Annotated in this window: 57 protein-coding genes and 4 pseudogenes (2 of these 61 running past the window's edge); 33 read left to right on the plus strand and 28 right to left on the minus strand. The window is 57.9% G+C overall.

All coding sequences use genetic code 11. The features are described 5' to 3' along the window. Both H6973_19395 and H6973_19400 read right to left on the minus strand, forming a co-directional pair. Positions 1-738, minus strand: the 5' portion of a protein-coding gene (locus tag H6973_19395) for a transposase (GenBank protein MCP5127694.1). Its footprint begins 627 nt before the window's first position; 738 of the gene's 1,365 nt are visible here — the first part of the coding sequence; it begins with the start codon at positions 736-738; the stop codon falls past the left edge of the window. 535 nt (positions 739-1,273) lie between these two features. Continuing rightward, positions 1,274-1,513 (minus strand): hypothetical protein, encoded by a 240-nt coding sequence (locus H6973_19400; protein ID MCP5127695.1) that lies wholly within the window; start codon positions 1,511-1,513, stop codon positions 1,274-1,276. Positions 1,514-1,808: 295 nt separating this feature from the next. Between H6973_19400 and H6973_19405 the strand changes: the two genes are divergently transcribed. The 3 genes from H6973_19405 (at position 1,809) to H6973_19415 (ending at position 3,638) form a co-directional block, all read left to right on the plus strand. Further along, positions 1,809-2,051, plus strand: coding sequence for a hypothetical protein (locus H6973_19405; GenBank protein ID MCP5127696.1), 243 nt, complete (start codon positions 1,809-1,811; stop codon positions 2,049-2,051). A 137-nt stretch (positions 2,052-2,188) separates the two neighbouring features. Then, entirely contained in the window at positions 2,189-3,175 is a 987-nt protein-coding gene (locus tag H6973_19410; GenBank protein ID MCP5127697.1) for an IS110 family transposase, read from the plus strand. Further along, positions 3,123-3,638 (plus strand): hypothetical protein, encoded by a 516-nt coding sequence (locus H6973_19415; protein ID MCP5127698.1) that lies wholly within the window; start codon positions 3,123-3,125, stop codon positions 3,636-3,638. Before H6973_19410 ends, H6973_19415 begins: the two co-directional genes overlap by 53 nt. Here the strand turns inward: H6973_19415 and H6973_19420 are convergent. After that, positions 3,551-5,436: pseudogene (locus H6973_19420) on the minus strand (recombinase family protein). The gene H6973_19415 and the pseudogene H6973_19420 overlap by 88 nt on opposite strands. Beyond that, a complete protein-coding gene (locus tag H6973_19425; protein MCP5127699.1) occupies positions 5,433-5,630 on the minus strand; it encodes a hypothetical protein in 198 nt (65 codons plus the stop codon). Before H6973_19425 ends, H6973_19420 begins: the two are co-directional and overlap by 4 nt. Positions 5,631-5,805: 175 nt before the next feature. Here H6973_19425 and H6973_19430 point away from each other — a divergent pair, with 175 nt between their 5' ends. From H6973_19430 to H6973_19460, 7 genes are all read left to right on the plus strand, one after another. After that, complete coding sequence (locus H6973_19430; protein ID MCP5127700.1) at positions 5,806-6,111, plus strand: hypothetical protein; 306 nt, start codon at positions 5,806-5,808, stop codon at positions 6,109-6,111. A gap of 96 nt (positions 6,112-6,207) precedes the next feature. Next, complete coding sequence (locus H6973_19435) at positions 6,208-6,753, plus strand: hypothetical protein (protein ID MCP5127701.1); 546 nt, start codon at positions 6,208-6,210, stop codon at positions 6,751-6,753. 24 nt (positions 6,754-6,777) lie between these two features. Further along, positions 6,778-8,442, plus strand: a complete 1,665-nt coding sequence (locus tag H6973_19440; protein ID MCP5127702.1) for a hypothetical protein — start codon at positions 6,778-6,780, stop codon at positions 8,440-8,442. Between the two features lie 103 nt (positions 8,443-8,545). After that, on the plus strand, positions 8,546-8,839 hold the full coding sequence (locus H6973_19445) for a zinc ribbon domain-containing protein (protein ID MCP5127703.1): 294 nt from the start codon (positions 8,546-8,548) through the stop codon (positions 8,837-8,839). 49 nt (positions 8,840-8,888) lie between these two features. After that, positions 8,889-10,658 carry an aspartate--tRNA ligase gene (gene aspS / locus H6973_19450; GenBank protein ID MCP5127704.1) on the plus strand — a complete coding sequence of 590 codons (1,770 nt, stop codon included), beginning with the start codon at positions 8,889-8,891 and terminating at the stop codon, positions 10,656-10,658. Next, a complete protein-coding gene (gene nudB / locus H6973_19455; GenBank protein MCP5127705.1) occupies positions 10,655-11,224 on the plus strand; it encodes a dihydroneopterin triphosphate diphosphatase in 570 nt (189 codons plus the stop codon). Before aspS ends, nudB begins: the two co-directional genes overlap by 4 nt. 10 nt (positions 11,225-11,234) lie before the next feature. Then, positions 11,235-12,044, plus strand: a complete 810-nt coding sequence (locus tag H6973_19460; GenBank protein MCP5127706.1) for a symmetrical bis(5'-nucleosyl)-tetraphosphatase — start codon at positions 11,235-11,237, stop codon at positions 12,042-12,044. Between the two features lie 142 nt (positions 12,045-12,186). Here the strand turns inward: H6973_19460 and H6973_19465 are convergent, their stop codons facing one another. The 5 genes from H6973_19465 to H6973_19485 form a co-directional block, all read right to left on the minus strand. Beyond that, positions 12,187-12,633: a hypothetical protein gene (locus H6973_19465; protein ID MCP5127707.1), complete on the minus strand. Its 447-nt coding sequence runs from the start codon at positions 12,631-12,633 to the stop codon at positions 12,187-12,189. A gap of 167 nt (positions 12,634-12,800) precedes the next feature. Continuing rightward, on the minus strand, positions 12,801-13,997 hold the full coding sequence (locus H6973_19470; GenBank protein ID MCP5127708.1) for an RtcB family protein: 1,197 nt from the start codon (positions 13,995-13,997) through the stop codon (positions 12,801-12,803). A gap of 347 nt (positions 13,998-14,344) precedes the next feature. Next, positions 14,345-15,178 (minus strand): 3'-5' exonuclease, encoded by an 834-nt coding sequence (locus H6973_19475; protein MCP5127709.1) that lies wholly within the window; start codon positions 15,176-15,178, stop codon positions 14,345-14,347. Positions 15,179-15,208: 30 nt separating this feature from the next. Then, positions 15,209-15,913, minus strand: a complete 705-nt coding sequence (locus H6973_19480) for a hypothetical protein (GenBank protein ID MCP5127710.1) — start codon at positions 15,911-15,913, stop codon at positions 15,209-15,211. A 4-nt stretch (positions 15,914-15,917) separates the two neighbouring features. After that, positions 15,918-16,499: an NnrU family protein gene (locus H6973_19485; protein MCP5127711.1), complete on the minus strand. Its 582-nt coding sequence runs from the start codon at positions 16,497-16,499 to the stop codon at positions 15,918-15,920. 721 nt (positions 16,500-17,220) lie between these two features. Here H6973_19485 and H6973_19490 point away from each other — a divergent pair. Further along, positions 17,221-17,487: a hypothetical protein gene (locus H6973_19490; protein ID MCP5127712.1), complete on the plus strand. Its 267-nt coding sequence runs from the start codon at positions 17,221-17,223 to the stop codon at positions 17,485-17,487. Between the two features lie 106 nt (positions 17,488-17,593). Beyond that, the gene (locus H6973_19495) at positions 17,594-17,758 is read left to right on the plus strand and encodes a hypothetical protein (GenBank protein MCP5127713.1); all 165 of its coding nucleotides are present in this window, start codon (positions 17,594-17,596) and stop codon (positions 17,756-17,758) included. Between the two features lie 146 nt (positions 17,759-17,904). Here H6973_19495 and katG read toward each other — a convergent pair whose 3' ends face one another. Both katG and H6973_19505 read right to left on the minus strand, forming a co-directional pair. Further along, positions 17,905-20,136: a catalase/peroxidase HPI gene (gene katG, locus H6973_19500; GenBank protein MCP5127714.1), complete on the minus strand. Its 2,232-nt coding sequence runs from the start codon at positions 20,134-20,136 to the stop codon at positions 17,905-17,907. A 757-nt stretch (positions 20,137-20,893) separates the two neighbouring features. Next, on the minus strand, positions 20,894-21,100 hold the full coding sequence (locus H6973_19505) for a cold-shock protein (protein ID MCP5127715.1): 207 nt from the start codon (positions 21,098-21,100) through the stop codon (positions 20,894-20,896). 308 nt (positions 21,101-21,408) lie between these two features. Between H6973_19505 and H6973_19510 the strand changes: the two genes are divergently transcribed. Beyond that, on the plus strand, positions 21,409-21,582 hold the full coding sequence (locus H6973_19510; protein MCP5127716.1) for a hypothetical protein: 174 nt from the start codon (positions 21,409-21,411) through the stop codon (positions 21,580-21,582). On the opposite strand, the gene H6973_19515 is transcribed toward H6973_19510, so the two are convergent. Beyond that, positions 21,551-23,698 (minus strand): EAL domain-containing protein, encoded by a 2,148-nt coding sequence (locus H6973_19515; GenBank protein ID MCP5127717.1) that lies wholly within the window; start codon positions 23,696-23,698, stop codon positions 21,551-21,553. The two genes, H6973_19510 and H6973_19515, sit on opposite strands and share 32 nt — an antisense overlap. Positions 23,699-23,733: 35 nt before the next feature. Then, positions 23,734-24,483, minus strand: a complete 750-nt coding sequence (locus H6973_19520; protein ID MCP5127718.1) for a DedA family protein — start codon at positions 24,481-24,483, stop codon at positions 23,734-23,736. A 60-nt stretch (positions 24,484-24,543) separates the two neighbouring features. Between H6973_19520 and H6973_19525 the strand changes: the two genes are divergently transcribed. Beyond that, positions 24,544-24,807, plus strand: a complete 264-nt coding sequence (locus H6973_19525; protein ID MCP5127719.1) for a hypothetical protein — start codon at positions 24,544-24,546, stop codon at positions 24,805-24,807. Here the strand turns inward: H6973_19525 and H6973_19530 are convergent. From H6973_19530 to H6973_19560, 7 genes are all read right to left on the minus strand, one after another. After that, positions 24,798-24,995 (minus strand): hypothetical protein, encoded by a 198-nt coding sequence (locus H6973_19530; GenBank protein MCP5127720.1) that lies wholly within the window; start codon positions 24,993-24,995, stop codon positions 24,798-24,800. The genes H6973_19525 and H6973_19530 overlap by 10 nt on opposite strands. A 115-nt stretch (positions 24,996-25,110) precedes the next feature. Next, positions 25,111-26,256, minus strand: coding sequence for an SPFH domain-containing protein (locus H6973_19535; GenBank protein MCP5127721.1), 1,146 nt, complete (start codon positions 26,254-26,256; stop codon positions 25,111-25,113). 2 nt (positions 26,257-26,258) lie between these two features. Further along, positions 26,259-27,386, minus strand: coding sequence for a toxic anion resistance protein (locus tag H6973_19540; protein MCP5127722.1), 1,128 nt, complete (start codon positions 27,384-27,386; stop codon positions 26,259-26,261). A 265-nt stretch (positions 27,387-27,651) separates the two neighbouring features. Beyond that, the gene (aqpZ, locus tag H6973_19545; GenBank protein MCP5127723.1) at positions 27,652-28,371 is read right to left on the minus strand and encodes an aquaporin Z; all 720 of its coding nucleotides are present in this window, start codon (positions 28,369-28,371) and stop codon (positions 27,652-27,654) included. A gap of 91 nt (positions 28,372-28,462) precedes the next feature. After that, positions 28,463-28,699: a LysM peptidoglycan-binding domain-containing protein gene (locus tag H6973_19550; protein ID MCP5127724.1), complete on the minus strand. Its 237-nt coding sequence runs from the start codon at positions 28,697-28,699 to the stop codon at positions 28,463-28,465. Between the two features lie 89 nt (positions 28,700-28,788). Next, the gene (locus H6973_19555; GenBank protein MCP5127725.1) at positions 28,789-29,730 is read right to left on the minus strand and encodes a DMT family transporter; all 942 of its coding nucleotides are present in this window, start codon (positions 29,728-29,730) and stop codon (positions 28,789-28,791) included. 293 nt (positions 29,731-30,023) lie between these two features. Next, the gene (locus H6973_19560; GenBank protein MCP5127726.1) at positions 30,024-30,236 is read right to left on the minus strand and encodes a hypothetical protein; all 213 of its coding nucleotides are present in this window, start codon (positions 30,234-30,236) and stop codon (positions 30,024-30,026) included. Between the two features lie 78 nt (positions 30,237-30,314). Between H6973_19560 and H6973_19565 the strand changes: the two genes are divergently transcribed. The 4 genes from H6973_19565 to H6973_19580 all read left to right on the plus strand — a co-directional run bounded on the left by H6973_19565 (position 30,315) and on the right by H6973_19580 (position 32,688). Next, the gene (locus H6973_19565; GenBank protein ID MCP5127727.1) at positions 30,315-30,962 is read left to right on the plus strand and encodes a hypothetical protein; all 648 of its coding nucleotides are present in this window, start codon (positions 30,315-30,317) and stop codon (positions 30,960-30,962) included. An 11-nt stretch (positions 30,963-30,973) separates the two neighbouring features. Next, positions 30,974-31,393 carry an exosortase H gene (xrtH, locus tag H6973_19570; protein MCP5127728.1) on the plus strand — a complete coding sequence of 140 codons (420 nt, stop codon included), beginning with the start codon at positions 30,974-30,976 and terminating at the stop codon, positions 31,391-31,393. Continuing rightward, positions 31,347-32,255 (plus strand): hypothetical protein, encoded by a 909-nt coding sequence (locus H6973_19575; GenBank protein MCP5127729.1) that lies wholly within the window; start codon positions 31,347-31,349, stop codon positions 32,253-32,255. The genes xrtH and H6973_19575 overlap by 47 nt, the downstream gene beginning before the upstream one ends. 61 nt (positions 32,256-32,316) lie before the next feature. After that, on the plus strand, positions 32,317-32,688 hold the full coding sequence (locus H6973_19580; GenBank protein MCP5127730.1) for a hypothetical protein: 372 nt from the start codon (positions 32,317-32,319) through the stop codon (positions 32,686-32,688). Between the two features lie 25 nt (positions 32,689-32,713). On the opposite strand, the gene H6973_19585 is transcribed toward H6973_19580, so the two are convergent. From H6973_19585 to H6973_19595, 3 genes are all read right to left on the minus strand, one after another. Continuing rightward, positions 32,714-33,601 (minus strand): IS982 family transposase, encoded by an 888-nt coding sequence (locus tag H6973_19585; GenBank protein ID MCP5127731.1) that lies wholly within the window; start codon positions 33,599-33,601, stop codon positions 32,714-32,716. 247 nt (positions 33,602-33,848) lie between these two features. Next, positions 33,849-34,604, minus strand: a complete 756-nt coding sequence (locus H6973_19590) for an ATP-binding protein (protein ID MCP5127732.1) — start codon at positions 34,602-34,604, stop codon at positions 33,849-33,851. Positions 34,605-34,620: 16 nt separating this feature from the next. Further along, positions 34,621-36,150, minus strand: a complete 1,530-nt coding sequence (locus tag H6973_19595; protein ID MCP5127733.1) for an IS21 family transposase — start codon at positions 36,148-36,150, stop codon at positions 34,621-34,623. 231 nt (positions 36,151-36,381) lie between these two features. Between H6973_19595 and H6973_19600 the strand changes: the two are divergent. Further along, positions 36,382-36,585, plus strand: a pseudogene (locus H6973_19600) (exosortase H). 189 nt (positions 36,586-36,774) lie between these two features. Here the strand turns inward: H6973_19600 and H6973_19605 are convergent. Beyond that, positions 36,775-37,626, minus strand: coding sequence for a transposase (locus H6973_19605; GenBank protein ID MCP5127734.1), 852 nt, complete (start codon positions 37,624-37,626; stop codon positions 36,775-36,777). A 109-nt stretch (positions 37,627-37,735) separates the two neighbouring features. On the opposite strand from H6973_19605, the gene H6973_19610 reads away from it, so the two are divergent. Both H6973_19610 and H6973_19615 read left to right on the plus strand, forming a co-directional pair. Continuing rightward, positions 37,736-38,299, plus strand: coding sequence for a helix-turn-helix domain-containing protein (locus H6973_19610; GenBank protein ID MCP5127735.1), 564 nt, complete (start codon positions 37,736-37,738; stop codon positions 38,297-38,299). Continuing rightward, entirely contained in the window at positions 38,296-39,072 is a 777-nt protein-coding gene (locus tag H6973_19615) for a transposase (protein MCP5127736.1), read from the plus strand. Before H6973_19610 ends, H6973_19615 begins: the two co-directional genes overlap by 4 nt. A 416-nt stretch (positions 39,073-39,488) precedes the next feature. Here H6973_19615 and H6973_19620 read toward each other — a convergent pair whose 3' ends face one another. Next, on the minus strand, positions 39,489-41,063 hold the full coding sequence (locus tag H6973_19620; protein MCP5127737.1) for an ATP-binding protein: 1,575 nt from the start codon (positions 41,061-41,063) through the stop codon (positions 39,489-39,491). A gap of 274 nt (positions 41,064-41,337) precedes the next feature. Between H6973_19620 and H6973_19625 the strand changes: the two are divergent. The 6 genes and pseudogenes from H6973_19625 to H6973_19650 all read left to right on the plus strand — a co-directional run bounded on the left by H6973_19625 (position 41,338) and on the right by H6973_19650 (position 46,832). Next, positions 41,338-42,227 (plus strand): annotated as a pseudogene (locus H6973_19625) (IS982 family transposase). Positions 42,228-42,370: 143 nt separating this feature from the next. After that, on the plus strand, positions 42,371-42,775 hold the full coding sequence (locus H6973_19630; protein ID MCP5127738.1) for a hypothetical protein: 405 nt from the start codon (positions 42,371-42,373) through the stop codon (positions 42,773-42,775). 192 nt (positions 42,776-42,967) lie between these two features. Continuing rightward, positions 42,968-43,822 carry a hypothetical protein gene (locus H6973_19635; GenBank protein ID MCP5127739.1) on the plus strand — a complete coding sequence of 285 codons (855 nt, stop codon included), beginning with the start codon at positions 42,968-42,970 and terminating at the stop codon, positions 43,820-43,822. Further along, on the plus strand, positions 43,819-44,181 hold the full coding sequence (locus H6973_19640) for an ATP-binding protein (protein MCP5127740.1): 363 nt from the start codon (positions 43,819-43,821) through the stop codon (positions 44,179-44,181). The genes H6973_19635 and H6973_19640 overlap by 4 nt, the downstream gene beginning before the upstream one ends. 254 nt (positions 44,182-44,435) lie before the next feature. Beyond that, on the plus strand, positions 44,436-44,648 hold the full coding sequence (locus H6973_19645) for a hypothetical protein (GenBank protein ID MCP5127741.1): 213 nt from the start codon (positions 44,436-44,438) through the stop codon (positions 44,646-44,648). After that, positions 44,632-46,832 (plus strand): annotated as a pseudogene (locus H6973_19650) (recombinase family protein). Before H6973_19645 ends, H6973_19650 begins: the two are co-directional and overlap by 17 nt. A 130-nt stretch (positions 46,833-46,962) precedes the next feature. On the opposite strand, the gene H6973_19655 reads toward H6973_19650, so the two are convergent. The 3 genes from H6973_19655 to H6973_19665 all read right to left on the minus strand — a co-directional run bounded on the left by H6973_19655 (position 46,963) and on the right by H6973_19665 (position 49,239). Then, the gene (locus H6973_19655) at positions 46,963-47,742 is read right to left on the minus strand and encodes a hypothetical protein (protein ID MCP5127742.1); all 780 of its coding nucleotides are present in this window, start codon (positions 47,740-47,742) and stop codon (positions 46,963-46,965) included. A 134-nt stretch (positions 47,743-47,876) separates the two neighbouring features. Next, a complete protein-coding gene (locus H6973_19660; protein MCP5127743.1) occupies positions 47,877-48,689 on the minus strand; it encodes a hypothetical protein in 813 nt (270 codons plus the stop codon). Positions 48,690-48,870: 181 nt separating this feature from the next. Then, complete coding sequence (locus tag H6973_19665) at positions 48,871-49,239, minus strand: hypothetical protein (protein ID MCP5127744.1); 369 nt, start codon at positions 49,237-49,239, stop codon at positions 48,871-48,873. A 378-nt stretch (positions 49,240-49,617) separates the two neighbouring features. On the opposite strand from H6973_19665, the gene tnpB reads away from it, so the two are divergent. The 6 genes from tnpB to H6973_19695 form a co-directional block, all read left to right on the plus strand. After that, positions 49,618-50,670, plus strand: a complete 1,053-nt coding sequence (tnpB, locus tag H6973_19670; GenBank protein MCP5127745.1) for an IS200/IS605 family element transposase accessory protein TnpB — start codon at positions 49,618-49,620, stop codon at positions 50,668-50,670. Positions 50,671-50,791: 121 nt separating this feature from the next. Continuing rightward, positions 50,792-51,190 carry a DUF3015 family protein gene (locus H6973_19675; protein MCP5127746.1) on the plus strand — a complete coding sequence of 133 codons (399 nt, stop codon included), beginning with the start codon at positions 50,792-50,794 and terminating at the stop codon, positions 51,188-51,190. Next, positions 51,187-53,121 (plus strand): DUF4105 domain-containing protein, encoded by a 1,935-nt coding sequence (locus H6973_19680; GenBank protein MCP5127747.1) that lies wholly within the window; start codon positions 51,187-51,189, stop codon positions 53,119-53,121. The genes H6973_19675 and H6973_19680 overlap by 4 nt, the downstream gene beginning before the upstream one ends. 58 nt (positions 53,122-53,179) lie before the next feature. Continuing rightward, a complete protein-coding gene (locus H6973_19685) occupies positions 53,180-54,562 on the plus strand; it encodes a DUF1800 domain-containing protein (protein ID MCP5127748.1) in 1,383 nt (460 codons plus the stop codon). A gap of 36 nt (positions 54,563-54,598) precedes the next feature. After that, a complete protein-coding gene (locus H6973_19690) occupies positions 54,599-55,753 on the plus strand; it encodes a DUF1501 domain-containing protein (protein ID MCP5127749.1) in 1,155 nt (384 codons plus the stop codon). 260 nt (positions 55,754-56,013) lie between these two features. Continuing rightward, on the plus strand, positions 56,014-57,155 hold the 5' end (the start) of the coding sequence (locus tag H6973_19695) for an SDR family NAD(P)-dependent oxidoreductase (GenBank protein MCP5127750.1). It continues 3,298 nt past the right edge of the window; 1,142 of the gene's 4,440 nt are visible here — the first part of the coding sequence; it begins with the start codon at positions 56,014-56,016; its stop codon lies off the right edge, out of view.

The following is a 57,155-nucleotide window of genomic DNA, read 5'->3' on the forward strand; positions in this document are numbered from 1 at the left end:
GTCAAAACCTTGTGGATAATCAAAAACTTCTATCAGATGGACTTTCTCGCCATAACGGGGTTGTGGTCCGGGCCGGCCGGCCGGCTTCGGGGTCGCCGGAAAATAGGCGACGTAATTTTTCTTGGCCCGGGCCACGATCACCAAATACGGTTGCTTCAAGGCGATGGAATAAACGGATTGGGCCAAGCGAAAGACCCCCGCGATCGAGAAAAAGGCATCCAAGACTAAAAATGCGGGGCCATCCTGATCGATGGTCAACGTCAGGGCCATCTGCACCACCCGCTCGGGCAGGCTCGGGTCCGCGCCCCTTTGGGGTGAAGTCGGTTCCACCTGACCTAAATGGCAAAAGCCTTGATGCATGCGCAGGGCTAAAGGCAAACAAAAACAAGCATCGAGTGCGCCAACCACCACCCCGATCGCGCCCCAGCAGTGCCCGCGGAAGTACGATGGCTTGTGCTGGGTTTCTGAAGCGTCATGTAACGACACGACGCCTGGCATACGCCCCCCATCCTTGACCACCAGCGTATGATCACCCAACAAGACAGCCCGCCCGGCCACCTGGACGGCGACGGCCTGACGCCACACATAACCCTGCCACGTCGCCAACAGGGTCTCTAGATCATAAGCTTTGGAGCGACAGAAATGCAGAAACCGGTGATAGACCGCTTCATTCCCCTGCCAGAACCGGCACATTGACGTCACCCCGATCATTTCCGGGGCGGCGAGAAAGCTCAACACCACCGCGCAGAACAGCAGCCAACTGCGCTGCCGCGCAAAGGCGCTGCGAAAACTTTCTCAAGCATGGTATACATAAATCAGCATGGATTCTCCTCGGGCGACCGGGTTGTTCAGGCGCGGACCGCTGAGGGGAATTCATGCTGCTCTTGAGGAGCGGCCGTCAAGGCTTTTCAGGGAGAGAACTTATGACTGATGAGATCCTATAGTCAAACCGTTTTTGATTAGTTTACAAATTTTTCATTAATTTCAGTTACTTGTTTCATGAAAATCAATTAACATAAAACTGTTTGACTATAGCTTGCGCGCTGAAGATTTAACGAGCGCCTGGGCCTATGTCCGCTCACATCGCAATGAAATTGACCAGCAAATCCGCGAAAACGAGGATGCCTGAAGTTGGAAATGCTATTCAATCAACTGATTCGGGTCAATCGCCTATGACTCCATCATCGCAACTCCCCTGGAAACCCTGGCATCACGTCGTCACGCTGCGCGATGACCTGCGCACCGGCGAACTAGCGCGTGATTTGTGCGATATTCAGGCTACCGCCCGTTCCAAGCTATGTTGCAATCGGGTTGCAGCTTCCCGTGATAGCGTGACCGGAACAAACCAGGTGGAGGGATAGAGATAATCTTTACCGCTTTCGTCAATAATTCGCAGCCAGTCGTCTTCATGCCCCAACACTGCGTAGCATTTACCCACTATGAGATCAGCCGCACTGAAGTCACCAAAATCAGCATCGTTGACACAAATAACAAATTTATCTGTTTCCATCATGATAGCCACCGCTTGATTTTCAATTTGACTTTACCGATTCCATGCGCCTTATACTAATGAATTTCGGCTCGTCGGGTGGAGCCGTCATCGTGCTGAACCATCGCTATACCCTTCTTTTTTTTCCATCGGCCAGCACCGTAGCTGGCGCGGAGCAGTGCCAGTTCCCGAATGCTCGGACCTTCAGCAATCGTCTCTATCGAACTGATATCGCCAATCACCCGTACTGTCATTCAATACGCTCACTGAAGCCAGCTTTTCTCATTTCTGCGCCATTTCCTCGAATTGAACAACTACTATGGTAGCACTTGGAACCGCCAAAATGCCCCCCACGCTCCCCTGGAAACCCTGGCATCACGTCGTCACGCTGCGCGAGGACCTGCGCACCGGCGAACTGGCGCTCAACCAATTCGCCGCCGACCTCTACGAAGTGATGATGCAAAGCGGCAAGCGCCCGATCTTGTATCTTGGCGGGGGTGGTGATGAACTGCCCCCCCAGAGGTTGAGTGAGCTTGAGCCCGACCTAAGGGCGCGACCCTGATGCGTAGATGAAGCCCTCGACCGCTGTGGTTCTGCCTGCTGAAACACTGAACGGTAACCGAGGACCCGCCCGGTGCGGTGATCCTGAATGCACAAGGCCAGTGTAGCGCAGAGCGTTAACACTTTCGGAGAACCCTGATGTATCACCTCGGTATTGATGTTGCTAAAAACAAGCTGGATGGCTGTCTGCTCAATCCGGAGAACGATCAACGCCGCGCCAAGACCGTGCCCAACACCCCAGCGGGTTTTACGGAATTGCGCGATTGGCGGATCCGGCAAAAAGTCCCTGATCTGAGTCAGGTTCATCTGATTCTGGAAGCGACTGGGGTCTATCATGAAGCGGCCACCCTTTGGTTTATTGAGGCCGGCGCCGGGGTGTCCGTCGTCAATCCTGCCCAAGTCAAAGCCTTTGGTCAGGGTGTGGCGGTGCGCACAAAAACCGACGCCCGCGACAGCCCGGTGCTGGCCCGGTACGGGGCCTTGGTCAACCCGCCCCGTTGGCAACCCCCGGCCCCGGAGATTCGGGAATTGAATGCCCTGATCGCCCGCCTGGATGCGGTCGAAGCGGATCTGCGCCGGGAACAGAACCGTCTGGAGAAAACCGCGGCGGTTCCCGCACCCGCCACCGTCCTGGACTCGCTCCAACAACACATCGCCTTTTTGAGGCAGGAGCAAACCCGCGTACAGACGGCGATTCACGATCACATCGAACGCCATCCCCGCCTGAAACAGGACCACGACTTGCTGGGCTCGATTCCTGCCGTGGGCGAGAAAACCGCCCAGCGGTTGCTGGCGGTGCTGCACGGCCACGACTTTACCTCCGCCGATCAAGTGACCGCCTTCCTCGGCTTGGTCCCCATCGAAGGTCAATCGGGCAGCAGCCTGCATCGCCGCCCCCGCCTGTCCAAAGCCGGAGCACCCCGGATTCGGGCAGCGCTGTACATGGCCGCCGTCGTGGCGACCCGCCATAACCCGCACATCCAGGCCTTATACCAGCGCCTGCTGGCCCGGGGCAAAGCCAAAATCGCCGCCTTGGGCGCAGCCATGCGCAAATTGGTGCAATTGGCGTTCGGTGTCCTTAAACATCAGCAACCCTATCAAGCAAATTGGACCCTCGCCCCTTGACCGCCAAGACGGTATCTACGAAGACCCGCGCCCATTCTTTGCCCTGACCTACCCGACCCACAACCTGCGCGAATTGATCAAGGATGTGGCCCTGCGGCTGGCCGGTCTGAACGATAAAGCCGTGCTGCAACTCGAATTGATCTACGGCGGCGGCAAAACCCATACTTTGATCGTCCATCGCCATCTGTTCCACGATCCTGAACATCTACCGGATTTGCCTGCCGTACAGGAATTTGTCCAGCACATCGGCCAAACCCCACCGCGCGCGATCATCGCCGCTTTGTGCTTCGACAAACTGGATCTGGAAAAAGGTCTCGAAGTCCGCGCCCCCAATGGCCAGAGTTGCCGCCTCAAACAACCGTGGAGTCTGTTGGCCTACCAACTGGCCGGCGATGCCGGGCTGGCGGCGTTGCGGGATGACGGCCAAGCCGAAGAACGCGCCTCGCCCCGGCGGAATCGGTGATCGGCCCCTTGCTGGAATCCATCACCCAACAAGGCCTGAGCGTACTGGTGCTGATTGACGAAGTCATGATCTATGCCCGCAGCCAATACGGTCAGGACTCCGCGCGCTTCGACGCCCTGGTCGATTTTTTCCAGGGGTTGACCCAGGCCATCGTCCCCACCCCTCCTACAATGTTGCGAAAAACGGTCGTTTCCACCACTGGGAAACGTTCCTTCCTCGACGCGGAATACCACGTTAACGCATTCTTGGTCAATTTCAACGCGCCTGACCAGCGTGCGGATCAGTTCCCGCCGGCCCAGCCAATCCAGGTCGTCTAAGCCGGTTTTGACTTTCTCGCTAAACGCCTCCAGACGACCGATCACCAGCTGTAGCTCGCTCTGCTGTTGCGCGTGGGTCTGCAGCTGGTGAGCATGCTCCTCCAGTACTTGTAGCCGTTCTTTAAAGCGTCGGATGCGCGGTTCCGCTTCGGCTTTGTCGAGATAGCCCTCGGCATAGCCGTCGATGAGCCGGACGATGCCTTGGCGCAGCTTGGCAATCTGTTGATTGACCTGGTGGACCTCGGCCTCTCCTGGGGGAGCTTGCACGGTGGCTAGCCGGCGCTGGTATTCCTCGGCCAAACGGTTGGGGTTGTCGAGCAATCGGCAGACTTCGGCCCACACGGCCTGTTCGAGTCGGTCGGTGCGCAGTTGCTTGTTGTCGCAGAGTCGTTGGCCACCGAAGCGATACCCATCGTTACCGATGCAGCGATAGTAGGCATAGGCCCGTGGACGGTTTTTCCGGGCACTGGGACTCAGCGGCTTACCGTAGAACGCATACCCACAACAGCGGCACACTAGCAGGCCCTGCAAGAGATACTTCGCCCCGCGTTGGCCGGTACGGGCGCGGCGGCGGTTGTCGTCGAGCTGGGCGTGGACTGCGTCAAACAGGGCTTCGCTAACCAACGCCGGGACCGCGATCGACTGCCACTCGTCGGCGGGTACGTCGTAGGTCGAGCGGGCGCGACGCGGCTGTAAGGCGCGTCCACGTTGAGCGCGCAACCGGGGCCGCAGTTCGCCGGCGCGGGTTTTACCGAACGCCGCCTGGCCTTGATACGCGGGGTTTTTCAGGATGCCCCAGATCGTACTGCGATCCCAGTCGCGTTTGCCGGCGGGACTCGGCGTCGATGCCGCCGTGAGCCGACGCTGGATTTCGCCAATGCTCAGACGGTCACGGCCCATCCAGGCAAAGATCTGACGGACCACCCCGCTGCCGCCTCGTTGATTTCGTAACGGGCTTCCCCACCGCCTTCCGCGCGGGTGATATAGCGATAGCCATACGGCGCCCCGCACAGGACGTTGACCGAGCCTTGCCGGGCTTTATGGCGTTTGCCTCGCCGGCTGCGTTCGAGCATCTGGGCGCGTTCGTATTCAGCGATCATGCCTTGCATTTGGAGCAGCAGTTCGTCTTCGGGAGACTGACCGAGTTCGCGGTTGAAAAACACCAGGTCGACACCGGCGCGCTGAAACTCATCGACGAGCATCACCTGATAGGCATACTTACGCGCCAGCCGATCCGGCGCGTACACATAAACCCGTTCGACCTCGCCGTTAGCAACCGCATCGCGCAATCGTTCCAGCGCCGGGCGGATGAGCGTCGAGCCGCTGTAACCGGCATCGACAAACGCATGATTCGGGTTCAGTACCACGCCGTCGTGCGCGATGCGCTCACGCAGCGCCGCCACCTGGCTGTCGATGGTCTTGGCCTGGGTTTGCTGTTCGGAGGAGACCCGGGCGTATAACGCCACGGCCTGGGTTGTCATGAGCGCCTCCTCGTCTTCACGGCAGCCGGTTGCGTCTCGGACGAGACCTCCGGCTCAGAACGGTGTACGGTGCGCGTGCGCAACGGCACCAACTGACGATAGGCATCGGCTAAATGTTCAGCGGCTAAGCGACTGGATTCAAACATGATCGTCACCTCCAACGGTTTTCGAGCGGTTCGGTTTGCGTGGCCCATCAGCGCGTTCTCCCACACTGGCAGGCGGGCAGCGCAAGGGCGAGAAATCCTGCAGCGGCGCGCCGCCAAAACCCTCACCGTACCTGACTTTTAGGCCTTCGCGCTGGATGCTCGATGAAAATTCCAGTGGGAAGTTCGCTCTATTGTTGGAGGAGTCAAGACCCCGCGTTGTGCAGTGGTCGCCTCACTGCTGGCCAGCGAGCCGGATAAAAACGACACGATCGGGCGTCGGTTACAAGGCCAGTTATATGACATCTACCGCCGGCAGAGCGAAAGCGCGGTTGAACCCGTCGTCAAGGAAGACGCTGCCGAAGTGCTGCGCCGCCGTTTCTTCACCCCGGAATCTATTCAGGATCGCACGGTGTTCAAAGCGCACGTCATTGCCGCACTCAAGGGCATTCAGACCCTGGATGACAGCGCCAAAGGTAAAAAAGTCGAAAACGACTTTCTGCAAAGCTATAGTCAAACAGTTTTATGTTAATTGATTTTCATGAAACAAGTAACTTAAATTAATGAAAAATTTGTAAAATAATCAAAAACGGTTTGACTATACCCCTTTCATCCTGGCCTGACCGAGGTGTTTTATACCAAATGGGTGGGTCTCGACCGCTTCCAGAAAACCCGGGGCGTCCTGCGCACCTTTGCGCTGGCGTTGCGAGCGGCCGAACATTGGGATCAGAGTCCGCTGATTGGGCCGGGCGTTTTTCTCAACGCCCCGCACCAGACCGACCTGGCGGCGGCGACCCGTGAACTGTGCATCTACGCCGAAAATGAGAACGACAGCGGCGGTAAACACGACTGGAAAGGTCTGCTTATCGGTGAGCTGGATTGCGCCCGCCGCTGGCAGGACCAGACCATCGGCCTGAAATGCCGCGAATTGGAACAGGCGGTGATCGCCACGTTCCTGCACTCCCAACCCATTGGCCGAACTGCGAAAACACCGGAGCTGATCGGCTTGATCAGTCCCACCCGGCCCGACAAGATCAATCTGGAAAAGGGCCTGCGCGGCTGGGCGGATGACAGCCACTGGCTGGATGACCGCTTTACCGAGGCCGCCGGCCAGACTTTGCCCAAAGAATGGCGGCTGGGCAACCGCCCCAACCTCAAGCACATGCACGACTAGGCCGAAAAGGATATCGGCGGCGATGTGGTGAAAGACCGGCTGGAAAAGGAAATTGGCAAGCTCAAGTCGTGGTTCCAGGTCCCGCCCGGTCTCGGCGTTCGCCTGCATCTACAACCCAGACAACCCAGCGACATCGAAGACGACGGCCTGTTCCATTTTGCCGTCCTGGGACCAAGCGCCGCCTCGGAAGTCCGCGTCCCCAGTCAGGAAGCGGTGCGCTTCCTGACTGAAAAGACTGGCCCCAACACCCCTCGCGCCTATTCGAATGCGATAGTCCTTGCCGCGCCGTCGCAGGACGGTCTACGCGCTGTGGAAGCCCGGATTAAGGACTCTCTGGCCTGGGAAAAGGTCGAAGCTGATCTGAATCGGATGGAGGGAACCGTTGACCCGGCGCGCAAAAACCAGTTGCAGGCCAAGTTGCAAGCAGCTAAGCAATACGTTCCCGGTCTCCTCCGGCAAGCCTACTGCATGGGCGTCACCCTTGCCGAATCCGGCGCGCCACACACATTCCGCCTCACCCTGAGCGACGGGTCTTTATTCGATGCAGTCAAGGCCCATGCCGACGCTCGCATTCAGGACGCTGTGCTGGACGCCGACGCCTTATTACCGGGCGGCCCCTACGATCTCTGGCATGATGGCGATACCCGCCAGCGGGTTAAGGATCTGGTGAACGCCTTTGCCGCCCAGCCGACCCTGCCCAAGATGCTGCGTACTCAGGACCTCTATGACACCCTGGCGCAAGGGTGCACCACCGGGTCCTTTGTACTGCAACTAATCCGCCCGGATCGCAGTGTGCGTACCTGGTGGCGCGCCCGCCCGGACGAGGCGATGATGAAGGACAAGGATTTGACGCTGGTCCTGCCCGAAGCGGCGAGCTTGGCCGAACTGAATAGCGCGCTCCTGATTCGAGAGCATTTACCGGAACTGTGGAGCGGTGAAGAACTGCCGGTCAGTCAGCTTTACGCCTATTTCCAGGGCGATCACGCGATCAATGTCGATAAGGGCGGTGGTTATCAGGAATCGGTGTTCATTCCCAAGGCCGAGCAACCGGTTATGGACGCAGCCATTCAGGAAGCCGTTGCCGCGGGCAAGCTCTGGCTGATTCATGGCCCGACTAGCCTGTTGGGCGAACCGATTCCGGCAGGCGTCCTGACCGCCGACGCTGTACTGCGCTCACCGCCACCCGCAATTAACGTGCTGGAAATCCTGCCCGCCGCCCTACCGGATGCCTGGGCAAATAGCCAAACGACGGTGGAGGCCATAGCGCAAGCCTTATCGCAAAAGCTCGGCCAACCGCTCCCCTGGAAAACCGTCTGCGCGGCGATCAACGGCGCATTGCAGGCCAATTACCTGGAAGTCGACGGCGCCTGGCCCTGTGAACGGGCCGTGGCGGCGCAGGTCATGCTGCGAGAGAAGAAGACCGCGCCCCTGAAGATCACCCCAACCGTGGATTACGTCCAAAAACCGGCTTATCACATCCAAACAGTTGCTGCGGAAATTGAATTAACCACCCATGAGATCCAGAATCTGGCTGACGTCATACCGGAACTGATGGCGTTGCAAGCCACTCATGCATTCCCGATGCGGCTGTTTGTCGGCGATAGAGCCAAGAAATTATCGGATGATTTACTGGCGCAGATTAACGCTGTGCTGGAAAAGGCGAATGAGACTTGGCAGTTGAAGAAGTAATTAGCGGATTTATTTCAGTAGCGAACTCTTGAATTTTGTCCCGACAATCCCCATAACGTACTGTTGAAATTTCCAATTGCCTTGTCAGCCTGTGAGGTGCGCCATGCCCATCTATGAATACCGTTGTCAGTCCTGCAACCACGATATGGAAGTGATGCAGAAAATGAGTGATCCCGAGCTGAGCGATTGCCCCGCGTGTGGCCAGCCACAATTGAAAAAACTGATCTCAGCCGTGGGCTTCCGCTTGAAGGGCAGTGGCTGGTATGAGACCGATTTCAAGAAAGACAATCAGAAGAACGTCGCTAAGGATGATGCGCCGCCCAAGGAAAGCAAACCAGCCGCCGCTTGTGATGGCGCAGGGGGATGTGGGGCTTGTCCGACGCCCGCAGCGGCTTAGTGGCCAGTCGCTATAACATTCAGTTTTTAGCATCCAGGAATCCTACGCCATGCGCAGCCACTATTGCGGCCAAGTCACTGAAACTCTGTTAGATCAAGATGTCACCCTCTGTGGCTGGGCGCATCGCCGCCGCGATCATGGCGGAGTGATTTTTATCGACCTGCGCGACCGCGAAGGGTTGGTGCAAGTCGTGATTGACCCCGATACGCCGGACGCCTTCGCCAACGCCGAGCGGGTTCGCAATGAATTCGTATTACGTATCACCGGTCGAGTGCGTCGTCGTCCCGAGGGTACGGAAAATCCCAACCTGGCCACGGGCGTGGTGGAGGTGCTGACCCGCGAGCTGGAAATCCTCAATCGTTCCGAACCCTTGCCGTTCCAGTTGGATGATGACGACACTTCCGAGGAAGTGCGCCTGCGTTATCGCTACCTCGATCTGCGCCGCCCGGTCATGCAAGACCGCTTGCGCTTGCGCACCCGGATCATCAGCGCGCTGCGCCGGTTCCTGGATGAACAAGGCTTTATGGACATCGAAACCCCGATGCTGACCAAGGCGACCCCGGAGGGCGCTCGCGACTATCTGGTGCCCAGCCGCACTCATCCCGGCAGTTTCTTCGCCCTGCCGCAATCGCCGCAATTATTCAAGCAATTGTTGATGATGGCCGGCATGGATCGCTACTATCAGGTAGTGCGCTGTTTCCGCGACGAGGATCTGCGCGCTGACCGCCAGCCGGAATTCACCCAGCTCGATATTGAAACCTCGTTCATGGACGAAGCGGCTATTACCGGGCTGATGGAAGAGATGATCCGCCAGCTATTCAAAGCGGTCATGGCGGTCGACTTGCCTAACCCATTTCCACGAATGCCTTATGAGACGGCGATGCAGCGCTATGGCTCCGACAAGCCGGATTTGCGCATTCCCCTGGAGCTGACTGAACTGTCGGATTTGATGGCGAGCGTGGAATTCAAGGTCTTCGCTGGACCCGCTAATGATCCCAAAGGCCGGGTCGCGGCGTTGCGCGTTCCAGAGGGCGGTAAACTGACCCGGCGCGAAATTGACCTGTACACCGAGTTCGTCGGACGCTATGGCGCGAAAGGACTGGCCTACATCAAGGTGAATGATGTGACCGGCGGGCGCGAAGGTTTGCAAGCGCCCATTGTCAAGTTTCTGCCCGATGAGACCCTGGCCAAGATTCTCACGCGCACCGGAGCCGAGAATGGCGACCTGATTTTCTTCGGTGCAGATTCCGTCAAGGTAGTCAACGATGCGCTGGGCGCGCTGCGGCTGAAGTTGGGTCACGATCTGGGACTGGTCAAGGGTGAATGGGCGCCGCTGTGGGTCGTGAACTTCCCGATGTTTGAATGGGACGAAAATGACCAGCGCTGGAACGCCCTGCATCATCCGTTCACTGCGCCGCGCACGGACGATCCCGCCGAGGTGCAAGCCAATCCGGGACGTTGCCTGTCGAAGGCTTACGACATGGTGCTGAATGGCAGCGAAATCGGCGGCGGTTCGGTGCGTATTCACCGACAGGAGATGCAGAATAAGGTATTTGAACTGTTGGGCATCGACGCCGAGGAAGCGCGCGCCAAATTCGGCTTTCTGCTGGATGCGCTGAAATTCGGCTGTCCCCCGCACGGCGGCATCGCCTTTGGCCTGGATCGCCTGACGATGCTGATGGCCGGCGCCAGCTCTATCCGCGATGTCATGGCGTTCCCCAAGACGCAGAGCGCCGCCTGTCTGCTGACCCAGGCGCCGGCGCCGGTCACCGAGACGCAGCTGCGCGATCTCAACATTCGGTTGCGGCGCACGCCTTGAATACGCAAAATCCCCCCCAACCTCCCTTTGTCAAAGAGGGGAGCTGCGCATCAAATTCTCCCTACCCCTCCTGTGTCAAAGGGGGGAACTGTGCATCAAATTCTCCCCAACCCCCCTTTGTCAAAGAGGGGAGCCGTGTTAAACGCCCGGAGTCGGTGCTGGTGGTGATTTACACCCTGGCGGACGAGGTGCTAGCCCTGCGCCGTTGCCAGCCACCGGATTTCTGGCAATCGGTCACCGGCAGTTTGCGCTGGGAGGAGACGGATCCACTGGAAACTGCACGGCGGGAATTGCGCGAAGAAACCGGTTTAGGTGACGGACTGGAGATCGTTGCCTGCAACCAGATCAACCGTTTCCCCATTCTACCGCCCTGGCGGCATCGCTATGCGCCAGATGTGATTGAGAATATCGAGTCTGTGTTCCGGGTTTGCCTGCCGGAGCGCTGTCCTGTTGACCTGAACCCCGCTGAACACAGTGAGTATCTTTGGTTGCCACGCTCAGTCGCGGCGGACCGGATGACTTCCTGGACCAACCGGGACGCGATTCTCACCCTGCCTTCTATGTAAAGGGTAACTTATGGCGGTTTACGCAATTGGCGACATTCAGGGTTGTTACGAGCCGTTGCAACGGCTGTTGGAGTTGCTGAAATTCGATCCCGCCACTGACCGGTTGTGGCTGGTCGGCGATCTGGTGAACCGGGGTCCCCATTCAGTAGAAGTGTTGCGATTGGTCCGCGAGCTGGACCAACAGGTGACGACGGTATTAGGCAATCATGACCTTACCCTGCTGGCTGCGGCTGCCGGTCAAGTCAAGCCCAAGCGCAAGGATACCTTCCACGCGATTCTGGAAGCGCCCGACCGAGATGAATTGCTAGACTGGCTGCGTCGATGTCCACTGCTGCATCATGACATGGAACTGGGATTTGCCATGGTTCACGCCGGTCTGCCGCCACAATGGGACTTGACGCTGGCGCAACGCTGCGCTCATGAAGTCGAAGCAGCCCTGCGCGGGCCGGAATCGGAACTCTTCATGGCGCGAATGTTTGGCGGCGAGCCACGACGCTGGCAAGATGATCTGGTCGGTTACGACCGGTTACGGTTTATCGTCAACGCCCTGACCCGGATGCGTTTTTGCGCAGCGGACGGGACCTTGTCCTTCGCGGAGAAAGGTCCGCCAGGCAGCGCGGGCATTAAGCTGATGCCCTGGTTTGCTGCGCCGGGCCGACGCAATGCCGATCTCAATATTGTCTTCGGTCACTGGGCTTCGCTGGGGTATTATCGCGCACCGGGGATTTACGCTCTCGACAGCGGCTGTGTCTGGGGCAACCGATTGACTGCGATCCGTTTGGACGAACCGGAGGCGCCAGCCTTTAGTGTACCCGCGTGACCGTTGTTGATAGGCCGACAAAATTGGAAATCCATTCAAAACGGGTTTTTCGACGCTTTCTGTGGAGTTGATGTTGTATGGCCGGTTGGCTACTAGGACTGCCTCCGCCAGAACCCTCAAAGAACCTGATTTACCTCGAATTCTATGAAGAGACGATGATCCCTGCCGCAATAGCCGCTTCTTTAATATTTCTGAACTCACCCCGGGCGTAACGCTCAGCGATGGCAGGATGATCACGGTTCAGGCAAGAAACCAGATCGATGTCGCGGTCCGCTTCTTCACGGGAGGTTGTCGCCATACCCATCGGTGCTTTTTTAAACGGTTTCCGTTCTTGAGCCGCCACACTCACTCCCTTCTTCAGGGCTTTTGGCTTGGATTTGGGTTTGTATCTGGATCTGGATCTGGATCTGGATCTGGGTTCGGCGTTCGCTACCGCCTGTTCGAGTTGTTGCAGGGCGGCTGACAGCGCCGGAGCATTGCCTTGGCGGTAAGCATCGATCAAGGTCTTAATTGCAGCGACAAACGGACCGGGAACATAGAGCGCTTTCGATTCCGGTTTGTCGCTGTGAGGCGAATGTTGAGTCTGCATGGCCTAGTCATCAATTGAAAAAAGAGTCGTGATTATCCGGCAAAAGGTGCGGAATTGCTCCTCCATCTGCCATCATTAATAGTCATTATAGCCGCTCAAGCCATCATTTAGCGACCGATTCACGCATCGTGGTTTCTGTTTCCGACACCGCTATCATATCAGCATGGTTAACCCTTCACGCACACGACTTGCTTGAGGGTATGTAAAATCTCCGTCAGATCGCTTTGATTCGTCATGACTTCATCGATGTCCTTATATGCGCCGGGAATTTCATCCACCACGCCTCGGTCTTTCCGGCAGATGACGCCGGTGGTTTGCCGGGCCAGATCGGCCTCGGTGAACTGTTTTTCGGCAGCGGTGCGGCTCATGCGGCGGCCTGCGCCATGCGCGCTGGAGCAGAAGCTCTCGGGATTTCCCTTGCCGCGCACGATATAGCTGCGCGTACCCATGCTGCCGGGGACGATGCCCAAATCGCCTTCGCGGGCGCGGATGGCACCCTTGCGCGTGACCCAGACATTGGCGTCGTAGTGATGTTCCTTGACCACATAGTTATGGTGGCAATTCACTACTTCCGAGGTAACCGTGAACGGCGGTAGATGGCGGGTCATTGCGGCAATCACCAGATCCAGCATGCATTGCCGGTTCTGCATCGCATAGTCCTGCGCCCACTGCACCGCTTCAACGTAATCAGCGAAGTGTTCAGTACCCTCCGGGAGATAGGCCAGATCCCGGTCCGGTAGCTGAATCATCCAGCGCTCCATGTCCTGGCGAGCCAGTTGGATAAAGTAATCGGCAATAGCGTTGCCAATGCCCCGGCTACCGGAATGCAACATCACCCACATCTGGTCGGTCTCATCGAGGCAGACTTCGATGAAGTGGTTGCCTCCACCCAGCGTACCCATCTGGTTCGTCCATTTCGAGAATTTGCCGAAGGCTTTAAGCAGGGTGGGGTGCCGGTCAGTTAATGCCTTCAATCCCGCTTCAAACGGACGCGCGGCGTCTACTAAAACCCGGTCATCAGGATGCTGGCCCCGACCGACCGGGACATCGCGGGTAATTTGATCAAAGACTTTCTTCAACGCCTTCTCATCGAGATCATTCGCCGCGATCGACAACCGGGCGGCAACCATTCCACAACCCAGATCAACGCCCACAGCGGCGGGAATAATCGCTTTATGAGTGGCGATCACCGAACCGATGGTAGCGCCCTTGCCTAGATGCACATCCGGCATCGCGGCAACGTGGTGATGGATGAACGGCAGACTGGCGATATTCGCCAGCTGCTGCTTTGAGGACTCGTCCACATCATCAGTCCAGATTTTGACCGGGACGCGCTGGGCGGAGAGAATCTGTTGAATCGGCATGCACGGCTCCTTTTTCCTCTGTGAGTCGAAAGGTCTGAATAATGGTAAGCTCGGGTAACCGAACCTGTATCGGCTTGTCTGACCATCCAATTCGTCAGCATAGACTTTTCTTGGCCTGCGCGCGCTCAGTGCGGTCAGTCTGCAAGTGCGTCAAGGGGAAATTCTGGGCCTGATGTTGAAACCCCTATTGCAGTAGGACTGGCGAATTTTCCACCACTCCCGTTCAAAGTAAGCCGGACAAACGGTTGCACGCCTGGAACGGGGCGTTTTGATCGACTTATCCACAGATTCTGTGGAAAACCCCTTGCCTTCAGAGACGATCTGGCCACATTGCGCTGCGTATCACTCTATGGCAACACGTCTTCACTGCGCAGATGAGACTCTGGCGCTTGGGATCTCGGTTCGCTCGGCGCTTCCGGGATAAAAATCGGGCAGGGCCGGGCGCTGGCTTGCCAGCGTGCGGCGAAATCGTCCCAGTGCGGATGTTCTTCACGGCCCGCCTCAAGATAATCCAGCAGATTCTGCACACTGAGGTTATGGCCCTGGCGACCGAGGCGGGTGCTGAAATACGCCCAGCGCAGATAAAGCACATAGGTATTGAGAACATCGCCTTCGCAATACTGATTAATCGCGGCATAGTCCCCGGCGGCGGCCTGTTCTGCAACATGCTCCCCGTGACCATTCCATTTCCCTGGCAGACCCAAAGCTTGCGCCGCTTCGTCCAGTCCCAGTCGCGGCGAAGCGCCAAAATCGCTCAGCACATCCATCAGGTCGCAGTGCCAGTTAAATTCGTAGCGATAGTCGTAACCGAAGCGGGGATCGGTGCGGTGCCAGTTGAACGCGGTCAGGCCATGGATCAGCGACCGTTGCTTAAGGACGGCAGCGTCAAAACCGCGCCCATTCCAGGTCACCACTCGTGGTTTCTGCCGGTCGATCATCTGCCAGAACCCGGCCAGAATATCCCGTTCACTCCGGTCCGCAATGCTGGCGGAACCGAGTTTACGGATCAAATAGCGCTCCCGTTCGCCATCGCGTTCAATTCGCGCTAACAGGAAACCCAGGGTCACGATCTCATGCTGGATCGGCTTGGGGAAGGTTTCAGGATCACGATCTACCGGCAGAATCGCCGCATCGGGCCGGGTTTCCAGATCGATAACCAGCAGGTGTTGGGGAGTGGCCATATAGAGGTTTCAGGCATCAGGTTTCAGGCGTCAAGAACAGAAATCAAACCCGTCCGACCCGAGATTTCGCTTCAGAGTCTCAATAATTTTGCGCTGTTGCTGAAGATTCTCGTAGGAGCCGCTGATATAGCACGGCTTACCGTCCTTGCCGAAGGTGTAACGAACTGAGCAGGCCGAGGCGTCAATGTCGCCGAATAACCGAGCCGCCTTAGCATAATCGGTATGGGGTGAAAAACCGATATCACGGGCATAGCCAACCGCTTCCTCGACCAGCCTGCGCAGGCAACTGGGATGGACTGACCCCAGAGGCGTTCGATCGTGGACCTGCTGCCGATAATATTCGAACTCTTCGGGAGAAACCACCCGATACATGGCGTCCTTGACGCCAAGGCAATAGGTATCGACCAGAAAACTCGCCAATGCCAACTGGCCGTTAGGCAGCGAACGGGTCAAAATCAGGTGACCAAGGCCTTCTTTAAACAAATCAATGGGAACCAAACAGTCGCTGACCGGGAAGCGCGCGGTTAATGCTGAGGAACCGCCGGTAATTAGCGAGCGCCGTTCGACCTGCTTGGCCTTGCGTTCAGCCGTCTTTTTAGCGAGTTTTTTCTGTCGCCGTCTTTCGTCAAGAGCCATTTTGCTCTCCAGAACACGATGATATTGTCTTTCCACATGGAAATCGGACAAATTCAGGAGCAATTTCCTGTTTGCGTTCCTGATGCCTGAAACCTTCATTCTCTCAATGCTTGATGGTAACCGGCGCGACGCCAATCAGCCAGAGATGCAACCACAGTACAAAAGCGACGTAAAGCGCCAAGCCGCCGATCACGGCAATCCAATCGTTCCATCTGGAAGGCGGCGCGCCGAGAACGGGATGTGCGACGCGGCGCTTTATGGAGATGCGATACACCACCGCCCAGGCGAGAAAGCTGCCGAATAACAACACATCCGCCAGCATCCCATTCGCTAGCAGGTGCGCGAACGCCCACAGTTTGGTCGCTGCGAGCATAGGGTGTTTGACCTTGGCCTGGATGCATCCTGGCAGGTAGACCGCCAGCAACAGTGGAAATACCGGGACCATCAGTAATAAAGCGATATGGCGCAACCATGCTGGCGGCAGGTAGAGCGGCATGGGTTCCTGGCGGGCAAGACCGTATCCCCAGACGATGAAGCTAAATCCGATAAGGGACGCCAGCGAGTACAGACCCTGCCACAATCGCTCGCCGATGCTCGCCGCCAGACGATCACGCCAGGGTTCATTGACGATCGAGATGGAATGCACCGCTAGGAAGAGAACCAGCCCAAGGATCAGAACGCTCATTTGTAAACCCTCGCTGCGCAAGTCGTGTAGTTGAAAAAAAGCAGGAACCGATTTTTAATGATATTGTGTACAGCATCGGCAATAAAGGCTGGTGCTACAACGAGAGTGTGGACAGCCCAATGCCGCGGAAGTGGCTGAACAGCAATTCGGCGCAGCATCAAGGATGGGCTGCGCCACGACAAATGGCTATGCATGATGTAGCCGAGGTTGCGATTACTGCGTGAATTGTTATCGGAAAAGGGTAGTTTGCGGATGCTGCTTGACGATAACGAAATTCATCGGGCAAAGATGATGATGGAAGAGATTTTTGGAGAGCAGAATTTTTAGCATTATAGTTAGCATAAAGTCTATTTACCCAAGAATACTACCTTCTTGGTTCTTTGAGGATTCTTGTGGAAGCCGGCTCGTTTGACCAAGCTAAGTTCCCCAAGTTCGTTGGAGGTCGATCGTGCTGTTTTTTTAAATCACAATATGAGTTGGCGAGATCGCCTCTTCCCAGCCCGATTGGCTCCACAAGAACCCTCGAAAAGCCATAAGAAATTAGAGCATGCTTTCTTACTGGCTCCAGAATTAAAGGTGATTGGCTCATGTCGGCGAGCGGATGAAACCTCAAGAAGAGGGTGGAGAAGATTCATTGAGTTTTGGCGCCATCTTGGGGCGCAAAACGTTAGGAGGGGACCATGATCCGTTTTCCTATCACCGACTTACTCAATGAACAAGAATGCTACTGTTTTTTTGCTCCATGATTCTTCATCCTCATGGTTTGTGCTGTCCGCGCGGGCATGTCCTACCGGCTTCGCAACGCCCGCACAGGGGCGACCGTGCCCCGGTGGTCGATGACTGCTGCCGGGAATGCGGTGCGGTGTTCAACCTGTTCACGGGTACTTTCTGGACGGGCATGCACTACTCCTGCACCAAGATCGTCTTGATGCTGCGTGGATTCGCGCAGGGGATCCCCCCTGCAACTGGCCGACGCATTGGAATGTGACTATGGCACGTTACTCCGGTACCGCTACCAGATGCAGGAGGCAGTCGATGTAGGGTACGCACCGCGTACCTTGGAATGCAGGCTAAACAGGTTGCCAGACTACAAGATGCTGCCTCCTGATGCGGCCATCCGGGCAGAGGCGCTTGCCAAGATCCGCCAGGTCGTCTCCGCAGCGGGCGATCCCAGCGGCGAACAGGCTGAGCGGCTGGCGCGGATTGAAAAGTTGTTTGGGGTTGTTGAGCCGGCCCAGCCGGAGTCGGGGCAAAACTGATACAGAAGTTTTTTTACCGCTTTCCCTGTCCAATTAGTTCGTACTGTTTTTGAGTCAAATAACAGCTCGACCGAGATTCACAACCGTTGAATCGCTGCGGGCGCTCGGATCGGGCTGAGGCCAACCGCGATCCGAGCGGCTTTTCCCTACGACCGCTTTAGGTCGAAGCGGTCAGCCGTCATCACTTTGGTCCATGCTGCAACGAAGTTGCGGACGAATTCCTCAGCGCCGTCTTCAGATGCATAAGCCTCAACGACAGCGCGCAGCTCAGAATTGGATCCGAAAATCAGATCCACCGGCGTTGCTGTCCACTTCAGTTCATCCGTGGCGCGGTCGCGTCCCTCGTAGAGGCCATTGGTATCCTTCGCTTTCGACCACTTTGTGGCCATATCGAGCAGGTTGACGAAGAAATCGTTGTTCAGCGTCCCGGGACGGTCCGTGAACACACCGTGTTTGACACCGCCCGCGTTAGCGTCCAAGGTACGCATACCGCCGACCAGCGCGGTCATTTCCGGTACGGTCAGACCCAACAAGTTCGCGCGGTCGACCAGCATCTCGGCTGGCGACAAGGAGTTGCCGCTACCGAAGTAGTTGCGGAAGCCATCGGCCGCCGGTTCGAGGACCGCGAAGGATGCGACGTCGGTCTGTTCCTGAGTCGCATCGGTTCGTCCGGGCGTGAAAGGAACCTTTACGTCGTGACCGGCTTCTTTTGCCGCCTGCTCGATGGCCGCCGCGCCGCCGAGGACGATCAGATCGGCGAGAGAGACCTTTTTGCCGCCGGACGTCGAGTCATTGAAGTCTTTTTGAACGCCTTCCAGGGTCTTTAACACCTTCGCCAGCGCTGCCGGGTCGTTGACGGGCCAGTCCTTCTGCGGGGCCAAGCGAATGCGCGCGCCATTAGCGCCCCCGCGCATGTCTGTATCGCGGTAAGTGGCGGCCGAGGCCCACGCGGTTCGCACCAGATCCGGGATAGAGAGGCCGGAGTCGAGGATCTTTTTCTTGAGCTGGGCAATATCCTGCGCCTCAACCAGTTTATAGTCGGCCTTTGGCACCGGGTCCTGCCAGATCAACACTTCCTCGGGTACCTCGCCACCCAGGTACCGGGCGCGCGGACCCATGTCACGGTGCGTCAGCTTGAACCAAGCCTTGGCGAAGGCCAGCTCGAACTCTTTCGGGTTCTTGAGGAAGCGCTGGGAGATCTCGCGGTAGGCCGGATCGAATTTCAGCGCCAGATCCGTCGTGAACATCATCGGCGCGTGCCGCTTGCCTTCAACGTGGGCGTCGGGGACCGTGTCGGCGCCCGCTCCGCCCTTGGGCTTCCATTGAATGGCACCGGCGGGGCTGCGGGTCTGCTCCCAATCGAAGCTGAACAGGTTCGTCAGGTACAGCATCGTGAACTCTGTCGGCGCTTGGGTCCATGCGCCTTCCAGACCGCTGCCGACTGTGTCCTCAGCATCGCCTTTGCCGCACTTGTTGGCCCAGCCGAGATCCTGCTGCTCGATGGGGGCGGCGGCCGGCTCGGGACCCACGCACTCGCTCGGCTTGTGCGCGCCGTGGGTCTTGCCGAAGGTGTGGCCACCGGCGATCAGGGCGACGGTCTCTTCATCGTTCATGGCCATGCGACCGAAGGCTACGCGGATCTGCTCGGCGGCCGCGAGCGGGTCCGGGTTGCCGCCGGGGCCTTCCGGGTTCACGTAGATGAGGCCCATCTGCGTGGCGGCGAGAGGATTTTCCAGTTTCCCTGCCTTGTCGAACCGCTTTCGGCCCAACATGTCGGCTTCCGGACCCCAATAGACGAGATCTGGCTCCCAGTCATCCGGCCGGCCGCCTGCGAAGCCGAAGGTCTTAAAGCCCATGTCCTCCATGGCGACGGTGCCAGCGAGAACCATCAGGTCGGCCCAGGAGATGTTGCGGCCATACTTCTGCTTGATCGGCCAGAGCAGGCGCCGCGCCTTGTCGAGGTTGACATTGTCGGGCCAGCTGTTGAGCGGGTCGAAGCGCTGCTGCCCGCCACCGGCGCCGCCGCGCCCGTCCGCCACCCGGTAGGTGCCGGCGCTATGCCAAGCCATGCGGATGAACAAGGGACCGTAGTGGCCGAAGTCGGCTGGCCACCAGTCCTGGGAAGTGTGTATCAGCTTCTTGAGGTCCTTCTTGACGGCCTCCAGATCCAGGCTGGCGAAGGCTTTGGCATAGTCGAAGTCCGCCCCGTAGGGATTGGACGCCGGGTCGTGATCGCGCAGGGGCTGAAGGTTGAGCTGGTTAGGCCACCAGAATTGGTTCGGCCTGGGTTGACCCTGCGCTAAAGCAGGACTAATGGGCGCAAGCGGCGTCAGTGTAATCGCCAAGGCGGCAACTAAAGACATTTTTGGTCTAAGCATGGAATTTCCACCTCCGGGGGTTCGGATCGATCGGAAGGGACTGGTGCGAAGGAAGTCCTTCGTCCTCGATCATTATCGTTGTCAGTCATTATTCGTCCGCGCCGTAAGAAACGGTCCGCGGACCCTTCGGTAGTTCACAGTATGGGAGGTCACCGTCAGCAACGGAAATAAATTTTGTCTATTGCCTTAATAGGAAGGCCAAATGATGGGTTTTTAATATTTAACATGACTCCATCGCCACTTTATAAACTCTTCAGCGGGCGACGGGGGACTGAACAGATAACCTTGGGCGCAATCGCGTCCCCGCTCCAGGAGAATGATCTGCAGACCCTCAGTCTCTACCTGAAGATACCCAGCGTAACCGCTCTACAGCGAACGCGGAGTAAAAAACCGTTTTTCGAGGAAATTTCTCGATAAGGCGTGGTTCAGGTGGCAAACCGACGTAGTTCAGCGAGCTGATCACCGGACAAAGATTCAAAATTTACCAGTAAATGGTATGAAATATGCGAATCAAATTTCATACTCAGCCACCCAGTCCAGAGGATATCGCCCCCAACACGCACGGCTTCCACAATAGCCAATAATCATGTCACCGGAAACTTGCCAAGGGATTTCCCCGTGATTATCTCCTCGCAGATAGTCGCCGCCGAGACCGGTTCTAGCAATTGCTGGGTAAGCAGAAAAAAGGGAATGGGTAGAAGGAATCAAAAAAAAACCCGGTAGTACCGGGTTTTTCTCGCACTAAAATCTTGGACGTCTAGTCAATAGAACGAATATTCGCTGCTTGCTTGCCTTTAGGTCCAGTAGTGACATCAAACGAAACCTTCTGATTTTCCCTAAGCGTTTTGAAACCTTGCCCCTGAATGGCCGAGAAGTGTGCGAACAAGTCTTCGCCACCGCCATCCGGAGAGATAAAACCAAAACCCTTAGCTTCATTAAACCATTTAACCGTACCAACTGACATTAATTTAGATCTCGAGAAGATTAAAAAGGTAGAGCAATCGCTCCGTTACAAGAACCGAAATGGAGGAACTGATGGACCGAAAACCATTGAAAGGGCTTACAGTAAATGAACAGATAACCTCACTTGAAGCTCTTGCGTTACTCACTATAAGGTATAGGGACAGACAACACAAGTGGCTGCTTAACGCCTCTCGGTCTTTGAGTTAGACTCTCTGTTCAGCTTAGAGGATATCCGGCGCAAAAGATGCTTAATGCCACAAAATTGTGTAGTCTGTAGGCAAGGCAATCGCTGCATACTGGCCCGCCGGCTTGCATCTACTGGAAACCCGTCTGTCGGAAGGCCAGGTTGTACAGGATCGGGATGGCGATGACTACCATTTTTGGCTGACCGCGACGGTGAACGACACCTCGCAATTGCGCTGGTGGCTGTTGTCGTTTGGCTCGATAGCGATTACTCCAACAAATGGCGATAGTTCCGGATAAAATCATCCGCTGGCATCGGATGACCATATAGATAACCCTGGACCTCATCGCAACCCTGCTTTTGCAGAAAGTCGACCTGTTCCCGCGTTTCAACGCCCTCGGCGATGACGCCCAACCCGAGGCTATGCGCCAGAGCGATGATGGCGCGCACAATCGCTTCGCCATTCGGATCGCGGGTAATATCGCGCACGAAAGACTGGTCGATCTTCAATCGATGCAACGGGAGTTGTTTGAGATAACTCAGCGAGGAATAACCAGTGCCGAAATCATCCACCGCCAACCAAACCCCGAGTGAACGCAGCCCGTGCATGGCGCGGATCGCCTGCGCAGTTTGACGTATGATCAACGATTCCGTGATTTCCAATTCCAGAAAGCTCGGTTCGAGTTCGGTTTCGTCCAGCAATTCCGCGACCAGGGTCGTAAGATCGGTCTGTTCGATTTGTCTGATCGATAAATTGATCGACAGGCGTGGTAACCTCAAACCTTGTCCTCGCCAGGCTTGCATCTGTCGGCAGGCTGTGCGCATGACCCAGGTATCCAGGGTGCTGATAAAGCCAGTTTCTTCTGCAACCGGAATGAAGCGGGACGGCGGGATCATGCCGTATTGCTGATGCTGCCAGCGCACCAGCGCCTCAACGCCGGTCAATCGTTCCGAGATAATGTCTACCTGCGGCTGGTAATACACCATCAGTTCTCCATGCTCGACCGCTCGCCGCAATGAGGTTTCCAGTTGCAGGCGTTCGAGCGCCCAAGCTGTCATCTCCGGCTTGTAGAACTGATAATTGCTACGGCCCTGGGCCTTGGCTTGATACATCGCAGCATCGGCATTCTTGATCAGGGTATCAGCATCATTGCCATCTGCGGAATACAAGCTGATGCCAATACTTGTGGAGATAAAGAATTCGTGCCGGCTGATGTGGACCGGTTGCTTGAACAGCTCCAGCACCTTGCGGGCGACCGTTCCTGCGTTGCTAGGTTCATCGACTTCTTCAATGAGCATGATGAATTCGTCGCCGCCCATCCGAGCCACGGTATCCTCGGCGCGGACCATCTCGGCCAGTTGCCTGGCGACCCAGCGCAACAGATCATCGCCGGCGGCATGGCCGAGTGTATCATTGACATTCTTGAAGTGGTCCAGATCAAAGAACAGCACCGCTAGCGACTTCTGATTGCGCCGGGCGCGTTCGATACTGTGTTCTAGACGAGCGTTGAACAGTAATCGGTTAGGCAACCGAGTTAGCAAGTCATGATGGGCGAGAAAATTCAGTTTCTCCTCGGAACGCTTCAGCGAACTGATATCGCTGAAAACCCCGACATAATGGGTGATCTGGTTATTTTCATCCGCCACGGTGCTAATAGTTGACCATTGTGGATAGATCTCGCCATCCTTGCGTCGGTTCCAAACCTCGCCCTGCCAGTGGCCAGTGGTTTGGATTGAAGACCACATCGCCTCATAAAATTGAGCGTCCTGACGGCCGGACTTGAAGATGCGCGGCGATTTCCCTATCACCTCCGCCTCTTCATAACCAGTGATTTTGGTAAAAGCGCGGTTGACTGCAGTAATTTTTTCGGATGCATCGGTGATCATTACGCCCTCCATGGTGTTGTCGAAAACGCGCGCTGCTTGCCGCAGTTGTTCTTCCGCCTGTTTGCGGGGGGTGATATCCCAGTAAATGCCCTGGATGCCCACGATGGCACCGGTTTCATCACGGACAGGCATCTTGGTCACTTCGACGTAACGCTTTTCGCCGGTCGCTGGAACAATGTTTTCCTCAGTCAGAACAAGGGTTTTTCCACTCAGCACCTGTTGGTCGTCGGTATGGTATTTTTCGGCGAGTTCGGGGGGATGGAGATCGTTGGCGGTTTTACCCAGACAGGCAGATAGCGGCAGGCCCAGATCCTGGAGCAAGGGGCGATTCAGGAACGTCAGACGGCCTTCGCGATCCACGCGGTATAAGCGCTGCGGCAGCAGATCCAGCATGGCGCGGCACTCTCGCAAGTAGTTCTTGCGAAGCGCCGCCAGGCGCCGATGGTGAAAACGAACGCCTAGCAGCGCCATGCCCCCGGCGCCCAGCACGACGCCGATCAAAACCGCCCATAGAATAGGATCCTGCATCGCTTCCCGTTCCGTTTCAGTGTGAAAATGGCCAGTCAACCGTTCCGCTCTTTGCGTGGCAAACGGTGGTAACGCCAGAGTATCAGAATTAGCGTGCCAACGCCCACCAGCGTGAGCATGGCCACCCAGGGATTGATGTGGTGGAACGCGATCAGAACGATACGCAAATTTTCGTCCAGGGTGTAAATCCCCAATCCCCAGCAACCGACCCATAACGCCGCACCGACCGCATTGTACAAGGTAAACCGCCACCACGGCATTTCAAGCAGGCCGGCGGCGATGCCGTTCAGTTGCCGTAGTCCGTCAAAGAATCGAGCTATGATGATCAATCCACCGCCGTAACGGGTAAAACCCTGCTCGATGCGCTGCAGATGGTGGGCGCTGATCCGGAAGCGATGCAGTAGCGCCCGTCCGCCCCGGCGCCCGATCAGATACCCCAAACTATTGCCCAGCAAGGCCGCCAGAAAGGCCGTCAGCAGCAACCACTCGATACGCAATTGTTGTTGGTTGGCCGCGGTCACCGCGCCGGCGATCAGCAGGGTTTGCCCCGGTGCGGGAATGCCAAAGCCCTCGACGCTAATGGCCGTAAATACTGCGCCATAGCCATAACGATCCAGTACCGGCTCGACTTTAGCGATTTCATGCTCGATATCCTGTAACAGGCGATGGGAGAGCGCTGGCGCTGGCGCGTCGGGAGTCGATGGCGCGGCTTGAGCCATGGCCGCACTGCTTATCAATGCTCCGTACAGCAGCAAATGAATCAGTACTCGCATTGGGTCAGACATGATCTAATATCCTCAATAGTTTAACCAAAGAGGTCTAACTCTTATCATGGAGACGCGCCCATGAGCAGCATTTTTGTGGCAGTTGCTTACGATGACATGTACCAGGCCCAGAAAGTGCGGTTGCGCCTGTTGCGGATGCAAAAAGAATATTCGATCGATCTGGAGAATGCGGTGGTCGCGGCCCGCGACGACCAGGGTAAGGTCAAGCTGCGCCAGATTCACGATATGACCGCCGCCGGGGCGCTTTCCGGCAGTTTCTGGGAACGCCCTCTTCCTCAACCCCTTTCCCATACACAGGAGAGGGGAGCGCATGATTATCCCTGAGTCAGTAACCCGGTATCTTCGTACAGATTGTCCAGCGACAGGGTCAACCGGATGTCGCCACAGGCTATTTCAATCCGGTCCTCGCGGTCGAGAATTTGCTCAATCCAGCGGTCGCCTTCCACTTTGCCGAGTAAGCGGACGATGGGCTGATGAGTTTCCGCTAGCAGGTAATAGCGCAATTTCGCCATCAATATATTCATGCTTCTCTTTAGCGCGGCTTTCCCATTCCAGATATTCAGCCTCGCTCATCCGGATTTTTTCCGCCACAGCGCTCATCATGACTCCTCGCTAGCCGCTCATCACTCAACCCCTCGGCAACGGCGGCGGCAGGTGAGTAAACAAGGCCGCCAGTTCCGCTATTTCACCCGCTGGGGTCCATTTCACCATGCCTTGCGTCCACACCAGCGTCTCGCGGGTTAATTGGCCGGTTTGCGCCTTCTGTTGCAATTCGTCCATTGGGAACGGCCCGGCTTGCTGGTTGTTCACTGCCACGTAGTAGGGATTCGCGATGGGTAAGGGCGGCGGCGCCAGAGGAGGCGGAGCCGCTTGCGGCGCAGGTTGAGGCGCGGGCGCTGGAGCCGTCGGTTGCTGCGCCGAGCGTCCCAACGCATTGCTCATCCTTTGCGCCATCGCCAGTCCCAGGCCCATATTTAGCGCCTCGGAACCGCCGCCGGGATTCGCCGCGGCATCGCGCAGGGCTTCCGCCGCCTGGAACTGGGTATACTGGTCGAGGTTGCCGACAATGCCCATACTGGTGCGCTTGTCGAGCACCGCCTCAACCTCTTTCGGCAACGAGATATTTTCCACCAGCAGATTGGTCAGCTCCAGCCCGACCGTTTCAAATTCAGGGGAGATGCGTTGCAACAGAAACTGACCGAGTTGATCGTAGTTTCCCGCCAAATCTAGCGCTGGAATTTTGGCCTGGCCGAGGATATTGGCGAAGCGCGATACGACCATATTGCGCAACTGGTTGGTAATTTCATCAGTGGTAAAACGGCCATCCGTGCCCACAATTTCACGCAGGAACGTTGGGGTGTCCTTAATCCGGATGGTGTAGTTGCCGAAGGCCCGCAACCGGATCGGTCCGAATTCCGGGTCGCGCAGCATCACAGGATTCTGCGTACCCCATTTCAGATCGGTGAAACGGCGAGTGCTAAAGAAATAGACCTCGGCTTTAAAGGGGCTTTCAAAACCGTACTTCCAACCTTGCAAGGTGGAGAGAATCGGCAGGTTATTCGTCTTCAGTTCGTACATGCCCGGTTCGAAAGTATCAGCGAGCTGGCCTTCGTTAACCAGGATAGCGACCTGTCCCTCGCGGACCGTCAACTTCGCGCCAAACTTGATCTCATTGCCATGCCGTTCAAAGCGATAAACCAGCGTATCGTTGGAATCATCGATCCATTGAATGACATCAATGAATTCCCCCATGAGTTTGTCCCAAAGTCCCATGATCAGCGACCTCGCGTGGACGGATTGGGTTGTTGGGCGCGCGCTTGGGCAGACGCGAGCGCCTGGCGCAATTCGGTCTCACAGGCTTCCAGTTGCGTCGCCGCTTCCTGCCGGCGGCGACGACCCTCATCGGCAATGCGCAGACTGTCCTCAATCGTGGCGATGAGCGTCTGATTGGCCTTTTTGACCGTTTCGATGTCGAAGACGCCTCGTTCGATCTGTTCGCGCGCCTGGACGTTGGCATGGCGCAGATTTTCGGCGTTGGACGCCAACAATTCATTGGTGAGATCGCTGGCCGCCTTCAGCGTTTTGGCCGCTTGGCCGGAGCGGTAGATGGTAATGGCCTGGGCCAGTTGCTGCCGCCATAAAGGTACGGTGTTGACCAGCGTCGAGTTGATTTTGTTGATCAGGCTCTTGTCGTTTTCCTGCACCAACCGGATGCTGGGCAGACCCTGCATGGTGACCTGGCGGGTCAGTTTGAGGTCATGAACCCGGCGCTCCAGATCGTCGCGGGCACTGCGCAGATCGCGCAACTGTTGGGCTTTCACCATATCCTCGCCAGCAGCGACCTCCCGCTCCAACGCCGGCAGCTCCTCAGCATCCGCTTGACGCAGCTTTTCTTCGCCAGCGGTGATGTACAGTTCCAGAGTGTGAAAGTAATCGAGATTGGCGTCGTACAAACGGTCGAGCGCGGTGATGTCGGTCAGTAACTGGGTCTTGTGTCGCTCCAGAGAGTTACTAATCTGGTCGATTTCGTTCCGCACTGTTTCATATTCCTGCACCACCTTGGCCAGTGGCGTGATCTTGCCAAACAGCCGGGCGAAGAACCCTTGTTTTTTGTTAGGATCCAGGTCCTCCAGATTGAAAGCGCGCAACACCTTGACCATCTCGCCCAAAGCCGTACCCGCTGGACCTATATCCTTGCTCCGCACCCCTTCCAGCATGTTGTCGGAAATGGTGGTCAACTGTTCCTGGGCTTTGCTGCCAAAGAACAGAATCGAATGCGTGTCCTGTAAATCAAGTTGGGTGACCAGTTCAGTAATCTGTTGCTGATCTTGTTCAGGCGCCGGCGCGCGAGCGGCTAAATCCTGCTGGATATGCGGCAAGGCTTCGGCGAACACCCCGGCCATAACCGGAAGTGTTGGAATTTCTTCGGAAGTTAGTATGGAGGAGGACGTAGAGGTGGACATGCGGTGAGGCTCCTTATGGTTACCAATGGCTATAACTTTATAGTATGGCCTTTTACTAAGGGGGTCTGGATACCCAGACTCCCTTTTCTGGGCAAGGCCAACCTCATATCAAATACGGATGCGCAGGAGCCCGTTTGCAGGCGATAATCCATTGAATCGCGAGCAGACAGGCTCCTAGAAAAGCTAAATTTATCAAGAAACAGCATCAATTAGCCGGTTGATCGCTCGCCAGCCAGCGGTGGAAAAAGCCAGCCAGCGCTGCGCCAACAATGGGCGCGACCCAGAATAGCCAGAGTTGTTGCAAGGCCCAGCCGCCGACGAAGATCGCCTGACTGGTGCTGCGCGCGGGATTGACCGACGTGTTGGTCACCGGAATGCTGATCAAATGGATCAGAGTCAGACACAGGCCAATGGCGATCGGGGCGAAGCCTGATGGAACGTTCTTGTGGGTGGAGCCGAGGATGACGATCAGAAACATGAAGGTCATCACGATTTCGCAAATGAGCGCCGCATTTAATCCGTATTGACCCGGCGAGTGTTCGCCGAAGCCGTTAGCCGCAAAGCCGCCCAGTTCAAAGCCCGGTTTGCCGGTGGCGATCAGATAAATGATCGCCGCGCCGGCAGTAGCGCCCAATACCTGAGCGATGATGTAGGGAATCAGGTCGGATGCCGGGAAGCGTCCGCCGGCCCATAGTCCTACCGAAACTGCGGGATTGATATGACAGCCGGAAATATGGCCAATGGCGTAGGCCATGGTCAGTAAGGTCAAACCAAAGGCCAATGAAACGCCGACAAAGGCAATGCCCAGGGGATTAGTAGGATCGGAACTGGGGAAAGCCGCGGCCAGCACAGCGCTGCCACAGCCTCCCAGCACCAGCCAGAGGGTGCCGATAAATTCGGCAGCCATACGATTGATAATCGGCATAATTTAAGAATCTCCTGCGTTTTGCTAATGGAAACCCGCCTGCGGGCGGGCGATAACCCAAATCCAGGGTTGGCGCTGAATAGCGACGTATTCAGCTAACGGGGATGCGAATCTTCTGGCCGGAATAAATCAAATCCGGATCCTTGATGACTTCGCGGTGGGCCTCGAAAATCTTTGGATGGGCCGCTGCCTGGCCGAGGAATTGCCTGACGATGGCCGACAATGTATCACCCGTCTGAATCTCGTAATACTCGACCTTGCCGGTTTGGGGCGGCGCGGTCATCCCCGCTGCGGAAACAGCCTTCATGCCTCGCACATTATCTGCCATCAACACTGCCTTTTCCACTGTCCACAGCTGTTTGGAGAACGCCAGGGGCAAGCGCGCATAGACATTTGGGTGACGGCGACTTTGAGTCCCTAACGGCGCGTCATGACCATGACTCCGCTAATCACTAGCACTGCGCCTGTTAATTGTGCGAGGCCCAGAGTTTCATCGAGCAGCAGCCACGCTAACAGCAAGGTCACAATCGGTCCCAGACTGCCGGTCAGAGCCACCGGCCCTGCCCCCAGGCGGCGAATCGCCTCTGACACCGCCCACACCGGCAACACCGTGGAGAATAGAGCCATGGCCAGCGCCAGCGCATAGACCGGTTCAGGCTGAATCCATGCAGTTGTTGGGCGTAACAGTAGAAATTGGCCGATCGCCAGCACGCAGGCCACTATTGAGGCGAACGCGGTTACCCGCACGGTTCCCAACCGGCCCACGATCATGCCATTGCCCAATAGATAGAGGGCGTAGGACAAGGCGCTGCCAAACACCAGAGCGCTGCCAAGCGCAAGTTCCTGAGCAGCGCCTGTGAGCCGCAGATCATGCGCGATGGCGAAGGCGATGCCAACATAACACAGCGCCAGTGCGCTCAGTGTCCGACGGGTGAGCGATTGACCAAGGAACAAGGCCCCAAGCAGGACCACCAGCGTCGGATAAACGAACAAGATCAATCGTTCCAGCGCGGCGCTGATGAAGCGCAGACCCAGGAAATCCAGGTAGCTGGCCAGGTAGTAGCCGAACAGCCCGAGTCCGAACAGCCAGAACCCATCGCGCAAGGTTAACCGGTTGGCCGCCTGGCGGGCGCTCATCCAAGCCAGGCCGATGAAGAAGGGCAGGCTGAGCGTCATGCGCAAAGCCAGCAGGGTTTCCGCATCGACCCCGTACTGATAGGCCAGCTTGACCAGAATCGCCTTGAAAGAAAAGCCGATCGCCGCCAGCACGGCGCATAACAAACCAATTCGGTCCAGGCCGGGACGGGCATTTGACGGACTGCTGGCCACCGTCGGCGGGATTGAATTTTTTCCGGTCATCAGGTCGTTCCCTTCTATTTGAGAGTCGCTATCATCATAATATTTCCAGCAAGGAAACGGCTGCTCGCAAAGCACCGCGCTGGCGTTACGAGGCTGCTTGTCGACTGGCAGTCCGTTCCATCGATAACGCCCTGCAAACGGTGGCTGCCGATCAATTCATCGTTGTGCGCTTTACGCGATGTTCGACTTTTTTCAGGCGATCAAACCCTCGAACTGGAGGTCTGACCGACCGAGTTGTCGGTTCATGAAAATACCCAGGGTGTGCGCCAAGACTTTTCGGGCGACCTGGCTCGTCAGATGCCAAACATCGCGTGCCCGGATTTTTTCAAAATGAAACTGGCCCGCAACGGCGTTTGCAGATCGATGCCGGTGGTAGCCAATTCTGCCTGGAGAAAAGCGCTGATATAGCCCTTGTCGCCAATGGCCAGGCCCTGAACGCCCTCGGTCAAATCCCACAGCGCCTCACGTTCATCGCCAGTGGCTGGAGTGATCGTATAGGCGATGATAAATTATATCCGTGCCAATGGATTGCTCCTCATTATTGATTGAAGGGCATTTCTTCATACTTCTTTAAGGAGTTCATCATGCCGTACCGTATTATCGCACCTGCCCTGGGCGCGCTGACCGCCCTGTTCATCGCCACACCTGCTTACGCCCAGGATCCTGCGCCCGATTTGCAAGACCTGGTGGGCGCGCGCGGCAGCAGCGGGGAAATGGCTCTTCAGGAACGGGGTTATACGTTCGTCAAGGGCGAAAAATCCGGCAGCGACAGCTACACACGCTATCGGCAGGAACGCAGCGGGCAATGCATTATCGTGCGCACCGCTGAAGGTCGTTATCAGTCTCTGGTCACCGCGCCGGATTTCGATTGCCAGAACGACGCATCCGCTACTGAAGAACCCAAAAATGAACCGGGCGCGCATGAAAAACAACACTTTGCCACCGTGTGTGGCGCAATCGTCGACGGCAAGCCTTACCGCTACAAATGCAAGGTTAATGGCGCTGCGCCGGGCGGTCCGGGCAAGACGGTACTCCATTACCCCGATCAGAAGATCACCCTGCACTGGCGGCATGGCAACCGCATCGGCCTGGAATTCGAGGGCATGAAGGTCATGCCAGCGACTTTCAACACCGTCGAGGGCGAAACTCAGTTCATGTTCGAGGGCAAGACCTATTTTTATGTGTCTGACCCCGGCATGGCGGCGATGGAAGTCAAGCATTTCCGCGAGTAGACATCACGCTAATGCCACTTTTGATTTTTGCCCTGGTTTTGCTCGGTCTCTTCACCATCGAGTTGATGGGGCCGGTGCAAACCCATGTGATCCAGCCGTTGACCACGGCCATCGCCCACGTCAGCGCGATGGTGCTTCAAATTTTCGATCCCTCTGTTGAGGCGCAGGGCATGGTCTTGCGCGATACAGCAACCGGGGCAGCGGTCAACATTCAGCCGGGCTGCAATGGCGTCGAGGCGCTGATCTGCGTCATCGCCGCCATGGTGGCCACACCGGCATCCTGGAAATATCGACTCATTAGCGCCGGGCTGGGTTTTGCAGCCATTCCAGCGTTTCGGCTAAAATTGAGTTTATGGTTTTCGCTGGAAGAGTCCCCTATGTGCAATGAAGCGCAAGTACCCATCAACAGAGCTGTCTACGAACCAGCGTGATCTTGTTGCACGTCTTGTCGGCCCGCTGGAGAGGCGCGGGATCTCGCGCTTGGTTTTTCGTGATGTTCTCGTTGACGCAGGGATCATCGTGCCCAAGTTGTCTTTGGACCGCTGGGTGCATACCCATGCGGTGAGGGGCCGGGTTTTCACGGCGGAGAAGGCGAGCGGAGCGCCGCCGCTTCTGGATGACGAACAGTGCGAGATTGCCGCCGGTTGGGTGCTGTCTCAGAACGACGCGAACCAGGTCGTCTCGCTCGCTTCGTTCGCGAAGTGTTGTGCGTTAGCCTTTGGGGTTGAGCTGGCGCAGACGACGGCGCATGATTACCTGCATAGCCTCGGTTTCAGTTCAACGGTTTCGCAGACCAAGACCCGGGGCTTCACAGTAGATGTCGAGGCACTGGCGAAGAGGATGTTGGAGTGGAAGCGGGAGCGACAGCGTGCGCGAGACTTGAAAGGGCTCCTGGCCAGCGTTGACTTCACGTTCACGGGCCACCGCCCGGATCGGCGCGTGACCTATGCGCCTGCAGGTGGCGCTCAGCCGAAATCCAGCACGGCGATCGCTGGATTCACGAACTGCATCGTCACCGTGGTCTGGTCCGACGGTGTCAATCGGACACCGCCGGCCCTCTTCACGTTCAATGGGAAATTTCGGCTCGATCGGGACGGACGCCAGACGTGGATCCAAGCGCGGGAGAAACTGGTCAATGCGCTCGTCCGCTTCGGTATCGATGCGAAACGCATCCTTTATATTGGATGCCGAGAAGAACGAAACCCGCCTCTATGCCAGCGAGAGCGCCGAACTTCTACGCCGTTTCTTTGCCCTCTACCCCCTCCCGCCCAATGTTGTCGTCTTCACCGATAACGGGAAGTCCTTCTTTCCAGGGGGTGTGACGGCGCTCGAATCGCTCGGATTCGCCAAGCATGTGTCGTATCCGGCCCCGGTGCATCAGCACCTCTCGCCCAACGATAACCGCCTGCATGGCACGGCCAAGGCGAAATGGCGTAACAGTGGCGTGGACTTCGAGGATGACGTGGAGTCGTCCCTGTTGCTCCTGAGTCATCTCGATGTTGAACTCGCGGCTCACGGAGCGATGTGGTTCAAACGAAACATCTTGGATCTCACGGCCACATCAGCGCGAGAACTCCTTCGAGGCCGATCCGGCAACCGGGCACAGGTCGATGATGATCGGCTTGATGCCTACTATCGTTTCGCGGGCTTGGAGACCGCTCAGAGACCGGAGGAAACCATCGCATCGGTTTCAAACAACCTGCATGAGCGGGTGTACAGCGAATAGTTAAAAAATACGCGATGTTCGACTTTCAGGCGATCAGGCCCTCAAACTGGAGGTCTGACCGACCGACTTGTCGGTTCATGAAAATACCCAAGGTGTGCGCTAAGACTTTTCGGGCGATCCGACTCGTCAAGTGCCACACATCCCGCGCCCGGATTTTCTCAAAATGGAATGGCTCGGTGAGCTGACCGATGACCGTTTCCACGAGGCGGCGGGTTCTCGTAAGCTGCTGGACAGCCCACGGGGGACGCGGATCGATCATGTTGGCCCGCAAGGGGGTTTGCAAGTCAATCCCGGTCGTGGCCAGTTCCGTCTGAAGAAAGGCGCTCAGGTAACCTTTGTCGCCGATCACCCAACCCTGAACACCTTCGGTCAAATCCCACAACGCCTCGCGTTCATCACCCGTAGCGGGCGTCACCGTCCACGCCGTGATGACGCCATGGATCGTGACCATCAGATGACCGTGAAGCCCGTAATAGTACTGCTTCTTTGCCGCACAATAGCCAAAATCCGCCACCGCAGGAAATAACCGACAGTGCGGGGCACGGGTCAACACACAGAGGGGCAGAGGGCAACCATCCACCAAGCGAATCGGGTCCGTCGCCGCCCCCAACTCGATCAGCAGCTGCTGATGAAGCCGCTGCTTGATCACCCACAGATTCGCCGCCTGCTGGGCAAACGTCGTCCGCGATCCGAGTTCCGGGAACCACGACGGCCAATGACGACCGAAGTACTTCCAGATGCCCACATCCGTATCCAGCCCTAAGAACTCGCCGACGACTTCCATCGTGATCACTTCACTATCATTCAGCTTGGGGGCGAAGCCTCGCGAGCGTAAGCAGTGATCCCCGAGCAGGGCATTCAGGTGTTCGTCTACCCAACAAAACACCGTGATGATAAAGTCTTCGAGCGGCATGGCGGTCTCTCCGTGCGGTTGAGGCGGTTGGTTCCTCTCAGCTTAGCTCACATCGCCATGCCGCATCCGCCTGCTCTCATCTCCCCTCGGAAAAGTCGAACATCGCGTTAAAAATAGAATTTGACTCAATTTCTGCGTATTTCACTGATGCCGGCCATCCATTTCACGGGATGACGGCCGGCGAGTTCAGTCGAAGGCGGCAGCGTATTTCACTCGGTCGGAGCGCAGCGACGCAGTGGATGAGTGTTTACTGTTCCGTGATGGAGTTCGTCAAGGGGGTTTTACGTTTTCGTAAGGATTCTCCGGTCAGGTTGAGGGTGTAGGCGTTATGGACGAGCCGATCGAGGAGGGCATCAGCCAGAGTGGGTTCGTCCAGATAGGCGTGCCAGCTTGCCACGGGCAACTGGCTGGTCACGAGGGTGGATTGACGGTGATGCCGGTCATCGAGGATTTCCAGAAGATCACGGCGGCCCTCGCTGGTGAGCGGTGTTAAGCCCCAGTCATCGATGACCAACACGTGTGCTTTAGCGTACTCGCGTAGCAGCTTGGGATAGCGGCCATCGGCGCGGGCCAACGCCAGTTCAGGGAGCAAGCGGGGCAAACGGACATAGCGCGCGGTATAGCCCAGACGACACGCATGCTGAGCCAAGGCACAAGCAATCCATGTTTTCCCCACGCCGGTGGGGCCGGTAATCAGGCAGTTGAGATGCTCCACAAGCCAGCGTTCACCGAGCAGATGCTGGATGAGGGTTTTATCCAGGCCCCGGGGATGTTGGTAATCCAGGTCTTCCCGGCAGGCTTGCTGGGGCAAACGGGCTTGCTGTAAGCGGTACTGGAGGCGACGATTCGCGCGTTCGGTCAGTTCGCGATCAACCAGGAGACTCAAGCGATCCGTAAAGCTGAGCTGATCGCTATCGGGCATCTGGAGTTGCTCGTGCAAGGCCTGACGCATGCCGCTGAGTTTCAAGGTGTGCAGTTGATCGAGAAGGGGTTGTTTCAGCATGGCGGAGGCTCCTGGGTTATTGGTAATAGCGTGCGCCGCGCACGTTCGCGTGGGTCGCGGTCGAAGGGATGGGCGGTGGCGAAGTCCCCGCATCCGGGAGGCGTTGCTGGTCCAGGCCATGCTTGAGAATCGACTCGATGCTCTTGTAACTCAGTCCCCCAATGGCTAACGCGCGCTGACAGGCGGCCTCCAAGCGGTCGGCGCCATAGGCTTTGCCCAGACGCAAGATGCCCAAGCACGAGCGGTAGCCCTGCTGAGGATGGGGCCGCGTGGCCAGGATACGTTCCACTAGAGTCGCCGTGTGGGGGCCGGTCTGGTGAGCCCAGCGCACTAACCGTTCGGGCGTCCATTCGGCGTACTCCCGATGGGCTTTGGGCATGTGGGCGGTTACGGTGGTATGGCGACCAGGCTGCGGATGGCGGCGATGACAAGCCACCCGCTGACGTTGATGGAAGACCTCGACCGTGGTGGCGGTCAGGCGCACCTCCACTTCCTGGCGCACCAGGAGGTAGGGGACCGAATAGTAATGGCGCTCGATGTCAATGTGATAGTCAATGTTGACGCGCGCTTTTTTCCATTGCGCGAACACGTAGGGTTCGGCCGGTAAGGGACGCAACGCCGGTTGTTCCAGCGTTGCAAACCAATGCTGACGGGAACCGGGGAGTTTTTTGAAGGCGCGCTGATTGAGGGCGTCGCGCAGTTCGCGGATGACCGTGTTGAGTTCGTCGAGACTGAACAGAGTCCGATGGCGCAAGCGGGCCAGAATCCAGCGTTCCACCACGAGCACGCCACTTTCCGCTTTGGCTTTATCACGCGGTTTTCGGACACGCGCGGGGATCACCGCGACGCCATAATGGGCGGCTAACTCCAGATAACTGGGGTTGAGGTCGGGCTCATAGCGGTGCGGCGTCTGGACGCCGGTTTTCAAATTATCTGGAACCACAATTTCCGGGACACCGCCGAAAAATGCAAAGGCCCGGACATGCGCCATGAGCCAGTCATCCAGTCCTTGGGTCCAGGTCGCCTCCACATAGGTGTAATTGCTGGCGCCCAGCACCGCAACAAACACTTGGGCCTGGCGGAGTTCACCCGTGATGCGGTCCACGATGGGCACGGTGGGACCGGCGTAGTCCACAAACACCTTCTCACCGGCCCGATGGGTCTGGCGCATCACCACATCGGTATGCGCCACCCAAGCCCGATACTGCTGGCAGAACCAGGTGTATTGATAGCCCTGGGGATGCGTGGCTTTGTACTCTTCCCACAAGAGCCACAAGGTGACGCCGGGGCGGCGTAATTCCTGGTGGACGGTGGCCCAATCCGGTTTTCCGCGATCCGCAGACCCAGCGGCGGGGCGCGGCGGAAACAACCGTCGTTCCAATTCATCGGCCATCATGCCCTTGGGCAGGGGCCAACCCAGGCCCGCTCGTCGGGCGCGTTGCAGATACTCTCCGACCGTGCTACGGCCGATCCCGCAACTCCGGGCAATTTGTGGTTGGCTATGGCCCGCCGCCTGCAAACGAAGCACTTCTTGAATCTTGCGCATGGATAACCTCTCAGTCGGCATGAGTTCCTCCTCGGAAAAAAAGGAACCAGCCTACAAGTTGTTAACCTGCGTCGCTGCTCATTGGCGAAACAACCCGCCGCCTTCCGTGTAATGGCCTGCCGCCTTCCGTGAAACGACCTGCCGTCATCCCGTGAAACGACCTGCCGTCATCCCGTGAAACGACCTGCCGTCATCCCGTGAAATACGCATCAATTTCACCCGAAACGCTGGATTCAAACCCTGAATCTGCTCCGCATCATCAGCCTGTTTTATCTGTTGCAGTGAAACCCGGTCTGGTTCGAATAGGCGCATCTCTACTTGTGGCAGGCGTTGATCATGCTCGATGGCCTGATCGTTTATCTGTTCTGGGTGCGGCTGTTGCCCCTCGGGCCGCCTACCTCCGACTCGCCCGCTTCCAGTCCAGCGACGCCATGATCCTGCGTCAACCCATCGACTGCTTTCTGATGCGCACACTGTTGTGGTTACCGCCGGCGTTTGCGCTCTGGTGCCTGCTGGCCCCGGTGTTGCTGATGCCGATTGTCGGCTGGACCCACTTCGTGCTGACGAAGGGATTTGGGTACCTTACAAGGGTAGGTTTTTTCATGTCTCCTGTTCTGGCGGTGGTCACGAGAAATCATCGGTGGTTATCAGGAGCGCTGGCCAAGGTTCAGGGCAACCGTGACCGATGGGGAGCGGCTGATGATTGAACATCGCGGCGATAATTAACGCCCAGCCATGCCGAAAAACCCCGACCCACCGCCAGCTGTGACCTTGACGGCGCGGTGAAGCCGGCACGGGAGGAAACGTGGTGGCGGGGATCGCCGCTTCGGCTTCGCCACCGACCGCCAGGAGCCACCACGTCGCGATCGCGATCGCTACCCACAACCGTTCGGCCCGATCAGGATCGGTCATGCGGGTGTATTGCCATTGCCAACCGCCCCGCTTGATTTTTTTGAACCCCTGCTCGATCCAAGCGCGTAACCCGTACCAACAGGCATCGGCCGCTTGCGGGGGGACATCGGTCAAAATCAACCACGGGTCGGCATGCCCGGCCTCCCAGCGGGCCAAGCGGGTGCAGGCCAAGCGGGTTTTCCGGGTGTGAAAGGCGGTCCCACGACGGGCCCAGTGCCGGCCCACGGCCGGGACGAAGGCGCGAAAGGCGCGTCGGTGATACCCCCCTTCCGGGCGAACGGCGCCGTTCGCATTGACTCGCAGCATCGGATGCCCGCCGAGCGAGGTTATCGCCTCGAACAACCACTTCGCGTATAAACCGCGATCCGCGAGGACGATCACGGTCCAGGTCGCCGGGAGGCGTCCGCGCAACGCCTTCAACAACCCCTCCCACTCCGGTTTCCAGGGAGGTTTCACGCCCGCTGTGAGGATCTTCCACAGGATCGGCATCACACATCCACGATACACCACACTGATCGTCAAGATAACGAACTGAGCACCCAGCGTCGTCGCATCCAGGGCCACAGCCAACTGCGTCCTGACCCAGCCTTCTAGTGGGTCATTTGCCTTGCTTATCGCCATTGATGATTAAGAGGGAGTAAGGTATGAGTCGATAGCAAAGAAGGAGGTGGCCATGTCCCGTATTCCTAAGAACCCGCTACGCCCGCTCCTGGAAGAAGAGCGTGAGCAACTGATGCATTGGAGTCGAGGGCAAGCCCTTGCGGCCAGCCCAGTAGCCCGTGCCAAAGCCGTACTGGCGGTCGCAGATGGCAGCAACTACACGGATGCGGCACGGGCAGCGGGTCGCCAATCGGGCGATGCCGTGGCGGCCTTGGTAGCACGCTTCAATGTCGAAGGTTTGGGGGCGGTGGTCCCTCGACATGGAGGGGGCCACCCGTGCGATTATACGCCAGTGGAACGCGAACGAATTCTGGCGAAAGCGCGTCGGCCCCCGGATCGGGAACAGGATGGGACGGGGGTGTGGTCCCTGGCGACCTTGCAACGGGCATTACGCCGGCAGGGGTTGGCTCAGGTCAGTACGTATACGATCTGGCGCGTCTTGGTCGATGCGGGCTTGAGTTGGCAAAAGCATCGGTCGTGGTGTGACACAGGTACGGCCCAGCGACCACGAAAGAAAGACGGTCAGACCGTCGTGGTCACGGTGACCGATCCCGATACCGAGGCTAAAAAAAACTGATCGAGCAAGCTTACCGGGAGGGAAGCCACTGGGGATTGGTGGTCTGGTGTGCCGATGAAGCCGGGCCGTATCAAGCGATTCCGCAACCCGGCGCCCGTTGGCAACTCATCGGTGAACCCGCTCGCTACCCGCATGAGTATGTTCGGGGTGGGACCGTTAAGTTGTTAACCTTGTTTCATCCCGCAACGGGGGCGGTGCGGGTCAAAGGCGTCACGCACACCCCCAACACGGTGCTACATCCTTGGTTACAGAAGGAATTAACGACGATCCTCGCTACTTTGCCGCCCCTGGATAAGATTCCCGATGCCGCAACGAATCGTGCGGCCTGGGTACGCTGGCAAGCGGGGCTATCGGTTCGTTTCACGTTGCTGAAGGAGTTGCCCCCCTTACGGATGTTGCTGATTTTCGATAATTTGGCGGGCCACAAGACCGCTACTTTCGTGTGTTGGCTGATGGCGAACGGCATCATGCCGCTGTACACACCGATTAGCGGGAGCGGGTTGAATAGGGCCGAGTCCATCCAGCGGATTCTGGTGGGTCGCGCCTTGGCGGGGCAACATCCGGAAAACCCCGCGCAATTGATGGCCTGGTTGGAAGCGGTCGCGCGCGGCTGGAATGCCCATCCAACCCCTTTCATTTGGGGCGGTAAGCGGGCGATCCGTCGCCAACGGGCACGAGAACGGCGCTATGGTCTCGGTGGCTCAGGAGCCGTCTCTTGCCGGCCTATTTCGCATCCAGGGGCAGCTATCAATGACCATGAGCAAGGCAAATGACCCACTAGCACCCAATGGAGCCACGGCCTCCAACAGGTCGCCACGTCCAGTGGCTGCCGGTGCGTACCGGCTTTCGCCGAGGCTTCTCGGTAGGCGTCACGCAACCTTCGCGGACCGTATTGAACGATTGGCCCCCTTGCGATGACCACCCATCCGCAATCGCGGTCAAACTACACGAACGTACGATCAACATTCCCAAACTCCAGAGCGCCAACCCCATGACCACCGGTTGACTCAGGTTTGGAAAGTGCGCGGCGATTTGTTGATGCCACTGATATCATTCAGGTGAGCAAGACATGATGGTTTCTCCGGTAACCCGGCGAGTTCCTTATCAACTACTTTACTACAACACTATGTCTCGCTTAACCTTTTATAAAAACCTACCCTTGTAAACCCGATGGAGGGAGGGGGCGGCGTCAGGCGCGCACCACGGTGATGCGGCGGGCCTGGGGACTACGCTGTTCTGTACTGGACGTGCGTTCGCGAATGGGCGGTTGGCCGGGGCGGCGATCGAAAATCACCAGCCAGCCGCTGTCCAGTCCCAACCCGGCCAGATAGCCGTCCAGTTGCGCCAAGCCCTCGTTCAGCGGATCGGGTTCGCTCTCCCGCCATACCTTCAACTCGATGCCCAGGGTCACCGTCCCATAGCGCAGGCACAAATCCATCCGACCCGACCCGATAGCGTATTCCCGTTCCAGCGTCCCTTCGCCATTGACTACGCGATGCAGGAAGGCCATTAACACCAGATGCGGCGCAATCTCGTGATAGGGGGCGCTGCCCAGCAACGGCTGGCCGTGTTGTCGCCAGAACGCGAGGAAGGCATCCAGCAACTGTACCAGGTTTAAACTTCCGTCCAGATTCAGCCAGGTCGGGGTAATGTGCGGTAACGAATCCTGCGGCCCGCCGGCCAGGGCGCGCGGCAGGACTTCCCGGTAAATTGGGTTGGCGACCACCAGCCCGCCGCTGCCTTCCCGGCGCAGCAGGCCCAGATCCACCAAGTATTGCCGGTCATCTTCCGGGACTTCCGACAACGCTCGCCCGGCCAGCATCGGCTCGATCACCCGGCGCACCCGCTCCTCGCGCAGCTTGTCGGCCAATTGATCCAGATGCGTCACCCGGCGCAAAATCAGATTCTCTTTGGCCTCCTCTATCTGCACTCCAGTAACCGGCCGCGTCCGGTCGCGACCGGTGCGCATTTCAAAGCAGGCTTCATAGGCCAGGGCATTGACTAGCCAGGGTTGCCCCTGGGTCAGCATCCACACCGCCGCCTGCGCCTCGGGCGTAAACACTTGCCCGGTCTCATCGGTATGCTGCTGGAGCAAGGCGCACACTTCCCCGGCATTGAAATCCCCCAGTCGCAGCGATTTAGCCTTGATGTTGAACGCGCTGCCGCCCGTGATCACGGCCTTTTCGGAACTCGCGTGAATCCGGTAGTCGCGCAAATCGCGCACCCCGCACAGAATGACTGTCTGCGGAAAGTGTGTGGGCCGTTTCGGATACCCGGCGCGCAACTGTCGAAACAAGGCAATCAGCGTATCTCCAATTAGCGCGTCCACTTCGTCCAGCAGCAACACCGTGGGTAACGCTCCCTGCGCGCACCAGTGCGCCAGAAACTGACCCAGGGCCACCGTCGGCGCCTGATCGGCCAGGATCGCCCGCGCCAGCGCCTCAGCAGCGGTATCCTGGATTTGCCAGGCGGCTTCCGCGGCAATCGTTTGCACGATACCAGTCATGGCCAGCGCCACATCTTCCCGCGCCGCCTGAGCCGGTTCGACGTTCGCATACACCGCCCGGTACCGACCTTCGCGATTGAGCAACTCGGCCAGCGCCAGCAGGCAGGTGGTCTTGCCGGTCTGCCGAGGAGCGTGCAGCAGAAAGTATTTCTTCTGCTCGATGAGGGTCAGAACTTCCGCCAAGTCCCAACGCTCCAGCGGCGGCAGGCAGTAATGATCTTGAGCAACATTGGGACCTTCGGTATTGAAAAAGCGCATGGCGGTTCTCCGGGACAAGGGCGGTAACTTCGTCATCGCCACGATATTATGCGATGTTCGACTTTTTTCAGGCGATCAAACCCTCGAACTGGAGGTCTGACCGACCGAGTTGTCGGTTCATGAAAATCCAGCGTTTCGGGTGAAATTGAGTCAAATTCTATTTTTAACGCGATGTTCGACTTTTCCGAGGGGAGATGAGAGCAGGCGGATGCGGCATGGCGATGTGAGCTAAGCTGAGAGGAACCAACCGCCTCAACCGCACGGAGAGACCGCCATGCCGCTCGAAGACTTTATCATCACGGTGTTTTGTTGGGTAGACGAACACCTGAATGCCCTGCTCGGGGATCACTGCTTACGCTCGCGAGGCTTCGCCCCCAAGCTGAATGATAGTGAAGTGATCACGATGGAAGTCGTCGGCGAGTTCTTAGGGCTGGATACGGATGTGGGCATCTGGAAGTACTTCGGTCGTCATTGGCCGTCGTGGTTCCCGGAACTCGGATCGCGGACGACGTTTGCCCAGCAGGCGGCGAATCTGTGGGTGATCAAGCAGCGGCTTCATCAGCAGCTGCTGATCGAGTTGGGGGCGGCGACGGACCCGATTCGCTTGGTGGATGGTTGCCCTCTGCCCCTCTGTGTGTTGACCCGTGCCCCGCACTGTCGGTTATTTCCTGCGGTGGCGGATTTTAGCTATTGTGCGGCAAAGAAGCAGTACTATTACGGGCTTCACGGTCATCTGATGGTCACGATCCATGGCGTCATCACGGCGTGGACGGTGACGCCCGCTACACGGGTGATGAACGCGAGGCGTTGTGGGATTTGACCGAAGGTGTTCAGGGTTGGGTGATCGGCGACAAAGGTTACCTGAGCGCCTTTCTTCAGACGGAACTGGCCACGACCGGGATTGACTTGCAAACCCCCTTGCGGGCCAACATGATCGATCCGCGTCCCCCGTGGGCTGTCCAGCAGCTTACGAGAACCCGCCGCCTCGTGGAAACGGTCATCGGTCAGCTCACCGAGCCATTCCATTTTGAGAAAATCCGGGCGCGGGATGTGTGGCACTTGACGAGTCGGATCGCCCGAAAAGTCTTAGCGCACACCTTGGGTATTTTCATGAACCGACAAGTCGGTCGGTCAGACCTCCAGTTTGAGGGCCTGATCGCCTGAATGCTCGGTGACAATTACACATTAACATGGATGAAATTAGACCTTAACATGGCAGGCCACCTGTAAGTTGATGGCAAGCTGTGCGCTTTGGCAAGCCGGAGAGCACAGGCGTGATAACGACCGACCGACAGGTGAGAATGATCATGAAAGAGCTGAGTAAGCAGGGGAATCAGGGGAGAGCGGCGGCCAAAGCAGGTGTCTGCCGACAGACGGCAGCCAAGGATCAGCGGTTGGGAAAGTTGCCCTCAGAACTCAAAACTGGGCGGGAGTGGCGGACCCGGTCGGATCCGTTTGCGACGGTCTGGCCCGAAATTGAGGCCCGTTTGAGGGAAGCGCCGGGACTGTGGGCACGGACCCTGTTCGAGGAGTTGCAGGAGAAATACCCGGGTCAGTTCGTGCCGGGCCAGCTCCGGACGTTGCAACGGCGGGTGCAGCAGTGGCGAGTGGTGCATGGAGATGACCGGGCGGTCGAACTGTTCTTTCCGCAGCAACACCGGCCGGGGAAGCGGCGCAGACCGATTTTACCCACACCGGCGAGTTGGGACTGACCTTGCAAGGCGCACCGTACGCGCCGTTGCTGTGTCACCTGGTGTTGCCCTACGCCAACTGGCAGTGGGCCTGCCGCTGTCGCTCGGAGTCGGTGCTGGCGCTGAAACGGGGGATTCAAGAAGCCCTATTTCGGTTAGGGAAAAGTACCGGAATGGCATCAGACCGACAACTCGACCGGCGCTACCCATCAAGTGCGCACCGGCCAGCGGGACTTTAACCGCGAGTATCTGGAGCTGATGACCCACTTGGGGATGAAACCGCGCACCATCGCAGTTGGCCAGAAACAACAAAATGGCACGGTGGAGGCCCAGAACGGCGCGTTCAAACGGTTTCTGAACCAGGGCCTGCTACGGCGGGGCAGCCGTGAGTTTGATGCCGAGACGGCTTTTGACCGGTGGCTGGAGCAGGGACTCACGCAGGAAAACCACCGCCGCCAAGCCCGGTTACAGGATGAGCTTGCCGTGATGAAACCGCTCCCGGTCGATCGTTTCCCCGAGTTTAAGGAAGTCACGGTCGGGGTCAGCCAAAACAGCACCATCAACGTGCTCGGCAATCGGTATTCCGTACCGCCCCGACTGCTGCATCAATCCCTGCGGGTGCAGATCTATGAAAACCACTGGGTGGTCTTTGCCGGCCAGACCTGGATTCAGGAGATGCCGCGGCTGATCGGTCGGTCCCCATCATGCCATCGACTACCGCCACGTAATCTGGTCGCTGGTGCAAAAACCCGGCGCCTTGGTTCGCTATCGCTATCGAGAAGCGTTATTCCCGACGCTGGTGTTTCGCCGAGCCTACGCGGCCCTGCAAGCGGCCCATCCCGGTACCGCGGGGATGCCGCCTACCTGCGGCTGTTGCACTTGGCCGCCTCGACCCAGGAAGCGGACGTCCAGGCCGCCCTGGAACGGGTGTTGGAAGCCGGGCAAGTGCCCGAGCCGGACCGGGTGCGCGAACTGGTCCGTCCGGCCACCCCGGTCGTGCCGGCCTTGGCGATCCCGGCGGTCGAATTGGCCAGTTACGACGCCCTGCTCGGTGGGCTGACACAATGACGGACACACTCGACCATCTGTTGCGCGAACTCCACTTGCCGACCATGCTGGCCCAAGCGCAAACCGTTGCCATTGAGGCCGAACGGTCGGGTTGGAGCTTTACCCGTTATCTCTACACCCTGGCGGCATTGGAACTGGAGGAACGCCACCAGCGCCGGGTTCAGCGGCGGCGCAAGGAATCCGGCTTGCCGGCCAACAAAACCCTGACCACCTTGCAGATGGCTCATCTCCCCATTCCGGTACGGCGCCAACTCCCCACGCTGTGTGAAGGGTCGTTTGTCGAGCAGGCGCAGAACGTGCTGGCTTTCGGCTTACCCGGTCGCGGCAAAACCCAACCAACTGACTACCCCGATCGGTAGCAGCATTTCTTCCGAACCCACCGTCACGGTCATCGATCCTCGCCATCCGTTGTGCGGACGGACGCTGCCGCTGATTGGGATCACCCACAAACCGTACCTTGGTCGCTGTTGCGGGGTATGGCTGCGCCCGGCGGTCGAGCGCTGGGTACCGATCTCGGCCACCACGCTGGCCTTCAACCCGCACGAGTTGAGCCCGACGCCGTTGTCCATCGAAGCAATTCAACAATTGCTTCAGGTGTTCGAGGGGGTCGGCCATGCCACGAGAACCCGTTCCCACCCAGGAGCTTCTGCCGGAGGATTGCCATCTGGCGCCATGGGGTCCCCTGGCGCCCTGCCAGGTTTGGACCCGGCTGACGCCACCGCAACAACAGCAAGTTCGCCAACTGCTGGTGAATGTGTGCCAGCAGTGGCTGATGAGGCGCCCGGGCGGCGCGGTCGGAGGGCAGTCCGATGCTGACCTCATCTAACGGGCTACACCGACCGACCAAAATCACTCCCCACCATCTGGAGCGCCGGGCCATGGTGTACATTCGCCAGTCCAGCGCCAAACAGGTGCGGGATCATGTCGGCAGCCAAATCAACCAGCGCGCCCTGGTGGAGCGCGCACAGGCGCTGGGTTGGCATCCCGAACGCATCCAGGTACTGGACGGCGACTTGGGCCAATCGGCGGCCACTGCGGCGGGGCGGGATGACTTCAAAGCGTTGGCCGCTGAGGTCGCCCTGGATCAGGTCGGGATCATCTTCGGCTGGGACGCATCCCGCCTGGCGCGCAACAACGCCGACTGGTATCAACTATTGGACTTAGCGGCTTTGTTCGGTACGCTGATTGCCGATGCCGAAAGTATCTACGATCCCCGTCTGTACAACGATCGCTTGTTGCTCGGCCTGCAAGGCACCCTGTCGGAAGCGGAACTGCACATGTTGCACCAACGCTTGAATGCCGGGCGCTTGAGCAAAGTCCAGCGGGGGACTACGTCCAGCATTTGCCGACCGGGTTGGTGCGATTACCGGATGGACGGGTTCAGAAAGACCCCGATATCCAGTCCGTCAAGCGATCGAGCGGGTGTTGACCCGGTTCACGGAATTAGGGACCTGTCAGCGGGTACTGCGCGACTTCAAACAGCACGGCTTGTTGTTGCCCCGGCACCAGACAGACCGGGGCTACACGGCGGTGAACTGCTCTGGAAACCACCATCGGCGTCGGCGATCTACGAAATAGTCGGCAACCCCGCCTATGCCGGGGCGTTCGTGTACGGCCGCCGACCGACCGACCCCACCCGCCGTCAACCCGGCCGTCCCGCCACCGGTCATGTCCGCAAACCCCTGGCCGAGTGGCCCACCGTGATCCGCGACGCCTATCCGGCCTATATCTCTTGGGAGCAATTCTTGGCCAATCAGGCGCGCCTGCACGATAACAGCCAGCGGTATGCCGCCGGCTGCGGGCGCGGGACGCGCGCGCGCGGGGCCGCGTTGTTGCAAGGACTGGCCACCTGCGGTCAGTGCGGCCACCGCATGCGGGTGGCGTACAGGCCCGGCGTTCGCTACCTCTGTGCCGGGTTGCGCGAGGAGTTTGCCGCCGAGCCGGCTGCGCCTGCCTGGAGGGCGCGTCCATCGAAGCCTTCGTGGTGGCCGCGTTCTTTGAGGCCCTGCAACCGGCGCAGTTGGATGTATTGGCCGCGGTGCTGGCCGAGCGCCAACAGGAACGGGATCGGCTGGCCCAATGGCATCAGCACCAAGTCGAACGCGCCACCTATGAAGCGCAGTTGGCGCGGCGGCGCTATGGCGCGGTGGGACCCGGACAACCGGTTGGTGGCCGCCGAACTGGAACGGCAATGGGAAGAAGCCCTCCTGACGTTGCGCCAGGCGCAAGAGGCCGCCGAACGCTGCGCCCGCCCGCCGGCCGAACCCCCGTCACGCCCGAACTACGCGACCAGTGGCAGCATCTCAACCAGACGCTACCCGCCCTCTGGGCCAGCGAGCAGCTCACTTCCGAGCAGCGCAAACAACTCCTGCGCAGCCTGATCCAGCGGGTGATCCTGACGCGAACCGCACCGGATCGTGTGCAGGTGAAAATCGTCTGGGTCAGTGGGCATTTTTCCCAAGGCACAGTGATCCCCCCGATCCATCGGCAGGCTGCCGTCACCGGTTACGCGCAGATGGTCAGCCGCGCCCACGAACTCTGGCAACAGGGTCACACCGATCGCGACATCGCCCGCGTGCTCAGCACCGAGGGGTTTCGCTCCGCCCGCAGCACGGCCGTATCGCCCGCTACCGTCCTGAAAATTCGCGGGCAGCACCACTGGGTCAGCCGTTACCACGAACATCGCCTGGCGTGCCGGATCGAGGGGTGGTGGACCGTCCATGGCTTGGCCGCGGAGTTGGGCGTCGACCGCAATTGGCTCTATCGGCGCATCCAGCGCGGCATCCTCAACCCCCCGGTCGTGATCCGCCGGCAACCCTATGGTAATTTCCTCATCCAGGACGACCCCACGCTGCTCGAGTCCTTGCGCCAACAGGCCCATCCCACTCGCGGGCGGGATGGGTACACTCAAACCTGGGGTCCGGGGAGCAATGGAACAGCGAACCGATATAAGGATAAATTATTAATTATATTAAATTATTACAGTCATCAGATAATGAAAGTTCAGTAAACTAACCGAAACGAGTTCTTACTGAATTTTGATTTCGCAAACCAGTTTTCTGTACTAGTTATTCTACTTTTGCATCCTATGGAAGCGTCCTACCAGCAGGTTCATCAAAACGATGGTTTTATCGAACCGCTTAAGCCGGTTGACTGTTCCATTGCTCCCCGAACCCCGATAACAATTCTGCGGTGGTCCAGACATGATCGGTCATGCCAGCCGCCATCGCGGGCGTACCGGGGGACCATCGACGCAGGGTTCCGTGTCCGCGCGTCGGTTCGGGCGATACGAGCGGTTGTCGCAAGCTGCGGTGGGGTAACACCAAATGATAGTAGGCTAATGAAACCCATAATTGTTTCTCAAACCATTTGAGATTTTTAGAAAATCTGATCGTACGCCGAGTCAGACGCTGGTTGCTTTGTCGTTGGGTCAGGTTATCGCGCTCCACAAAACTGGTATTGATCCCCCCGCTAACGGGGGAAGTTTGCACGTAGGCCGCCACGGTCTGGGTATCGCCAAACACCACATGGGTCTTCACTTTCACGACCCGACCCTGCTGGCGGATTTTGATGACTTGGGCATACTGCATCTCGGGCAGCGGTCGGCGCCGGGGTTTGGGCTGAGGACCTCGCGAACCGCGACGCACCGGTTGATACCATTCCCCATAGGTCATCAACAGCGCTTTTTCATACTCGGGCCATTGATCACTGGTAAAAAAAGGGATATGTAGATCAGTCACTTGTCGAACGCGTGCCAGCAATTGATCCGCATAAGTTTGGGTCCGTTTGCCGATCACAAACGCCAATACCAACCGCCATTCCGGCGCAAAAGCGAGCCAGACCCACGCATCGCCATACGTTTCATGATAACTTTTGGTGCCCGGCAGATTCGCTTGTTTGGTATGCACAAAACTCCACAATTCATCGAGTTGACACTCTTGTACATGTACTCCTCAGTCGTAAGTTCTCGGTCTAATCGTCGAACAAGACCGCCCCTGACTGAAGGTTAATCAGCCAAGAATACATTATTTAACCGAGTGATTTGAGCAAGGATTCAGACGATCGAAGGCGGGTCGGCCGGTTCCTCCTCCGTGGTACCTTGGAAAGCGTGTCGGATCTGCGCGATGAGACTGTTTGGTGGGAGATCGAGAAGTGGTTTGATCACCTGAGGAGCGAGGACTTGCCGGACTGTTTTCTCCGAGGGCAGGTCGCGGGAACGGGTGCGCAGATAGAACCGATGTTGTTGCCAGACTTCAGGGCCAAAGCGCAGAGCGATCAGCTGCAACAAGCCTTGGGCGACCACGGCGCAGAAGACGAAGACTTCATAGGCTTGCCAACAGGCGGCGACCGTGGGCTGACGCTCAATCACCGGGGCCTTGAGCGACCGATTCCGGGTCGGACGGCGGGCATGGCGTGGTAGGTGTGAAGTCCAGAAGTGAAAACAAAAAGCGCCCAGGAGCTGCTTTAATACCGCGAACAGAATTTCGATGCGGGTGCGGACACAATAGAGTTCCAACGCGGTGATGGGTGAGAGGCTCAGATCGGAGCACATGAGGACCAAAGGGCCGCGCGAGGTGATCGCGAAGATGAACAGGAGGGCGTCGCCGAGGGGCTTCCAGAGTAAGGGGACGCTCATCAACCGCACCCGTTCCCGCTGGCCATAGACGCAACACTCGACCTCGTCAAAACCTTGTGGATAATCAAAAACTTCTATCAGATGGACTTTCTCGCCATAACGGGGTTGTGGTCCGGGCCGGCCGGCCGGCTTCGGGGTCGCCGGAAAATAGGCGACGTAATTTTTCTTGGCCCGGGCCACGATCACCAAATACGGTTGCTTCAAGGCGATGGAATAAACGGATTGGGCCAAGCGAAAGACCCCGCGATCGAGAAAAAGGCATCCAAGACTAAAAATGCGGGGCCATCCTGATCGATGGTCAACGTCAGGGCCATCTGCACCACCCGCTCGGGCAGGCTCGGGTCCGCGCCCCTTTGGGGTGAAGTCGGTTCCACCTGACCTAAATGGCAAAAGCCTTGATGCATGCGCAGGGCTAAAGGCAAACAAAAACAAGCATCGAGTGCGCCAACCACCACCCCGATCGCGCCCCAGCAGTGCCCGCGGAAGTACGATGGCTTGTGCTGGGTTTCTGAAGCGTCATGTAACGACACGACGCCTGGCATACGCCCCCATCCTTGACCACCAGCGTATGATCACCCAACAAGACAGCCCGCCCGGCCACCTGGACGGCGACGGCCTGACGCCACACATAACCCTGCCACGTCGCCAACAGGGTCTCTAGATCATAAGCTTTGGAGCGACAGAAATGCAGAAACCGGTGATAGACCGCTTCATTCCCCTGCCAGAACCGGCACATTGACGTCACCCCGATCATTTCCGGGGCGGCGAGAAAGCTCAACACCACCGCGCAGAACAGCAGCCAACTGCGCTGCCGCGCAAAGGCGCTGCGAAAACTTTCTCAAGCATGGTATACATAAATCAGCATGGATTCTCCTCGGGCGACCGGGTTGTTCAGGCGCGGACCGCTGAGGGGAATTCATGCTGCTCTTGAGGAGCGGCCGTCAAGGCTTTTCAGGGAGAGAACTTATGACTGATGAGTAAAGTCGTTGAAGGTTACTTTTCCAATCTTCCATTGCTTCAACTTTTATCGATTCACCTTTTTTTGCGCGGGATGCCCCGTCGTTTACGGCGGGGAGGGATAGCGCATCGCCCGTAGGGCGATCATCGCTTTGAAGTTGAACGGTTGATATTAAATTTCTTTGTGAATATAATCGTCAATATGAAAATCGTACTGCAAATTAAATTGCTCCCGGATGAACCCCAACGCGCGGCGTTGAAGGACACGATGCGCGTCTTTAACGAGGCGTGTAACTTCATTGCGGAAGTGGCGTTTCAAGAACAGTGCGCGTCCAAGTTTGTTTTGCAAAAACTTGTTTATGATGAGGTACGGAAACAATTTGGCTTGTCGGCGCAGTTGACCATTCGGGCGATTGCCAAAGTCGTTGAAGCCTACAAGCGCGACAAGTCGAAACAATGCTTTTTCAAACCGACAGGCGCGGTCGTTTACGATCAGCGCATTCTGAGCTTCAAGGGTTTGGAAGCTGCCAGTATCTTGACCCTGGAAGGACGATTGACCATTGCCATGCAGATGGGCGATTACCAATGCCTTCAATTTGGGCGCGGCCACGGTCAAGCCGATTTGGTTCTGGTGGATGGGGTGTTTTATCTGCTGGTGGTGATTGAAACACCCACCGCCCCGCCCATCGATCCCAAAGGGTTCATTGGCGTTGACCTGGGCATCGTGCAAATTGCCAGCGACTCGGACGGTGAATCGTTTTCGGGCGATACGGTTGAGAATACCCGACGCCGCTACCATACCCTGCGGAAAGACCTGCAATCCTGCGGGTCGCGGTCGGCCCGTCGCCATCTGCAACGCATTCGGCGGAAAGAAAGCCGGTTCAGGCGCAATCAAAACCATGTGATCTCCAAAAAGCTCGTCGAGAAAGCAAAAGGCACCGAACGCGGAATTGCGCTGGAGAATCTCCGGCATATCCGCAAACGGACAACGGTTCGGAAATCCGACAGAGCGAAACATAGCGGTTGGTCGTTCTTTCAGCTTCAATCATTTATCGAATACAAGGCAAAGCTGAATGGCGTTCAGGTGCAGCATGTTGATCCCCGCAATACCTCGCGCCAATGCGCGGCCTGCGGGCATACAGAAAAAGCCAATCGCAAAACCCAATCCCGTTTTCAATGTGTCTCCTGCGGACATATTGCGAATGCGGATCAAAACGCGGCGATTAATATCGCCGCAAGGGCTACTGTCAATTAGCCTATTGTGGCGCACGATGACGACCAGGGACAGTCCGAGTGCAGCCACAAGCCACGGCCTTTAGGCCGGGGTAGTTGACATTATCATAGGTCTATCCGCAAGCTTTTCTGAGGAAACAATTATGAAATCTTTACTGAATGTAGCCTTAATCGCCTTATTGGGCCTGGGGAGCAGCGCTTGCACGGTCCTCATCGATCCCAGTTCCGGCTCCAGTGCGACGACCGCCGGTAACAAAAGCGCTGCATTCATGGACCGGCAACAACAAACCGCCGAATTTGCCCAGGTTAATTTACTGCGATTGAAACAGGACATGGCAGCGGGACAGGGAGAATATCTAAGTTCCCTGGCTACGCTACTGAAGATTGAACCCGGTCGCCAATCTGAATTCTTTGCGTTCACCCAGGAAAAATTCGCAACGCTGTTCCCGAGCGACCAGACAACCGCAGAGGAGATGCTGGTTGCGTTAAATCGCGAGATGCGCGCTGATCCGCGCTTTGGCGTTCATGTCGCGTTGAATTGAGTCGAATTCCACCGCTCATTTCATCGGTCATCCGCCGATGCTGTTTCATCTTTCTGCTTGGGTTTCTACTTCCAGGGAGAGAAGCCCAAGCCGACTACTTAAACGAACTGCTGGATCGCGCCGACCGGTTGAATCTGGCCGAACGGCGCGAGTGGCGTACTCTGTTGCACTACCGATCCGCCTCGGATGACGAGCGCGTTATCAGCGATGCTGATGATGCCCGCTTCTTTCTCGCGCCCACGGGTAAAAACGATCCGCAAGCGGAACTGGCCGCAACCTTGCGCGCCTTTTTCATTACCAAGCCGGTTGGCGCCGATCCGCAACCGGCCCAGTGCGCGTTCATTGCCCGCTACCGCTGGTTGAGGACGGAATTGGATGTTGATGATCAGCGCTTGCCGCCGCAAACCTGTGTGCGCTTTCAGCATTGGCTCCGGGAGCTGAACGCTGAATCCGTGACCTTAGTATTCGCTTCGGCCTATCTCAACAATCCCGCCTCGCTATTTGGCCACACTTTGCTGCGACTCAATCAACGCGGCCAGACCGACCGCACCCGCCTCCTGGCCTATACCATCAGTTACGCTGCCGATGATTCGGGCAGCCACAGCTTGATGTATGCCATCAATGGAATCACCGGCGGTTTTCGGGGCCAGTTCGACATTCAGCCCTATTACCAAATGGTGCGAATCTATAGCGATCTGGAAAGCCGGGACATTTGGGAATACCGACTGAATCTGTCTCCACTGCAATTGCAACGGATGCTGGAACATGTCTGGGAACTGCGTGGCATTGAGTTCGATTATTATTTTCTTCGGGAGAACTGCGCCTGGCAATTGCTGACCTTGCTGGAAGCCGCTGATCCGAACCTGCAATTCAGCGACCAGTTCACTTTGTGGACCTTGCCGGCGGACACCCTGCGTTTGCTGGACCAGCAACCGGGACTTGTTGGGGAAGTGATCTCACGCCCGGCGCGAGGAACAGCGATCCGTCGTCGCCAACAAGCGCTGAGTCGCGAAGAACTGCGGTTGGTTCGACAAGTGCGTAGTGATCCGAAAGTGGCCATGACGCCTGCTTTCACCGCGCTGGCCCTGGAACGCCAGGCGCTGTTACTGGAATTGGCGCTGGATCAGCGACAACACCAGCAAACCGACCGGCTTGAAAAGGGGAGGGCAACTCCACCCGACCGGATAGCGCACCAATTGCTGACGGCTCGCCAACGATTAGCGGTTCCTGCAGCGCCTGTTGTGATTGAACCCTATGCAACTCGTCCGGAAACCGGTCATGCTTCGCGTAGGGCCGGTATGGGCCTTGGTCAGCGAAATAGAAAAGAATTCTTAGAGTTAACCGCGCGCGCGAGCGGCCACGATCTATTGGAATCGGATGCCGGTTATACCCGCGATGCCCAGATCGAGGTGCTGAGCATGGCTATTCGCTACTACCTGGATCATGGCGGCTGGCAACTTGACCGGTTAACCTTGCTTGATATTACTTCACTGACGCCCTTTGATCCACTGGCTCCACATCCGGCCTGGCGGATTCATATCGGCTGGCAACCCGCGCCCCAGGACGATTGCCCGGATTGTCGCACGTTCAATATCAACGGGAGTCTGGGAGTGGCGATGGAAACCAGTTGGCCAGGGCGCGCTTTATGGTTCGCCTTGCCGGAACTGGAGTTGGACTACAGCCCGGACTTGTCCAACGATTATCGCGCCGGGTGGGGAATAACCCTGGGAGCCTTGCTGCAACCAGCGACTAACTGGAAAATTCTGGCCCGCATCAATGGACTGAATTACCAATGGGGTGAAACCGGCACAATCTGGCAGACGACCGTGGGGCAGAATCTGGCGTTGGGACGCGATTGGGCTTTGCAGATGGAATGGCGCACTTTTAGAAAGACGCATGAGTTTGCGCTCGGTTTGCGCGCCTACTTTTGATGCTCGACTTTAAACAACTATTTGATTTTTCATGATCGTTAACCTTTGCAACCAGACAATGATCCAACGCCTCCTGTTTTTTTGCCTGTTTGGCTATAACGCAACAGTCGGGGCCGCCGGCATGGGGCTGGCCGATGCCTGGCATTTGCTGGCGCGCACCGGCTTTGGACCGACCTGGCCGGAGATTCGGGAATTCGCCGCGCTGTCCCGGACCGAAGGCATTGATCGGTTGCTGACTGCCAGTCGCGTGCAAGCCGTAACGCCACCGCCTGCCTGGGTTGCGGTTTACCCACCACCGGTGGCGCTACGCGACCTGAGTCCGCAAGAACAGCAACGACGCCAGCAGGTCAAGCGCGAGCAAGGGCGGGAATTGCGCGTCTGGTGGCTGACCGAAATGCGGAATGCGCCAACGCCGCTTACCGAACACATGACGCTGTTCTGGCACAACCATTTCACTTCCGCTCTGCCCAAGGTCAGTTCGCCGGTGCTGATGTACCGGCAGAACGTCCTGCTGCGGCATCACGCGCTAAGACGGTTTGATGTGCTGCTGCACGAGATCGCCAAGGATCCCGCCATGCTGATCTATCTGGATGGCGCAGTGAACCGCAAGCGCCAACCGAACGAAAATTTTGCGCGGGAAGTGATGGAGTTGTTCACCCTGGGCGAGGGCCATTACCGCGAAGCGGATGTCAAGGACGCCGCACGCGCTTTCACCGGTTGGAGCCTTGACCGGGAAACGGGCGAGTTCTGCTTTCGCCCCGCGTGGCATGATGGCGGAACCAAAACCATTCTGGGCCAGACCGGTCGTTTCGATGGCGATGCGGTGCTGGATATACTGCTGGCGCAACCGGAGACCGCTGCGCACGTCGTTCGCAAGTTATGGCGTGAGTTCATTTCGCTGCAACCGGATGAGGCGGAAGTGAAGCGTATCGCCGAGGAGTTCCGGAAACAACGCTACGAAATCAGAGCGGCGCTGCGTTGTCTGCTGAATTCGCCAGCGTTCTGGGCGTCGGCCCACCGGGGCGTTCTGGTCAAATCGCCGCTGGATTTCGTGATTGGTCTCCAGCGTCAACTGGACCTCAAAACGCTGGAGCAAAACCAGGTCGTACAACGCGCCGCCCAGTTGGGGCAAAATGTGTTTGCGCCGCCGAATGTCAAAGGCTGGCCAGGCGGCGAGGCATGGCTCGACAGTCGCGCCTTGTTGCTGCGCCGGCAGATTGTGCAGCAATGGTCAATGGCGCGTCGACCGCGCAAACCGCTCGCCCAGAACCTGGATTTCGCTATCAAGCCCTGGATCAGACAATTTGAGTCGGCAGATTGGCGAGAAGCCGCCCAACGCTTGTTGTTGCCACTGCCGCCATTGCGACAACCGGCAGCGATTTTATCACCGATCGAGATCGTGCAAGCCCTGCTGCTGGACCCGGTCTATCAGCTCAAGTAGGCGAAAGGCGAAAGTTCAGGATAACCAGATATGATGATGAAACGCCGTACTTTTTTATTAACCCTGGCAGGCGCTGGCCTGGGGCTGTCGCCGATCCGGAGCCAGACCGCCGCGCCCAGTCCCAACCGGTTATTGATCCTGATTGCGCTCAAGGGCGGCAATGATGGTCTGAATACGCTGATTCCCTACGCTGATCCTCGATATCGAATTCTGCGCCCTGACCTAGCGATTCCTGTCGATCAGGTGGTGAAACTCAGCGAGCAGGAGGGCCTGCATCCACAACTGGCGCCATTGCGGGAGGTTTGGCAAGCTGGGGAACTGGCGCTGGTGCGTGGCGTGGGTTATCCCGAGCCGAATTTGTCCCATTTTCGTTCAATGGACATCTGGGAGACCGCCTCGGCGAGTGACGAAACTTTGACGACCGGTTGGTTAGCGCGTTGCTTTGCCGCGCATTCACCGCCCGCTAATCTGATCGCCGCTGGCGTCGCGGTGGGCAATGATGCAGCCGGTCCCTTACAGGGGAGCGCCAACGCGCTCACCCTGACGGATATTGCTCTGTTTCAGCAACAGGCGCGATGGCTGGGACTCGCTCCGTCGACCGTTCCCCCCAATCCGGCTTTGCGCCACATCGTCGATGTGGAAAACCGGATTCGCCAGGCGGCCAGCCAGCTCAAGCGCGGGCATCGGTTTGAGACGACCTTTCCTGAAGGACCTTTTGGCCGGGCGCTGCGCACCGCCTGCGAAGTCATCGCCAGCCGGAAACGTGCTAGCGTCGCCGTGGTTCATCTGAGTCTGCCTGACTTCGATACGCATGTCCGGCAGGCGCCGAGACAGGGCCGATTGCTCCGGCAACTGGCTGAGGGGCTGGTCAGCCTCCGCGCGGCGTTGCGGGAACTGGGCGTGTGGAATGAGGCGCTGGTGATGACCTATTCCGAATTTGGGCGACGGCCCCAGCAGAACGCCAATCGCGGGACCGATCATGGAACCGCCAGCATACAATTCGTTCTCGGTGGCTCAGTCAGGGGCGGCTTTCATGGAGCAGCGCTGGATTTGACGAACCTGGACGGCAATGGTAATCCACATTTTGTTTTAGATTTCCGCAGCCTGTATGCAACAGTGCTGGAAAAGTGGTGGGGCGTGGAGAGCCGGTCAGTACTGGGCGCGCAATTTGAGACCGTGAAGCTGATCTGATGGGGTTCTTCGAGGGTTCCTGTGGAACTCAATGTACTAATACCATTTACCGATAGATTTTGAATCTTTTTTTCCCTTAGCGACGCTAGGTCTTGGCGGTTCATCCGTTTTTCTGGCTAAACCTAATGGGAATTGGCATAAACAGCATGCGTCGGCGATACTCTCTTCATCGCACCATCTCCTGTCCAGAATGAACGACTCGGCAGTAAGCTGCGGGGTATGAAACAACTCTAATAAACAATCTTGAAGACCGAGGCTCCATGAGCGCCGCTATCGAAGATCAGTTACGTCGCGCTATTCTGACCATCCGCTCGCTGAAGCGTGAAGTTGAGGAACTGCGCGCCGAGCGCCAGCCCGCAATCGCCGTGATCGGTATGGGTTGCCGCTTCCCCGGTGGAGCGGATTCCCCGGCGGCCTTTTGGCGGATGTTGTTGGAAGGCCGCGATGCGATTGTTGAAGTCCCGGCAGATCGTTGGGAGGTGGACGCTTGGTACGATCCGGACCCGGACGCGCCCGGCAAGATGAACACGCGCTGGGGCGGTTTCCTGCGCGATATTGATTGCTTCGATGCGGAGTTTTTCGAGTTGTCGGCCCGCGAAGCGGCAGGGATGGACCCCCAGCAACGCTTATTGCTTGAAGTCGCCTGGGAAGCATTGGAAGACGCGCATATCGCGGCTGACCGGCTGCGCGATAGCCAGACAGGCGTTTATATCGGCATTAATGCCGCCGAATATTACCAGATGGCTCTGGCAAATCCGGCTACGCTCGACGCGCACACGCTTTCCGGGGGGGTCGCCAGCGTCGCCGCCGGACGGCTCTCCTACCTGCTCGGTCTTAACGGTCCTTCAGTGGCGGTGGACACCGCCTGTTCCTCTTCGTTGACCGCTGTGCATTTGGCGGTTCAATCGCTGCGCGCTGGGGAAAGCCGGTTGGCGCTGGCTGGCGGAGTCTATACGGTGCTGCAACCGGAATTGACGGTAGGATTGTCCCGGTTGCACATGATGGCGGCGGACGGTCGCTGCAAGACCTTCGACGCAGCCGCAGATGGCTTTGTCCAGGGCGAGGGCTGCGCGTTGGTCGTCCTTAAGCGTTTGGCCGATGCGCTGACCGATGGTGATTCAATCCAGGCGGTCATTCGCGGTTCGGCCATGAATCAGGATGGGCGCAGCGGCAGCCTGACCGCGCCATCCCGCTCGGCGCAGGTTCAGGTCATCCAGGCGGCGTTAAAGGACGCGGGATTGTCCCCGGAACGGATCGGCTATGTCGAGACGCATGGCACCGGCACCGCGCTTGGCGACCCGATTGAACTTCATGCGCTGGTCGATGCGCTCGGTCCTAACCGTCAGCGCCCGGTCATTTTAGGCGCGGTCAAGACGCAGGTGGGTCACTTAGGTCCGGCGGC

The sequence above is a fragment of the Gammaproteobacteria bacterium genome, assembly GCA_024235095.1.
GTDB lineage: Bacteria > Pseudomonadota > Gammaproteobacteria > Competibacterales > Competibacteraceae > UBA2383.

Excerpts from the sequence above, each read along its gene's own strand:
- H6973_19400 (MCP5127695.1), bottom strand. The coding sequence starts at position 1,513 with ATGATGGAAACAGATAAATTTGTTATTTGTGTCAACGATGCTGATTTT.
- H6973_19405 (MCP5127696.1), top strand. The coding sequence starts at position 1,809 with ATGGTAGCACTTGGAACCGCCAAAATGCCCCCCACGCTCCCCTGGAAA.
- H6973_19410 (MCP5127697.1), top strand. The coding sequence starts at position 2,189 with ATGTATCACCTCGGTATTGATGTTGCTAAAAACAAGCTGGATGGCTGT.
- H6973_19425 (MCP5127699.1), bottom strand. The coding sequence starts at position 5,630 with ATGGGCCACGCAAACCGAACCGCTCGAAAACCGTTGGAGGTGACGATC.
- H6973_19445 (MCP5127703.1), top strand. The coding sequence starts at position 8,546 with ATGCCCATCTATGAATACCGTTGTCAGTCCTGCAACCACGATATGGAA.
- aspS (MCP5127704.1), top strand. The coding sequence starts at position 8,889 with ATGCGCAGCCACTATTGCGGCCAAGTCACTGAAACTCTGTTAGATCAA.
- H6973_19460 (MCP5127706.1), top strand. The coding sequence starts at position 11,235 with ATGGCGGTTTACGCAATTGGCGACATTCAGGGTTGTTACGAGCCGTTG.
- H6973_19465 (MCP5127707.1), bottom strand. The coding sequence starts at position 12,633 with ATGCAGACTCAACATTCGCCTCACAGCGACAAACCGGAATCGAAAGCG.
- H6973_19470 (MCP5127708.1), bottom strand. The coding sequence starts at position 13,997 with ATGCCGATTCAACAGATTCTCTCCGCCCAGCGCGTCCCGGTCAAAATC.
- H6973_19475 (MCP5127709.1), bottom strand. The coding sequence starts at position 15,178 with ATGGCCACTCCCCAACACCTGCTGGTTATCGATCTGGAAACCCGGCCC.
- H6973_19480 (MCP5127710.1), bottom strand. The coding sequence starts at position 15,913 with ATGAAGGTTTCAGGCATCAGGAACGCAAACAGGAAATTGCTCCTGAAT.
- H6973_19485 (MCP5127711.1), bottom strand. The coding sequence starts at position 16,499 with ATGAGCGTTCTGATCCTTGGGCTGGTTCTCTTCCTAGCGGTGCATTCC.
- H6973_19490 (MCP5127712.1), top strand. The coding sequence starts at position 17,221 with ATGCTACTGTTTTTTTGCTCCATGATTCTTCATCCTCATGGTTTGTGC.
- H6973_19495 (MCP5127713.1), top strand. The coding sequence starts at position 17,594 with ATGCTGCCTCCTGATGCGGCCATCCGGGCAGAGGCGCTTGCCAAGATC.
- katG (MCP5127714.1), bottom strand. The coding sequence starts at position 20,136 with ATGCTTAGACCAAAAATGTCTTTAGTTGCCGCCTTGGCGATTACACTG.
- H6973_19505 (MCP5127715.1), bottom strand. The coding sequence starts at position 21,100 with ATGTCAGTTGGTACGGTTAAATGGTTTAATGAAGCTAAGGGTTTTGGT.
- H6973_19515 (MCP5127717.1), bottom strand. The coding sequence starts at position 23,698 with ATGCAGGATCCTATTCTATGGGCGGTTTTGATCGGCGTCGTGCTGGGC.
- H6973_19520 (MCP5127718.1), bottom strand. The coding sequence starts at position 24,483 with ATGTCTGACCCAATGCGAGTACTGATTCATTTGCTGCTGTACGGAGCA.
- H6973_19525 (MCP5127719.1), top strand. The coding sequence starts at position 24,544 with ATGAGCAGCATTTTTGTGGCAGTTGCTTACGATGACATGTACCAGGCC.
- H6973_19530 (MCP5127720.1), bottom strand. The coding sequence starts at position 24,995 with ATGGCGAAATTGCGCTATTACCTGCTAGCGGAAACTCATCAGCCCATC.
- H6973_19535 (MCP5127721.1), bottom strand. The coding sequence starts at position 26,256 with ATGGGACTTTGGGACAAACTCATGGGGGAATTCATTGATGTCATTCAA.
- H6973_19540 (MCP5127722.1), bottom strand. The coding sequence starts at position 27,386 with ATGGCCGGGGTGTTCGCCGAAGCCTTGCCGCATATCCAGCAGGATTTA.
- aqpZ (MCP5127723.1), bottom strand. The coding sequence starts at position 28,371 with ATGCCGATTATCAATCGTATGGCTGCCGAATTTATCGGCACCCTCTGG.
- H6973_19550 (MCP5127724.1), bottom strand. The coding sequence starts at position 28,699 with ATGGCAGATAATGTGCGAGGCATGAAGGCTGTTTCCGCAGCGGGGATG.
- H6973_19555 (MCP5127725.1), bottom strand. The coding sequence starts at position 29,730 with ATGACCGGAAAAAATTCAATCCCGCCGACGGTGGCCAGCAGTCCGTCA.
- H6973_19565 (MCP5127727.1), top strand. The coding sequence starts at position 30,315 with ATGCCGTACCGTATTATCGCACCTGCCCTGGGCGCGCTGACCGCCCTG.
- xrtH (MCP5127728.1), top strand. The coding sequence starts at position 30,974 with ATGCCACTTTTGATTTTTGCCCTGGTTTTGCTCGGTCTCTTCACCATC.
- H6973_19575 (MCP5127729.1), top strand. The coding sequence starts at position 31,347 with ATGAAGCGCAAGTACCCATCAACAGAGCTGTCTACGAACCAGCGTGAT.
- H6973_19585 (MCP5127731.1), bottom strand. The coding sequence starts at position 33,601 with ATGCCGCTCGAAGACTTTATCATCACGGTGTTTTGTTGGGTAGACGAA.
- H6973_19590 (MCP5127732.1), bottom strand. The coding sequence starts at position 34,604 with ATGCTGAAACAACCCCTTCTCGATCAACTGCACACCTTGAAACTCAGC.
- H6973_19595 (MCP5127733.1), bottom strand. The coding sequence starts at position 36,150 with ATGCGCAAGATTCAAGAAGTGCTTCGTTTGCAGGCGGCGGGCCATAGC.
- H6973_19610 (MCP5127735.1), top strand. The coding sequence starts at position 37,736 with ATGTCCCGTATTCCTAAGAACCCGCTACGCCCGCTCCTGGAAGAAGAG.
- H6973_19620 (MCP5127737.1), bottom strand. The coding sequence starts at position 41,063 with ATGCGCTTTTTCAATACCGAAGGTCCCAATGTTGCTCAAGATCATTAC.
- H6973_19630 (MCP5127738.1), top strand. The coding sequence starts at position 42,371 with ATGAAAGAGCTGAGTAAGCAGGGGAATCAGGGGAGAGCGGCGGCCAAA.
- H6973_19640 (MCP5127740.1), top strand. The coding sequence starts at position 43,819 with ATGACGGACACACTCGACCATCTGTTGCGCGAACTCCACTTGCCGACC.
- H6973_19645 (MCP5127741.1), top strand. The coding sequence starts at position 44,436 with ATGCCACGAGAACCCGTTCCCACCCAGGAGCTTCTGCCGGAGGATTGC.
- tnpB (MCP5127745.1), top strand. The coding sequence starts at position 49,618 with ATGAAAATCGTACTGCAAATTAAATTGCTCCCGGATGAACCCCAACGC.
- H6973_19675 (MCP5127746.1), top strand. The coding sequence starts at position 50,792 with ATGAAATCTTTACTGAATGTAGCCTTAATCGCCTTATTGGGCCTGGGG.
- H6973_19685 (MCP5127748.1), top strand. The coding sequence starts at position 53,180 with ATGATCCAACGCCTCCTGTTTTTTTGCCTGTTTGGCTATAACGCAACA.
- H6973_19690 (MCP5127749.1), top strand. The coding sequence starts at position 54,599 with ATGAAACGCCGTACTTTTTTATTAACCCTGGCAGGCGCTGGCCTGGGG.